The sequence below is a fragment of the Hassallia byssoidea VB512170 genome, assembly GCF_000817785.2.
Lineage (GTDB): Bacteria > Cyanobacteriota > Cyanobacteriia > Cyanobacteriales > Nostocaceae > Hassallia > Hassallia carrinoi.
Map to the genome: position 1 here is coordinate 1 of NZ_JTCM02000052.1, position 44,458 is coordinate 44,458.

The 44,458-nt window shown below is 41.9% G+C and carries 32 protein-coding genes and 1 pseudogene; 19 read left to right on the forward strand and 14 right to left on the reverse strand.

What is annotated here, in order from left to right:
- Positions 1 to 345: 345 nt before the first annotated feature.
- The 3 genes from PI95_RS20490 to PI95_RS20500 form a co-directional block, all read right to left on the reverse strand.
- Entirely contained in the window at positions 346 to 861 is a 516-nt protein-coding gene (locus tag PI95_RS20490; RefSeq protein WP_039752555.1) for a hypothetical protein, read from the reverse strand.
- A 259-nt stretch (positions 862 to 1,120) separates the two neighbouring features.
- Positions 1,121 to 2,005: a UTP--glucose-1-phosphate uridylyltransferase gene (locus PI95_RS20495; protein ID WP_039752554.1), complete on the reverse strand. Its 885-nt coding sequence runs from the start codon at positions 2,003 to 2,005 to the stop codon at positions 1,121 to 1,123.
- Positions 1,986 to 3,026 carry a mevalonate kinase family protein gene (locus PI95_RS20500; RefSeq protein ID WP_039752553.1) on the reverse strand — a complete coding sequence of 347 codons (1,041 nt, stop codon included), beginning with the start codon at positions 3,024 to 3,026 and terminating at the stop codon, positions 1,986 to 1,988. Before PI95_RS20500 ends, PI95_RS20495 begins: the two co-directional genes overlap by 20 nt.
- Before the next feature lie 67 nt (positions 3,027 to 3,093).
- On the opposite strand from PI95_RS20500, the gene PI95_RS20505 reads away from it, so the two are divergent.
- Positions 3,094 to 3,969, forward strand: a complete 876-nt coding sequence (locus tag PI95_RS20505; RefSeq protein WP_201280537.1) for a GNAT family N-acetyltransferase — start codon at positions 3,094 to 3,096, stop codon at positions 3,967 to 3,969.
- 436 nt (positions 3,970 to 4,405) lie between these two features.
- On the opposite strand, the gene leuS is transcribed toward PI95_RS20505, so the two are convergent.
- On the reverse strand, positions 4,406 to 6,961 hold the full coding sequence (leuS, locus tag PI95_RS20510) for a leucine--tRNA ligase (RefSeq protein ID WP_039752552.1): 2,556 nt from the start codon (positions 6,959 to 6,961) through the stop codon (positions 4,406 to 4,408).
- 266 nt (positions 6,962 to 7,227) lie between these two features.
- On the opposite strand from leuS, the pseudogene PI95_RS37220 reads away from it, so the two are divergent.
- The 6 genes and pseudogenes from PI95_RS37220 to PI95_RS20535 all read left to right on the forward strand — a co-directional run bounded on the left by PI95_RS37220 (position 7,228) and on the right by PI95_RS20535 (position 14,169).
- Positions 7,228 to 7,568: pseudogene (locus tag PI95_RS37220) on the forward strand (Rpn family recombination-promoting nuclease/putative transposase).
- Between the two features lies 1 nt (position 7,569).
- Positions 7,570 to 8,034 (forward strand): Rpn family recombination-promoting nuclease/putative transposase, encoded by a 465-nt coding sequence (locus tag PI95_RS37225; protein ID WP_373695713.1) that lies wholly within the window; start codon positions 7,570 to 7,572, stop codon positions 8,032 to 8,034.
- A 92-nt stretch (positions 8,035 to 8,126) separates the two neighbouring features.
- Positions 8,127 to 8,696: a hypothetical protein gene (locus PI95_RS20520; protein WP_039752550.1), complete on the forward strand. Its 570-nt coding sequence runs from the start codon at positions 8,127 to 8,129 to the stop codon at positions 8,694 to 8,696.
- A gap of 75 nt (positions 8,697 to 8,771) precedes the next feature.
- On the forward strand, positions 8,772 to 9,161 hold the full coding sequence (locus PI95_RS20525; RefSeq protein WP_039752549.1) for a C6orf136 family protein: 390 nt from the start codon (positions 8,772 to 8,774) through the stop codon (positions 9,159 to 9,161).
- Between the two features lie 42 nt (positions 9,162 to 9,203).
- Positions 9,204 to 10,394, forward strand: a complete 1,191-nt coding sequence (locus tag PI95_RS20530; RefSeq protein WP_039752548.1) for a TRC40/GET3/ArsA family transport-energizing ATPase — start codon at positions 9,204 to 9,206, stop codon at positions 10,392 to 10,394.
- A gap of 472 nt (positions 10,395 to 10,866) precedes the next feature.
- A complete protein-coding gene (locus tag PI95_RS20535; RefSeq protein WP_039752547.1) occupies positions 10,867 to 14,169 on the forward strand; it encodes a GAF domain-containing protein in 3,303 nt (1,100 codons plus the stop codon).
- Here the strand turns inward: PI95_RS20535 and dnaN are convergent.
- The 3 genes from dnaN to PI95_RS20550 all read right to left on the reverse strand — a co-directional run bounded on the left by dnaN (position 14,166) and on the right by PI95_RS20550 (position 17,821).
- A complete protein-coding gene (gene dnaN, locus PI95_RS20540; RefSeq protein WP_039752546.1) occupies positions 14,166 to 15,332 on the reverse strand; it encodes a DNA polymerase III subunit beta in 1,167 nt (388 codons plus the stop codon). The two genes, PI95_RS20535 and dnaN, sit on opposite strands and share 4 nt — an antisense overlap.
- Positions 15,333 to 15,532: 200 nt before the next feature.
- On the reverse strand, positions 15,533 to 16,975 hold the full coding sequence (locus PI95_RS20545) for an RtcB family protein (RefSeq protein ID WP_039752545.1): 1,443 nt from the start codon (positions 16,973 to 16,975) through the stop codon (positions 15,533 to 15,535).
- 429 nt (positions 16,976 to 17,404) lie between these two features.
- Positions 17,405 to 17,821 (reverse strand): MerR family DNA-binding protein, encoded by a 417-nt coding sequence (locus PI95_RS20550; RefSeq protein WP_039752544.1) that lies wholly within the window; start codon positions 17,819 to 17,821, stop codon positions 17,405 to 17,407.
- A 433-nt stretch (positions 17,822 to 18,254) separates the two neighbouring features.
- On the opposite strand from PI95_RS20550, the gene PI95_RS20555 reads away from it, so the two are divergent.
- From PI95_RS20555 to PI95_RS20565, 3 genes are all read left to right on the forward strand, one after another.
- A complete protein-coding gene (locus PI95_RS20555; protein WP_163519046.1) occupies positions 18,255 to 20,603 on the forward strand; it encodes a heavy metal translocating P-type ATPase in 2,349 nt (782 codons plus the stop codon).
- 706 nt (positions 20,604 to 21,309) lie between these two features.
- Positions 21,310 to 22,101, forward strand: a complete 792-nt coding sequence (locus tag PI95_RS20560; protein WP_052325733.1) for a hypothetical protein — start codon at positions 21,310 to 21,312, stop codon at positions 22,099 to 22,101.
- Positions 22,102 to 22,158: 57 nt separating this feature from the next.
- Entirely contained in the window at positions 22,159 to 23,244 is a 1,086-nt protein-coding gene (locus tag PI95_RS20565; protein ID WP_039752543.1) for an aromatic ring-hydroxylating dioxygenase subunit alpha, read from the forward strand.
- A 29-nt stretch (positions 23,245 to 23,273) separates the two neighbouring features.
- Here PI95_RS20565 and PI95_RS20570 read toward each other — a convergent pair whose 3' ends face one another.
- A complete protein-coding gene (locus PI95_RS20570; protein ID WP_039752542.1) occupies positions 23,274 to 24,119 on the reverse strand; it encodes a sterol desaturase family protein in 846 nt (281 codons plus the stop codon).
- Between the two features lie 147 nt (positions 24,120 to 24,266).
- On the opposite strand from PI95_RS20570, the gene PI95_RS20575 reads away from it, so the two are divergent.
- The 6 genes from PI95_RS20575 (at position 24,267) to PI95_RS20600 (ending at position 30,065) form a co-directional block, all read left to right on the forward strand.
- A complete protein-coding gene (locus PI95_RS20575) occupies positions 24,267 to 25,298 on the forward strand; it encodes a ferritin-like domain-containing protein (protein WP_039752540.1) in 1,032 nt (343 codons plus the stop codon).
- A 114-nt stretch (positions 25,299 to 25,412) separates the two neighbouring features.
- Positions 25,413 to 26,606, forward strand: coding sequence for a hypothetical protein (locus PI95_RS20580; protein ID WP_039752539.1), 1,194 nt, complete (start codon positions 25,413 to 25,415; stop codon positions 26,604 to 26,606).
- Positions 26,603 to 27,697 carry a Rieske 2Fe-2S domain-containing protein gene (locus PI95_RS20585; protein WP_052325732.1) on the forward strand — a complete coding sequence of 365 codons (1,095 nt, stop codon included), beginning with the start codon at positions 26,603 to 26,605 and terminating at the stop codon, positions 27,695 to 27,697. Before PI95_RS20580 ends, PI95_RS20585 begins: the two co-directional genes overlap by 4 nt.
- An 83-nt stretch (positions 27,698 to 27,780) precedes the next feature.
- Entirely contained in the window at positions 27,781 to 28,068 is a 288-nt protein-coding gene (locus tag PI95_RS20590) for a 2Fe-2S iron-sulfur cluster binding domain-containing protein (RefSeq protein WP_039752537.1), read from the forward strand.
- Positions 28,069 to 28,070: 2 nt separating this feature from the next.
- Positions 28,071 to 29,093, forward strand: coding sequence for a Rieske 2Fe-2S domain-containing protein (locus PI95_RS20595; protein WP_039752536.1), 1,023 nt, complete (start codon positions 28,071 to 28,073; stop codon positions 29,091 to 29,093).
- A 219-nt stretch (positions 29,094 to 29,312) separates the two neighbouring features.
- Entirely contained in the window at positions 29,313 to 30,065 is a 753-nt protein-coding gene (locus PI95_RS20600) for a sterol desaturase family protein (protein WP_039752535.1), read from the forward strand.
- Here PI95_RS20600 and PI95_RS20605 read toward each other — a convergent pair.
- The 5 genes from PI95_RS20605 to PI95_RS20625 all read right to left on the reverse strand — a co-directional run bounded on the left by PI95_RS20605 (position 30,034) and on the right by PI95_RS20625 (position 38,096).
- On the reverse strand, positions 30,034 to 32,946 hold the full coding sequence (locus tag PI95_RS20605) for a pentapeptide repeat-containing protein (protein WP_052325731.1): 2,913 nt from the start codon (positions 32,944 to 32,946) through the stop codon (positions 30,034 to 30,036). The two genes, PI95_RS20600 and PI95_RS20605, sit on opposite strands and share 32 nt — an antisense overlap.
- Positions 32,943 to 35,732 carry an eIF2A-related protein gene (locus PI95_RS20610; RefSeq protein WP_163519047.1) on the reverse strand — a complete coding sequence of 930 codons (2,790 nt, stop codon included), beginning with the start codon at positions 35,730 to 35,732 and terminating at the stop codon, positions 32,943 to 32,945. Before PI95_RS20610 ends, PI95_RS20605 begins: the two co-directional genes overlap by 4 nt.
- Positions 35,733 to 35,864: 132 nt before the next feature.
- Positions 35,865 to 36,146, reverse strand: coding sequence for a hypothetical protein (locus PI95_RS20615; RefSeq protein WP_163519048.1), 282 nt, complete (start codon positions 36,144 to 36,146; stop codon positions 35,865 to 35,867).
- Positions 36,147 to 36,168: 22 nt separating this feature from the next.
- Complete coding sequence (locus tag PI95_RS20620; RefSeq protein WP_039752532.1) at positions 36,169 to 37,119, reverse strand: AAA family ATPase; 951 nt, start codon at positions 37,117 to 37,119, stop codon at positions 36,169 to 36,171.
- Entirely contained in the window at positions 37,104 to 38,096 is a 993-nt protein-coding gene (locus PI95_RS20625; RefSeq protein ID WP_039752531.1) for a hypothetical protein, read from the reverse strand. The genes PI95_RS20620 and PI95_RS20625 overlap by 16 nt, the downstream gene beginning before the upstream one ends.
- A gap of 444 nt (positions 38,097 to 38,540) precedes the next feature.
- Here PI95_RS20625 and PI95_RS20630 point away from each other — a divergent pair, with 444 nt between their 5' ends.
- The 3 genes from PI95_RS20630 (at position 38,541) to PI95_RS20640 (ending at position 41,266) form a co-directional block, all read left to right on the forward strand.
- On the forward strand, positions 38,541 to 39,152 hold the full coding sequence (locus tag PI95_RS20630) for an acyltransferase (RefSeq protein WP_039752529.1): 612 nt from the start codon (positions 38,541 to 38,543) through the stop codon (positions 39,150 to 39,152).
- A gap of 84 nt (positions 39,153 to 39,236) precedes the next feature.
- Positions 39,237 to 40,769 (forward strand): GH3 family acyl-acid amido synthetase, encoded by a 1,533-nt coding sequence (locus PI95_RS20635; protein WP_039752528.1) that lies wholly within the window; start codon positions 39,237 to 39,239, stop codon positions 40,767 to 40,769.
- Positions 40,770 to 40,909: 140 nt separating this feature from the next.
- Entirely contained in the window at positions 40,910 to 41,266 is a 357-nt protein-coding gene (locus PI95_RS20640; RefSeq protein ID WP_163519049.1) for a hypothetical protein, read from the forward strand.
- Between the two features lie 193 nt (positions 41,267 to 41,459).
- Here PI95_RS20640 and PI95_RS20645 read toward each other — a convergent pair whose 3' ends face one another.
- Entirely contained in the window at positions 41,460 to 44,132 is a 2,673-nt protein-coding gene (locus PI95_RS20645; RefSeq protein WP_039752524.1) for a DEAD/DEAH box helicase, read from the reverse strand.
- Positions 44,133 to 44,458 lie beyond the last annotated feature (326 nt).

Genomic DNA, 44,458 nt, shown 5'->3' on the forward strand with positions numbered 1-44,458 from the left:
TAACTTCCGCCCCACCTTTGGCGACTTGGCGCTCAGTTGGTGTCGGTGGATATTTGGGTCAACTACTCCCGGAAGCAAACAAACGCTCTGGGGATTCGTAGTAAGCGCTCTTTGCGCTTAAAAACACGTTATGTCCTGACTACAAATCATTCTTTTAAACTTGAGAAATTATACTTCCGATAAATCCGACTTTTCACTCTTATGTGGAAAAGACAAAAGCACCTAAAAACTCCAACCATACATAGTTGGCATTGAGGCGGGGATCTAGGCTCAATGCCTAAGTGTTGCTGACGGCAGCACTGACTCCTACCTTCTAGAATAATTATTTTATTCTTTGGAAGTTCCTTAATCCTTGATCGGCACCCTGAGCATGAGCGCACCCACCCAGTCCGATGTGGGACCGACAGGGAAATTGGTGTGGCAGAGCGAACACTCCGCCCTGAAGTTACTGAGGGGGATCGAGCGTCGATAGTACCATTGATTATTCACGCGCTGAACGGAGGTGTATGCCTGCCCCGCGAGTGCCAGCGCGTTTGCCTGACGCTCGAAGTTGTCGCTGGGGCGATCGTTTTCCTCGAGCGGGTCAACAGTGCCGACCAGCCGCATATCCTTGTTGCGATCGTTAAATATCAGCGAGATGGACTGCTTGCCTTGCTCGACGTTATCCACCGTAGTCTCGTCGAACTCCTGCGTCAACGCCGCCAACAACGTGTTAAGCATGAGATCGCTCGTCTGTTGGGCAATCGCAATCTGCTGACTCGCGGGTGGATTGTCAGAACCACGGGCAATTGCCGTGAGACCGAACCCGATGACGAGCACCAGCACAAAAATCCCGTAGCTGACTAGCTTTTTTAGACGCATTCTCTTACTCCTTTGGTTTTGTATTGTTCCTGACTGAGCAACTTTGCATCACGCATAGAACTTTTTCAGCAAAGCCGCAGCCTATGCAGACAACCGCAACTCAGCCGTCGGCAACGTATAATACAATACCACCTTTTAGTTCACGGGAGCCTAAATAATCTATAGTAAGCCGCTAGAATTTGGCGATCGCCACGCAACGCTAGACTTTTAACTTGAATTTCCACATCCCGTAAAAAGCCAGCTGATAAATTCGTCAAAGCTATAAATTCCTAAAATCAATCATCGTCTGCAAATAAGCATCTGGCAACCCAGTATCAAAACACTTCCCATTAACAACATAACCTGACATCCTCTCCTTCTTTTGCAACTTATCCAAACAAGTTGTTAACTGAAACTCACCCTTTAACCGCACATTATTTTTAATATCTTCCGCCAAACAATCAAAAATTGTTGGTGTGAGTGCATACAACCCAAATATACATAAAAACTCATCATCTGCCATCCCTTCCACATGCAGATGCTGACGTGCATACTCAATACTGGGTTTTTCCGATATTTGTGTAACCGAAAGTATCGTATCCTCTTCCCAAACGCCTGTAACACAGCCAAGTTTATGCAATAACTCTGCTGGCATTGTCGTCAATCCTACCACATTCTGATTGACTTGCTCGTAAACATCTAAAACTTGACTAGCACAAGATTTGTCAATATTTGATTTATAAATGTGGTCGCCTAACATCAACAGAAACGGCTCATCTTTCACCCAATCTTTTGCAGAATATACTGCATGACCGTAGCCTTCTTGTTTATCTTGGATTAAAATAGTAATTCTATCACCCAAATCTACCAAATATTTGCTGTATTCCTGATTTTGCGGTGAAAGCTTTTCAAAAAGTTCTGCTTTGGGTGGTCTTTTAAATAAAGTTTTAAAAGTTTTCTTATCCTCTGGTTGCACCACAATTGCAACTTCTTCGATTCCCGCAGTAATCGCTTCTTCAATAATCGCTAAAATTACAGGCTTTGCCCTACCATCTTTATCAATAATCGGGAAAAGTTCTTTTTTCACAACTTTGGTAGCCGGAAATAAACGAGTACCAAAACCAGCCGCCGGAATTACAGCTTTTCTAACTTTCTTTTTTTGCATAAATAGTTAGTGGCAAACATTGCATTTGCGGAAAGTCACGCTCAATTATTTCTATAACTTTTTGTTGACTTTCCTTATCTTTGACAATAAATTGTGCAGTACCATCGCCTTGTGAACCAACGCCCTTTCCACCATAAATGTAAGGTTGAATTGCTTGATAATTAAGAAGTTGGTGCAAGACAATAGCCGTTAACTGTTGGGGACAAGCGGGTATGAGATACTTGTCAAATTCGGCTTGTGCTTGTTTCATCAAAAAACCAATTTGTTCAGCATCGCCTTTTTGCAAAGCATCAATTGCCGCTTGGGTAATTTTATAACTAATTTCACCTAGATATTTTTGCACATTCGCGCTTACTTCGGTCGTGGCGAAGGGATAACACTCATTCAGCTTGCGAAGAATTTCTTGGGTATTTTTAGCCGCACCGAGGTCTACAATGACAAAAAATAAATCCTGGGGAGTATTAAGCTCGATGATATCAGTATCAGTGCCATCAAATATCATCGTAATTGGGCGATCGCCATAAGCGCAAGCCTGATCCATCCGTCCACAACGCGAAGGCGTCGTAATTTCCCCCAGATAAGCAAACTCCATCTCACCGCGTTGCGTCATTTTTAAGTTATACACTTGATTAAACGCCCTCGCTACCAATACGCAAATTGCCGCACTTGAAGATAATCCTTTTTTAATCGGCAAATCTGTAAAATAATTATCAATTTCTATTCCACCCACATGAAAGTGTGTCAGCAATTGGTAGGCAACCCCAGCAGCATAACTGAAAAAACCACCGTTTTTCGCTTCAGTCAGCAAAACCTGCTTTTCCATCGGTATTAGCGTTTTCTCTGTAGATGTGCGTAGGACTAGCGAATCTGGGTGAGGCTTCACTTCGGCATAAATTCCTTGATTCGTGCCTACAAGCAGCGTACAGCCCGCTTTCAGTTGCGGATTGATGCGGCGATAACCTCCAGCCCAATCACTGTGTTCACCAAACAAACACAAGCGTCCCGGAACAAAAATTTTCATTGCTTTTCCACCCTGGAATATGCAAAACTTGCTGTGTAGTGTATGTAGTACATTGAGCAAGTTTCTTATGAATCAGTATCGCTTTCAAAGGTCATTTGCTGAAGATAAATTAAGCGATCGCCTTTTTAACTTATTAGAAATCGTCTTCCCGGAAATCAAAATTAGCGACGCCGCGCAAGTTGGTAGAATGCTTGGTGCATCCTGGGAATCTGCTTCTACTCCCTTCATCCGCTTGCATGATGACGTAGCAATTAGCCATGTCGGAGTGTTAGAAATCCCGATGCAACTGATGGGACAAAATATCATCGCTGGGGGAATCCACGCAGTCTGTACCCATCCGGAATATCGCCGGCGCGGTTATTACCGGGAAATTATGAAAGAAGTGCTTGATTATTGTAACAGTCGTTACGATACGCTTGTTTTAACAACAGCACAACCAGAGTTATATCAACCTTTTGGCTTTCGCGTTGTTAAAGAACACATTTTCATCGCCAAATCTGACTCAGTAGGTAGTCAAGGTTTTCGCTTAATTGATACTTCCGATCCTAATGACGTGAAATTGCTACACCGACTGTTAGAAACACGCGAACCTGTGTCTAACATCGTTGGCATAGTCAATGAGAAGGCTGTATTCTGCGTCAATGAGGGAAGAAACCCCCTATACTATGCCCCAGACTTGGATGTTATCATTTGCATGGAAATAAAAGATACACAACTTCAGCTTTTCGATGTGGTTGGCACGAGAATCTGTACTTTAGCTGAGATTCTTGAAAGAATTAACATACGCATTCAAGAAGTTGCGATCTACTTCAGCCCAGATTGCCTCAATGCCGATGTGCAAGCATTATCTCACATCCTCGATGGAGATTCTCTGCTGATGGTTCGCGGCAACTTTGCGGCAGAGGGTGAGAAATTCATGCTACCGCGTTCTGCACGTTGTTGATTGTCGATGTGCGATCGCTAACCATCAAATAAAATACTTATTATGTTTTTATACCTATAACCCAAATCATCTACAGTTCTGCTTCGTCTTGTTTATCACCCTAAATGATAAGTCATGTGAGATAAACAAGTGTCAGTTAAGAAACTGTCACTCACCAGAATCCCGTCTTGACCGCAAAAGAGATATTCTTAGTAGTGCAAGGAGTGATACCACTTCATAATATGTTTGCTACAGGTTATCTTCGCAATCCTCCTAAGTTAGGGGGTATTGCTGGTTCCAAATGTTGCATCAAACAAGTGGGTTGGTATACAGTTATACGGCAAAGCGCTTGAGTGAGCAAAACTCTCAAGCGCTTGTTCGTGTTTGTATAAAATAATTAAAGCCCGGTTTCTTTAAGAAACCGGGCTTCTAGGTCTTGGCTTCTAGGTCTTTAAATTTACCCAATGACGAAGTTTACCAACTTTCCAGGCACCACAATCACCTTTTTAATTTCCTTACCCTCAATGTAACGCTGGGCAATTTCCGATTCACGCGCATATTTTTCCAAAGCTGCTTTATCAGCTTGCTGAGGCACTTGAATTGCCCCGCGAGTTTTGCCCATAATTTGAATCACTAAAGTAATTTCATCAGCAACCAAAGCAGTAGGGTCAAATTTCAGCCAAGGTTGAGTGTGAACTGAATCACTATTGCCCAACAAATGCCACAATTCCTCAGTAATATGTGGTGCAAAAGGTGCCAGCAACATCACCAAAGTTTGAATACCTTCAGCATAAATTGGTGAATCTTTACAGCTAGCATCAGCTAAAGCATTACTCAACTTCATCAATTCGGAAATAGCAGTATTAAATTGATAATCTCCCTCCAAATCTTCCGTAACTTCCTTAATCGCAGTATGAATTGCCCGTCTCAATTCCTTCTCAGCCTTACTTAATTCCCCCGTCGTAGTGACGCGATTCATCGCGTCCCTATTATCAACAGATACAACCAAACGCCAAACTCGATTCAAAAACCGAAATTGACCTTCAACATCAGCATCTTCCCATTCCAAATCTTTTTCTGGGGGTGCTTTAAACAAGATAAACATGCGTGCAGTATCCGCACCATACTTCGCCAAAACTTCTTCAGGATCGATGCCATTATATTTCGACTTAGACATCTTTTCATAAAAGATTTGTAGCGTTTCCCCCGTTTCTGGATCTCTCGGATTTGCTATTTCAACTTGTGCTGATGGGATATACTTTCCTGTAACGGGATTTTTGTAAGTTAAACCTTGCACCATACCTTGAGTCAACAAACGTTGAAAGGGTTCATCGAAATTCAACAAACCGCGATCGCGCAATACTTTAGTAAAGAACCGCGAATATAACAAGTGCAAAATCGCGTGTTCAATTCCACCCACATATTGATCCACCGACATCCAATCATTCGTCTTCGCTGGATCGAAAACCTGCTGTTCATTCTTCGCATCAGGATACCGCAAGAAATACCACGAGGAATCAATAAAAGTATCCATCGTGTCAGTTTCTCGCTTTGCGGGAGTGCCGCAACTCGGACAAGGCACATTGACAAAAGATTCCAACTGTGCTAATGGGGAACCACCGCGCCCGCTAAATTCTACATCTTCCGGCAACTGTACTGGTAAATCTTCATCTGGTACTGGCACCGTCCCACAATTGGGACAGTGAATTACTGGTATCGGTGCCCCCCAGTAACGCTGCCGGGAAATCAACCAATCCCGCAAGCGATATTGTACCCGCGCTTTACCAAAATTTTGTTTTTCCGCGTATTCAACGATCGCACTCTTGCCTTCACCAGATGCCATACCATCAAAGTCACCAGAATTAATCATAATTCCCGGTTCTGTATATGCTTGTGATGTTTCTTGTTCGCCATTTTCTGGTACAATCACCACCTTGATAGATAAATTCTGTTCTTTGGCAAACTTGAAATCCCGGACATCGTGTGCCGGTACACCCATCACTGCCCCGGTACCATATTCATACAGTACATAATCGGCAATCCAGATGGGAATTTCTTCGTTGGTAAAGGGGTTAATTGCTTTACCACCAGTGGGGATACCCCGCTTCGGTTTATCTTCAGCCGTGCGTTCCAACTCGCTTTGGTTGGTAACTTCTTTGACAAATGCATCCACTGCTGCTTGCTGTTCGGGTGTGGTAACGCGCTTTGTTAAAGGATGTTCCGGTGCCAACACTACGTAAGTAACGCCATAAATCGTATCTGGACGGGTGGTGTAGACGCCGATTTTCTCATCCATCCCGACGATGGGAAATTCTAAGTACGCACCTGTGGATTTACCAATCCAGTTTGCTTGCATCAACTTGACGCGATCGGGCCAGCCTGGTAATTTATCTAAGTCATTTAATAATTCTTCCGCGTAGTCGGTAATCTTCAAAAACCATTGCCGCAACAACTTGCGTTCGACTTTGGCACCGCTACGCCAAGAATTTCCTTCGCTATCAACTTGTTCGTTTGCCAGTACAGTTTGGTCTATGGGGTCCCAGTTAACAGCAGCTTCTTTTTGGTACGCTAACCCCGCTTTGAGAAATTGCAAGAAAATCCACTGCGTCCACTTATAATAATCAGGGGAACATGTAGCTACTTCGCGTTCCCAGTCGATTGACAAACCCAGACGCTGCAATTGCTGCCGCATCTGAGCGATATTTTGATACGTCCACTTTGCCGGTGGAACACCTCTATCGATGGCGGCGTTTTCTGCTGGCAAGCCGAATGCATCCCATCCCATCGGATGCAGTACCCGATAACCTTGCATCCGTTTGAGGCGGGCAATCACATCAGTAATCGTATAATTACGGACGTGACCCATGTGCAGGCTGCCCGATGGATAGGGGAACATGGATAAAGCGTAGAATTTTGGCTTGTCGCTGTTTGTAGGTGTTTTGTCTAAGCCTGATTCAGTCCATGTTTTTTGCCATTTTTCCTCAATTTCTGCTGGGTTATATCGGAACTCCACAATGAAAACTCCTAAAAGTATGCGATCGCTTGTTTGACGCTATTGTGGCATACTAAGACAGTTAGCTGACGGCTTGGGAAATAAACCGTTTTCTGGTGTGTGTCAAAGAGTACTGGTGTAGACGAGCGATCGGCACTATAAAGGCACCTATAAAATCGAAGATTTCTTTTCTTGTAGCTGCCTTAAGTATGCCAGGTGGCGATCGCTCTTCGTTATAAAGCTTTTCAGTAAGCTATAATCAGCAGCTTTCGGTACGCGAAATCACAGTGAAAACAGACAGCATTTTCTATAGCTTATTTCAAACATTTCCTAGCATCTTCTTTGAACTAATTAACAAATCCCCAGCGGAAGCTGTTGGCTATGAATTCACCTCTTGCGAAGTCAAACAACTTGCCTTTCGTCTTGACGGTTTATTTTTACCAACCAGCAACGAGTCAGAAAAACCCTTCTATGTGGTTGAAGTTCAGTTTCAAGCCGATGAGGATCTATATTACCGTTTGAATTATTCCTCTACTTGCGGCAATACAAACCTGTATCACCTTGGCAAGTTGTAGTTATTTATCCCACTCGCGGTATAGAAAGACAACAAGCTTCACAGGAAGAGTGAAATGTTAGCTATAAATCGAGTAAGACGCATTTATTTAGATGAGTTAGGAGAAGTTGCAGAAACCTCGCTTGGTGTTGGTGTTGTTAAACTTGTTATTGAGGCTGAGGAAACCGCACCACAATTAGCAAGACGTTTAATCGACCAAGCAAAACAACAATTAACTGATGAAGTTAGTAAGCGTGACCTCATCAACTTAATTGAGACAATCATTGTCTATAAATTACCAAAAAAGAGCCGCGAGGAGATTGAAGCAATGTTAGGTTTAAGTGAGTTGAAACAAACTAAAGTCTATCAAGAAGCCTTAGAAGAAGGTAAACAGCAAGGTTTAGAAGAAGGTAAGCAGCAAAACAAGTTAGAAACAATACCGCGAATGGTAGAGTTTGGGTTGAGTTTGGATGCGATCGCCCAATTGTTAGATTTACCTTTAGAAGTAGTTCAGCAGGCAGTACAGCAGACTGATAGATAGATTTTTCTAGTTATTTTTGCCTCTAAGTACTTAGTTCGTTATCGCCTGGAACCGCAAAACGCTACCCTAGAGGCTAAAGAGAAGAAAAAACTATGAAATTAGATGAAATAGCGGTAACGCTGGCAGACTTATTTGGTGAAGCAGCTGTTGCTGCGATCGCACAGGGATCTTGGCAAGTAGAAACTTCTGGTTTTCGGCTATTGGTGCTAGTTAGCGAAGATAATACATGGGTGCGAGTGTTGCTGCCAATTGTGCCAATACAAGAAGCTCAACCTTTATTAGAACAGTTGTTAGAAGCGAATTTTGACGAGACTCAAGAAGTACGCTACGCAGTGTATGAAGGGGTAGTGTGGGGAGTATTTCAGCATAATAGTGACACTTTGGTAAGTGCGGATTTAAAGAGTGCGATCGCCCGACTAATATCTTTACATCAAGCTGGTTTAGATGATGTCTTCAATCGGCTAATTGAAAATCGCATTCGACAAATTATCCTAGCAGCAAAACAGCAAGGACAATCTCTACAAACTACTATGCAAACTTTAGACCGCTTTTATGCTGAAGGATTGTTAGGTGAAATAGAACAAACTCCAGAAGCGCAGTCAGAAGTTCTAGCTGCTTGGCAACGTCAGTTAGAACGTCTTTGGAATGAAGTAGAACCGTAAACAATTCACGCATTCGCTCATTCCGAGTTTTCCTAAATGCTTGAAGCATTTTTCATGTGCAACAGATGATTCATTATGGATATTATTCAAATCCTCAAAGAAGACTATCAAAGATTTCCGGCAAATCAAACTTACAGCATCTACGCTGAAGATGTTTATTTTCAAGATCCGCTGAACAAATTTCGTGGTGTCAAGCTATACAAACTGATGATTAAATTCATCGAGACTTTCTTTTTAAATCCGAAAATGGATTTACACGATATTCAACAAGAAGCAGACACAATTAAAATGAAGTGGACACTCAACTGGAATACACCTCTACCGTGGAAACCACACATCTCTATCCCTGGCTGGAGTGAGTTACGCCTCAACTCTGATAATCTGATTGTTTCTCACATCGATTATTGGAATTGTTCGCGTTTAGACGTGGTAAAGCAGCATTTATTTCCGTTAAAAAGTCGATAATGTAAATAAATGTAAAAAATCCTCAGCTAGGACAAATCATCCATGCGTGTAATTTTGATGACAGGCAAAGGTGGTGTAGGCAAAACCTCCGTTGCCGCAGCTACTGGACTGCGTTGTGCAGAACTAGGCTATCGCACACTTGTTTTGAGTACAGATCCGGCACATTCCTTGGCAGACAGTTTTGATTTAGAACTCGAACATGCACCGCGACAAATTCGCCCAAATTTGTGGGGTGCGGAACTCGATGCGCTGATAGAACTAGAGTCAAACTGGGGTGCCGTCAAACGCTACATAACCCAAGTTTTGCAAGCGCGGGGTTTGGATGGGGTACAAGCCGAAGAATTAGCAATTTTACCAGGCATGGATGAGATTTTTGGCTTGGTAAGGATGAAACGCCATTACGACGAAGGCGAGTATGATGTTTTGATTATTGACTCAGCCCCCACCGGTACAGCATTACGTCTGTTGAGTTTACCAGAAATCAGCGGCTGGTATATGCGCCGATTTTACAAACCGTTTCAAAACATCTCTGTCGCACTTAGACCTTTAGTTGAACCTCTTTTTAGACCGATCGCTGGTTTTTCTTTGCCAGATAAAGAGGTGATGGACGCACCCTATGAATTTTATGAGCAAATTGAAGCTTTAGAAAAAGTATTAACTGATAATACTCAAACTTCAGTGCGGCTGATTACCAATCCAGAAAAGATGGTGATTAAAGAGTCTCTCCGCGCTCATGCTTATTTGAGTTTGTATAATGTGGCAACGGATTTAATTATAGCTAATCGCATCATTCCCAACGAAGTACAAGATCCATTTTTCCAGCGTTGGAAAGAAAATCAGCAGCAATATCGCCAAGAAATTCATGATAACTTCCTTCCTCTGCCTGTGAAAGAAGCACCGCTTTTTTCTGAGGAACTTTGCGGTTTAGCAGCGTTAGAAAGATTGAAGGAAACGCTGTACAAAGATGAAGATCCAACTCAAGTTTATTACAAAGAAACGACTATTAGAGTAGTGCAAGATAATAATCAATACAGTTTGGAACTTTATTTACCTGGAATTCCCAAAAGCCAGGTTCAACTTAGTAAAAGTGGAGACGAATTAAACATCACAATTGGCAATCATCGCCGTAATTTAGTATTACCGCAAGCTTTGGCAGCATTGCAACCATCTGGCGCAAAGATGGAAGATGATTATCTGAAAATTCGCTTTGCTGACGCAGCGAGAATTAGTTAGTAGAGACGTTCCGCCGGAACGTCTGTACAATAGGGAGGAGCGAAGTTAGGAGTTAGAATTACTGATTTTTTTGCTTTATCAGAACTTCTAACTCTCTTAACCAATAGATGATTATAAGGCAATTAAAATAGGTAAGCTTTAAATAAGATATAGGTTTTTTATAGGGGCACAACATTGTTGTGTCATTAATCATTCAAGGAAATAAAGAAGAAACAATAAATCATAATATAGGAATCGTAGATGATTTCTGTTCAGATTCCCGACTTCTTAAATAAATCGGGAATCTAACTTTTGACGCTCTTTCGTTCAAAGTATATCTAATATTTGTACTGTGGATATTAGTGATTTTATATTAATAATTTGCCACATTTATGTAAATATAATCAGTGATTTTGCTGAGGACTAAATCAGTTATGAAAGAAGACAATAATTATATTTTCTAAAGATTATCTTAATAATTTTAATAAAAGCAATGACCTCTACCACAGAACAAGACTTGCGTGTAAGTCGAAATCAAGAAAATTTGCTGCGTCGCATAACAAACCGTATTCGTCTGACGCTAGAACTGCAAGATATTCTCATAGCGACAGTGGGGGAGGTGCGTTCATTTCTCGGCACAGATCGAGTGATGATTTATAAATTTAATGTCGATAGTAGCGGTCAGGTCATTGCTGAATCGATAAACGATCGCTCGTTACCATCTTTGTTAGGGCTTAATTTTCCCGCTTCGGATATTCCGCCTGATGCACGGGAATTATTTATTAAATCACGAGTGCGATCGCTTGTAAATGTGGACGAGGGCAAAATTGGTCAAAGTTTTGCGTGTGACACCCAAACCAAAGAAATTATATCTGAAGATTTTCGTTATCGTCCTGTAGACCCCTGTCATGTTGAATATTTGACGGCAATGGGTGTACAGTCATCTCTGGTAGTGCCGATTCTAGAATCGGAAAAACTCTGGGGACTGTTGGTATCTCACCACTCGCAACCGCTTTGTGTTGGCAAAGATGAACTGGAAGTGCTACAAATTGTGGTAGAGCAGCTAGAGATAGCGATCGCTCACAGTACTCTTTTGACTTTAGCGCACAGAAAAGCTGAACGAGAAGCGATCGTTAGCCGCATTGCTACATTATTGCATTCACTGCCGACAATTGTATTACAGCCAGCTTTAGAAGCAGCCATTGTTGCTTTTGGGGGTTCTGGTGGCAGACTTTGTATTAGAAATGAAGCTTTTAATTATCAAAATCGCAGCTTCAGAAGTTTCGCGGAATGTTTGATACCTGGAAGCGATGCTGTCAAACTTTATATCAGCGGACAGCAACCTGCAATACCAGAACAAACAATATATCCATTGATGGAACAATATAGCGTCTGGCAGGAACACTACAATCGTAACTATGATGTTTGGGCTATTTCAGATATATATCAAACTCCAAATTTACGAAGTTTACAAGCTGCTTTTCAACCAACCAAAATTCGCAGCATCTTGATGATTCCGCTTTATTATCGTCAGCAATTACTTGGCTATTTAAGTATTTTTAGAGACGAAATAGACACAGAAACTTTGTGGGCTGGTCAATATGATAGTGACAAGCGGCAACTTTACCCGCGTATATCATTTGATATTTGGCGTGAATTTAAAAAAGCACAGGCTCGGAAATGGACGTTTGAAGAGATTGAACTGGCTGAAGAAATCGGCAAACATTTTGCCTCGGCATGTCAGCAGTATGAATTATACCAACAAGTACAAGCCTTTAATAGCGACTTAGAAAATCAAGTTAAAAAGCGCACCGTTGAACTGCGACGGACAAGTCAACAGCAACAAGCTGTGTTCAAAGTCATTGCCAAAATTCGTGAGTCTCTTGACACCGATATTATTTTTCAAACAACTACTAAAGAGGTTTGTCAACTCTTAAAAGTTGATCGTGTTTCTGTTTATCGCTTTGATTCTGATTGGGGTGGTGAATTTGTCGGTGATTTTGAAGCTGCTAGTCCCAACTGGTTGAATGATGAGTACAAACTAGGTATTAATACTGTTTGGAACGACACTTACTTACAAGATACACAGGGAGGACGCTACCGCAACAATGAAACATTTGCAGTAGATGACATCTACAAGATGGGTTTTGCTCAGTGTCATATCGACAATCTAGAGCAGTTTCAGATTCACGCTTTTGTGCTTGCTCCGATCTTTGTCGGGCAAAAACTTTGGGGTTTGCTAGCAACTTATCAACACTCTGGACCTCGGCAATGGCAAGATATTGAAGTTGATTTCTTCAGTCAGATTGCTGCCCAAATCGGGGTCGCACTCCAGCAAGCTGAATTACTCAAGCAAACACAACAGCAGACATTGAATTTGCAACAAGCAGCAGAACAACAACAGGTATTATTTGAAGTTGTTGCCAAGATTCGGGAATCTCTCAGCTTGGATGCGATATTTCAAACGACTACCCAAGTAGTTTGTCAATCACTACAAACGGATCGAGTTGCAGTCTATCGCTTTAACGCTGATTGGAGCGGTCAGTTTCTTGCCGAGTTTGTTGGTGAGAATTGGGTCAAATTAATTACTCCCCAGATAAACATGGTGTGGGAAGATAGTTATTTGCAAGAAACACAAGGTGGAAGGTATCGCCAGAATCAAACATTTGCAGTAAACGACATCTATCAGGCTGGTCACTCTGACTGTCACTTTGCTGTTTTGGAACAATTTCAGGTAAAAGCATATGCGATCGCTCCCATATTCATAGGGCAACAACTCTGGGGTTTGCTGGCAGCTTATCAAAATTCTGCACCCAGGCACTGGGAAGCTTCGGAAATCAAATTTTTAGCTCAGATTGCGGTGCAGCTTGGGGTAGCGCTCCAGCAAGCTGAGTTGCTTGCCCAAACCAAGCATCAAGCAGAACAACTCGCTCAAGCGCTAGAAGAATTACAACAAACTCAAACCCAATTAATCCAAACCGAGAAAATGTCCAGTTTAGGACAATTGGTGGCTGGTGTGGCACACGAGATTAACAACCCCATAAACTTTATTTATGGCAACCTCGGTCCTGTGTGTGAATACGCTAACGATTTACTTAGTATGCTAGCTCTTTATCAGCAGCAGTATCCGAACCCCAGCCGTGAGATTTGCAATCTAGCTGAAGATATAGACTTAGAATTTATTGCCGAAGATTTGCCCAAAATACTGTCGTCGTTGAAACTAGGAAGCGATCGCATCCGTCAGATTGTCCTATCTTTACGGAATTTCTCCAGGCTTGACGAAGCCCAGATGAAGCAAGTTGACATTCACCAAGGTATTGATAGCACGTTACTGATTTTACAGCATCGTTTAAAACCAACGCCAAACAGTCGCGCTATTGAGGTAGTTAAAGAATACGGCAACCTACCTTTAGTAGAATGCTATGCCGGACAATTAAATCAGGTGTTTATGAATGTTTTGAGTAATGCGATTGATGCTTTAGAAGAGTCATTAGAAAAAAACCCCGGACTTTTAAGCGATCGCCCCCAAATTCGGATTAGTACCGAAGTTATAAACAATCATCAAGTGGTGATTCGCATCTTAGATAATGGTTCCGGAATGCCCGAAGACATCAAAAAGCGAATATTTGATCCGTTTTTTACCACCAAGCCAGTAGGAAAGGGTACTGGCTTAGGTCTATCAATTAGTTACCAAATTGTGGTAGACAAACACGGTGGTGTCTTCAAATGTAATTCGCTACCTGATGGTACGGAATTTTCAATTCAAATTCCGATTACACCTATTCAGCACTTTTAACTTCTTAATTGCACCGGCATTGCTAAATAAGTCATCTTTAAACCGCTTAGTGGTGTAAAAATCACTGGAGTGAGATTTCCATTTAACTGCATTTGAATTTCTTGAGATGGCAAAGCTTTTAAGCCTTCCATTAAATATTTGACGTTAAAGGCAATATCTATATCTTCTCCTGATATTTGTGCCGGCATCGATTCAATAGCGCTACCCACATCTTGAGATTCTACAGATAAGGTAATTTCCCCTGCATCGCCGTCCATGCTGATTTTGACGATATTATTTTTTTGATCGGCTAAGACAGCAATTCGCTCTAAGGTGCTAACTAATTGTCTGCGATCGAGCGTTAATTGTCGTTCAAATTGACGAGGAATAAGTAACCGATAAGCGGGATATTGTCCTTCTAAAATTCGGCTTGTTAAGCGTTGATTTTGCCATTGAAAGACAATTTGACCTTGATCGAAGTATAAGGCTACAGTTTCTTCTTCAGAGGAACTATGAGCCAACATCCGCTCTAGTTCCCGCATGGCTCTGTTTGGTACAGTTACTTCTAGTTGATTTTCACTGCTAGCAATAGGACTTTCGTTAACTGTTTCTACAACTGCTAAACGATGTCCATCTGTCGCTGCAAATTCTAGCGCGTCTTGTTTAAGTGTTAAATGCACGCCGGTAAGCACTTGCTTAGTTTCATCGCTACTGGTTGCAAATAAACAACCGCGCAATCCTTCAATTAATGCAGTGGTGGTAAGATGAATTGCTTCAATATTTTCGATTACGGGTAGTTCCGGATACTCTTCGGCTCCCATTGCTCGCAGCTGATAACGTCCACTTTTGGGTGTGAGTGTAACAATTATACCTTCGCCGCCTGGGGTTTCGGCGGTACTTGCAGATTCATCTTCTAAGGTGATTTCTCCTTCGGGAAGACGAGAGGTAATATCAACGAGTAGTCTAGCAGGAAGTGCGATCGCTCCGGATTGCACAACTTCAGCGCTAAAGCTGGTGCGGATACCCAAACTGAGATCGAAGGCTGTTAAACTTACAGAGTTAGTTTGAGCATCCGCTTGCAGTAGCACGTTAGCAAGTACCGGATGAGTTGGACGTGATGGAACTGCACGGCTAACGAGTGAGAGGTTGGTACTGAGGTCGCTTTGGGCGCAAACTAATTTCATGGTCTGGTCTAGCTGGTGAAGAAATATGCTAGCATCATTGTTGCCAAGAATGTGACTGTGTAGGTAGGCGAAAACAAATATAAGATAGCGTAGGGTGCGTTATGCTTTGCTAACGCACCATTTCAGGCGTTAGCGGTGCGTTAGGCAGGAGCCGTAACGCACCCTACAACTATCAAAGCCTACGCTGTTGGGCTAACGCTTTAAGCTTTAAAGGTCAAAACCGGACTCAAACGCGCCACAATATCGACCATTTTCGCTTCTACTTGCACATCAATCACTGACTGAATCGATTTGTAAGCCGCAGGTGCTTCCTCAATTCTGCGTTCTTCGCGCAGAGTGATGCAGTCTACCCCGGTTAATCTCAGTTCTGACTCACTTTGCGATGCACCTTGGCGAGTCAGGTCAAAACGGCTACGCACTCTTCCCGCGCCATGTGAAGCGGAATTGCAAAAGGCTGGATTTCCTCTACCTACCATCAGATAAGAATAATCACCCATTGAACCTGGGATAATTACAGGTTGTCCTGCATAAGCGGGACAAGCACCTTTGCGAGTTATCCAAGAACCGGGTTCCTTTGGTAAGGTGATGTTATGCGGTAAGTCATAAACTAACGGTGCTTCTACATCTTTGTAAACTTCTCGCAAACGCAGACGTAATAGTTCTGCTAACATCAAGCGATTGATGAAACCATAGTTAGCAGCTGTTGCCTCAGCTTGCAAATAACTAGCAACTAATTCGGGGTGGGAATGCACAGAAAGCGGAAAAATGTGCGAGTCAGGATACTTCAGACCTTTTTGCCAAGCGGCTTTAGTTTTATCTCGCCACATTCCACCGATGTATTTACCCACATTGCGAGAACCTGAATGAATCATAAATGCAAGCTGTCCTTCTCGCACTCGCCAAGCGTGGGCGATCGCACGATTTTCAACTTTATCAATCCGCTGCACTTCTACAAAGTGATTTCCGCCACCAATTGTAGCTAATCCGCCATCGCGCACCAGTCCTTCATCGGGTACAAGTTCTTCGGGTGCAAGTTTTGAATTTCCATCCATTGAACCATCTAAGAAAATGCGTTGGCTTTCTTGGGCGATTTGCTGCAAATTAGATTTGACAAAGCTGCCTGTAGGTGCATCCAACATCGCATCTAACCAACCGGGAACTCCGTATTCAAACATGGCGCGGGATGTTTTTGCTGTCATGGTGACATCGCGGGTTCCGAAGAAGTAATCACCTTTCATCAATTCGACAAAGGAATCCCGTTTCGCTAAAAATTCATCGATTGTCAAATCGGCGACATGCAAACGCATCCCACAATTGATGTCACTCCCGACAGCCGCAGGAATAATTTGACCTTCAGTTTCTACCACTGAACCAATGGCAATCCCCGCATCACCAGGGTGAAAGTCAGGTGTAGCACAGGCACGGCAAACGCAACCGCCTGCGGGGTGGCGAACGCTTGCGAGATTCGCTAGCTGCTTGAGTGCTTTCGCTTCTACGGGTAAACCTTCTGGCAGCACCACTTGTGCTACAGGCACATCCGAATTATCACGTAAACGAATTGAATAAGTTTTGTTGTTGTAAGTTACATTCAAACCCTGTCGCGCTAAAGCACGCAGGAGACGCTTAAGATTTTTTGGCTGCATGAATACTCCAATGTAAGTCTTATAAAAGACTTTTGGTTGTGAAGAGATTGGGGAGACTTGGGTTCAGCAGCCGCGTCTCAAGTAATGTAATTCGGTTCCCGGAGTTTTGGGGAAGACGAATTATAGATGAAGTCTTAGTAAAGTTATCAATAACCTTTTTAACACATATTTCTCTCAAGTGACAAGTATTGCGGCTGTTCCTGAAGCAAGTTTCACTTTTGGGTTATTAGCTTTTGGGGCTTTAGGTGGAGTGACGCTAAAGCGCAAATTAAACACAATTAAGTAAGTGAGCGAAATTAAACGTAAAATATCGTAGTGAGCGGTTTACCGCTCAAAGCTTCGGTTTTAACGGCTAAAGCCGTTACTACGTTAAGGAACGTTTATTTATGCCCATCTACTTAGTTAATATTTGAGGTTTTCACTTGCCAATCAAGTTTTCTCAATCAACGGACAAATTGTATCTTCTGGCTTGATTGGCAAACTTTCCCATCCTGATAGTACTCCTTTTAATTCGCCTCGCAGAGTTAACAATTGTTCTATCTGGTGGTCAATGTCTAATATTTTATCTTCTAGCTTTTCTTGAATGCGATCGCACGCTGGTTTCCCACCATCATATACTTTCAAGATTTCGCCAATTTCTTCTAGACTCAGCCCCAGTTTTTGAGCGCGTTTAATAAATGACAACCGAGTAAGTACATCTGCGGAAAATTGCCGAAAGTTTCCCTCGGTTCGTCCTGATGACTTGAGTAAACCGAGACTTTCGTAATAGCGAATCGTCCTTATCGGGACTTGGCTTTTGGCTGTTACCTGACCAATTAACAGCAGTTGATTATCTTTAGTTAACACGATAGATTTCTCAACTCACACTACAGATAGATAAAAATCAAGCTAAAACCTGATACTAAAATTGACCTTCCTCAGATCCCCGACTTCTTAAAGAAGTCGGGGATCTTGTTTTTTCATAATTGCTTGACTCTCCACCTTACTAGAGATTTTAGAATAGTTTTAGTGAAGCTGACATAAAGAGTGTACTTTAATTCAGTTTAACGTACTCAGGACTTACGCAAGATGACCAAAAAACGAACCACGTTCGCCCTTGGCGTCTCCGTTGGCGCAGCCTCTCCGATAGGAGAAGGAGAAGACACGAAGGACACGAAGTAATAAGAGTTTGAGAGGTATTTTGCGTAAGTCCTAGTACTGAAATAATCGGAATCATGATACATGCGTAAATGCCTTTCTATCCTGCGACTTAGGCATTTGTAATTTGGAATTGTTGAATATGGATATTCTCACACTGAAACTTAGAGGCATGAGTTGTGCCTCTTGCGCTAAAAGAATCGAAAAAACGATTCTCTCTGTTACAGGTGTAAGTGAATGTAGCGTCAACTTTGGTGCAGAACAAGCTGTAGTTAAATATAATCCCCGCAAAACTAATTTAAATAAAATTCAATCAACTGTAGAGGCAGCGGGATACTCGGCTTATTCTCTAGAAGATGAAGACATGATGACTGGGGAAGATGACGCCGAAAAAGCTGTTCGTCTTGCGGAATTACGCAACTTGAAAATTAAACTAGCAGTTGCAGCAGTAATTAGTATTTTACTGATTATTGGTTCGCTGCCAATGATGATTGGCGTACATTTACCTTTCATTCCTGCATCATTGCATAATCCTTGGTTGCAATTAATTTTAACTACACCTGTACAATTTTGGTGCGGTTATAAGTTCTATATAAATAGCTGGAAAGCTTTGAAAAGCCGTTCAGCGACGATGGACACGCTAATTGTTTTGGGTACAAGTGCAGCTTATTTCTATTCTTTACTTGCTACTATTTTTCCTGCCTTTTTTGTAAATCAAGGCTTGATGCCAGAGGTTTACTATGAAACAGCAGCGGTAGTTATTACCTTAATATCTTTAGGAAAGTTGTTAGAAAGTCGCGCTAGGGGACAAACTTCTGAGGCAATTCGCCAACTTATCGGCTTGCAAGCTAGAGATGCGAGAGTAATTCGCGGTGGCAAGGAAATTGATATTCCCATTCAAGAAGTGAGAATTGATGATATAATTTTGGTGCGTCCGGGTGAGAAAATTCCGGTTGATGGTGAAGTGATTGAAGGCAATTCTACAGTTGATGAATCGATGGTGACTGGCGAAAGTTTGCCTAATAAAAAAGTACCAGGTGATGAGGTAATTGGAGCGACAATTAATAAGACAGGTAGCTTTAAATTCCGGGCAACACGAATTGGGAAAGATACGTTTTTAGCGCAAATTGTTCAACTGGTACAACAAGCGCAAGGAAGTAGCGCACCAATTCAAAGATTAGCAGATCAAGTGACTGGATGGTTTGTACCAGCAGTGATTAGTATTGCTGTTGTTACTTTTATTGTTTGGTTTAGTGTCACACGCAATTTGAGTTTATCTTTAATTACTACCGTTGGTGTGTTGATTATCGCTTGTCCTTGTGCTTTGGGTTTGGCTACACCAACTTCTGTGATGGTGGGAACTGGGAAAGGTGCAGAAAATGGCATCTTAATTAAGGATGCAACCAGCTTAGAAATGGCACACAAAATTAAAATGATTGTGCTGGATAAAACCGGGACTTTGACTGAGGGGAAACCGACTGTTACTGACTTTGTAACTGTTAATGGTACTGCGAATAATAATGAAATGAAGCTTTTGCAGTTAGTCGCAGCGGTGGAACGTAATTCTGAACATCCTTTGGCTGAGGCTATTGTGAATTATACGCGATCGCAACAAGTCAATTTTCCCGAAGCTAAAGATTTTCAAGCTTTTGCCGGTAGCGGTGTCCAAGGTGTTGTGAAAAATCAGCTAGTACAAATCGGTACACAACGCTGGTTGGAAGAATTAAGTATTAATACAAGTTATTTTCAGCAGTACAAAGCCACCTGGGAAGCTGCTGGTAAAACAGTCGTCTGGATTGCTGTTGAAGGCAAAATAGAAGGGTTGATGGGCATTGCGGATGCCTTAAAACCTTCATCACAAGATGCGGTGAAAGCACTACAAAAGATGGGTTTAGAAGTAGTGATGCTTACCGGAGATAATCGACAAACCGCAGAAGCGATCGCTTCTCAAGTTAATATCAATAACATCTTTGCCCAAGTTCGACCCGATGAAAAAGTGGCGGTGATTAAGTCGCTGCAAGGGGGGAGGGGGAGAGACAAGGAGACAAGGAGACAAGGAGACAAGGAGACAAGGAGAAATAAAAACTTCTCATTCCCCACTCCCCACTCCCCACTCCCCACTCCCCACTCTCTCGTAGCGATGGTGGGTGATGGTATTAATGATGCGCCGGCGTTAGCACAAGCTGATGTGGGGTTTGCGATTGGGACGGGAACAGATATAGCGATCGCTGCTAGTGACATTACTTTAATTTCCGGAGATTTGCAAGGCATTGTCACGGCGATTAAACTTAGTCGTGCTACCATCCGCAATATCCGGCAAAATCTCTTCTTTGCTTTTATCTACAACGTTGCGGGTATTCCAATCGCTGCTGGGGTTTTCTATCCTATCTTCGGATGGTTACTTAACCCAATTATTGCTGGGGGCGCAATGGCTTTTAGTTCTGTGTTTGTGGTGACAAACGCTTTACGTTTGCGGAATTTTCATAATTAATCCTAGAAGTGAAAAAATGCGCCCTCACCCTGGAAGGGTAGACGGCAGTCGCCTCAAACTCCTCCACCCCCGCACGGCGCTGCCTCGGCTAAACGAACAAAGCCTACGCAGGTAGGCTTTTTAAACTTGAAGTCCGCGCAGGCGGACTTTGTTCGTGTAGCCTCAGGCTTCCAGCCTGTAGGCGACGTATCAAACACTCGTCAAAGAGTATAAAAGACTCTCTGACGAGTATAAAAGACTCTCTGACGAGTATAAAAGACTCTCTGACGAGTATAAAAGACTCTCTGACGAGTATCAAAGACTCTCTGACGAGTATAAAAGACTCTCTGACGAGTATAAAAGACTCTCTGACGAGTATCAAAGACTCTCTGACGAGTATAAAAGACTCTTTCACGAGTATAAAAGACTCTCTGACGAGTATAAAAGACTCTTTCACGAGTATCAAAGACTCTCTGACGAGTATAAAAGACTCTTTCACGAGTATCAAAGACTCTTTCACGAGTATCAAAGCCTCATGAAACTATATTCACCAGCCTTTTTCCAAAGCCTGACATCTGTTTTAACACTACAGATCGGCAACTGGGGACTGCGGATCGAGGACTGAGAAAGAAAGACAGATCAGTTTCTGACACAGAACTTTATAATCACATCAAACAAATGATTACAGTTCATATAATGGAACGACAAAATTTGTTTGAATGAAGTAATGAAAAGCCGACTGGTTCACACTGAGGATTTATCACCAGAAGATAAGGAAGCTATGTACTCGCTACTTAGCACTTATTTTGAAGGTGTAAAGCGAGATGTTTTTGAGACAGACTTAAGTCAGAAAAACTGGGTAATTCTGCTCAAAGATGAAAAAACAAATCGGCTGCAAGGTTTTTCTACTCTGTTGATGTATAACACAGAGTTTCAGGGTGAAAAATTAAGTGTAGTCTATTCTGGGGACACGATAATGGACCCTAGCGGGTGGTCGAGTTCTGCGCTTTCTCGCTGTTGGATAACTTCGGTAAACCAGCTTCGGCGAGATTATGCTCAGGGTAGACTATATTGGCTGCTCATTTCTGGGGGATATCGTACCTATCGTTTTCTGCCGATTTTCTGGCGGGAGTTTTATCCGCGATATGATGCAGTTACACCAGTTTATATTTCCTCGTTGATCGAGTTTCTTGCAGGCGATCGCTTTGGCGACTATTATGACACAAAAGCGGGAATAGTCCGCTTTCCTCATCCCCATGTGCTGCGAGACTGTCTGCGGGGAATTCCTCAAGAAAGACTGCAAGATCCTCACATCCGCTTTTTTGAGCAATGTAACCCAGGTCATCTCCAAGGCGCCGAACTCGTTTGCTTAACAGAGATTTGTGAAGAAAACCTGACAGATGCGGGTAAGCGAATGTGGTTCGCTAATTCTCCTATGAAGCAGCAGCAACAGTTTTCAGCAGAATGGGGGTTGGAAAAAAATACTCACAAAGCAAAACCTGCGATCGCAACATTTTAAGGGCTATTAAATTGGGAATTATATATCAGCTGCTTCACCAGAAGTGAAAACCTCAACATGAATATCAACTCGCAGATTTTTAGCGCAAGAAGCCAAAAAAAGACTTTCAATAACCCACAGCGCTTTATCGAGGGGTGGTATTGGGTATTACCCTCGCGCAATTTAAGTCAGGGTGAGGTAAAAGCTGTCACAGTTCTCGGTCGCGAACTAGTTATTTACCGAGGTCAAGACAAAAGAGTAATTACCTTTGATGCCTACTGTCCGCATATGGGTGCCCATTTAGCGGAAGGTAAAGTTGAGGGTAATGAATTGCGCTGTTTTTTCCACAACTGGAAGTTTGATGCTGAGGGTATTTGTGTTGACATCCCTTGTTTAGAAGAACCGCTGCCGATGAAGTTGAAATCTTGGCACACAGCTGAGAAATACGGGATGATTTGGGTTTGGACTGGGGAAACTCCGCACCACCCGTTACCTTTTGTCCCGGAGTTGGAGGACGAAGAATGTCACAGCGCTTTAGGTTCTCGCTTCATCAAAAATTGTCATCCCAACGTGGTGATGATTAATGCAATTGACGCTCAACACTTCAATACAGTTCACAATCTACCATTAGAAATTGTCTTCGAGAAAGACGAACTGAATGAGAATGCAATTACCTTCAGCAATACTACACGGGGGGGTGAAGATTCGTTTTTTATTAAGTTGATTCGTCCTTTCTACAAAAACGCCGTTACTTACAGCATGTGTTATTGGTACGGTAGCACCGGTACAGTTACAGTTGGACCCGACTTTTTGCATTTCCACATCATGTTTACCCTGCGTATGACCGAACAAGGAAAAGCCGAAGGTCAAACTTTGTTCATTACGAAAAAACGTAAAGGTATTTTCGGTTGGTTATTTAACTCAATTGTGCTATCACTTACAAAGATGGTGGGTGACTACTTTGCTAAAGGTGATACTAAGATTTTCCAAACAATTAAGTTTGAGATGAGAACCCCGATTAAGGCAGATCAATCGATTATGCAGTTTATCAATCATGTGGAAAGACAGAAAGCTTTATCTTGGGAAACTTGGCTAGATGCGCGATCGCGTGACATAGAAAGTAGCGATCGCTCAAAATGGCGAGACGATATGACTAGTGATTAATGAAACAACTTAGCGAGTGACCGAACTTTTTAGATAGTTCGGTCATTACTAAGAGACGACTTGATACTTTTATACTCCAGAAGACTCACAGGAAACATAATTCCTGGTTTTTTGGTAGTAGGATTCAATGTGTTGAATACCCTGTCCCAAAATCCATGAATGCCATAGTTTCCATGAAAGGAAGTGTGATGAAGATCGTGAAAATTTGATGGGATGAAAAATATTGACAAAGAACTATGACCTTCTAGATTGTAAGCATTGCCTATAAAGCTCCATGCACAAAGTTGAGTGATGTCATATCCAAATATAAAGATAGGTAAAACGTCTGTGAGGGTAACAATAATATATTCAAGAAGACTCTTATGACCAGCAACAAAACTTGATGAATCGCTAAACTCGTGATGTTTCAGATGGATTTTATACAATAATTTTGTGTGAAAGAGCCGATGGGAAACGTAAAAACATAAATCAGCAGCAACTATTCTCATCAAAAACCATCCAAGGTTTAAGAGTAAGCTATTTCCTCTATGAACCTCCGGAGCTAGATATAGAATTATTAATGCTGATATAAAAGCTTTGATTTCTCCTGTAATGATGCCTTTTACAGTAAATGAAGGAAATGGTTGCTTTTTTACTTTCTTGACTCTTGCATTTAGTTTCTCCCTCCAAACATCGTTAGTTTTTATTTTTTCAATCAAAAAACCAATACCATAAAATGAGATAGAACCAACGAGCCAGTACAATAGCACCTGGGTTATAAAGTTGATTTCGATATTGTTTAAGAGAAAATAGAATGCCTGCTGAACAATCGCGCAACTAATAGCGATTTTTATATAAAATTCGAGTTCAAAACAGAGATTAAAAAGTTTTTGCATCTCTCTATCCTTAAAGTAGAGTCATCGTACTGGCACTTGCTACACGAACAGAGCTTACCTACGTGGGCTGAAAGGCTTATTTTTCCTTGGTTTGGATAGCTGCACCCTTCCAGGGTGTGGGTTAGTATAAATTTTACAACAAATCCTATGAATATTGAACGCAAAACCGCTGGATTCGACCTACCCCACCTACAACAGCAAGACAAACTGCATCGCTTATTGTCCTCAACCCTTTTGAAGAGAGGGGGAGATGGGGGAGAGGGGGGAGACAAGGAGATGGGGAGACAAGGAGACAAGGAGAGGGGGAGACTCCTTGAAGATAGGGGAGATGAGGAAGCAAATTTTCCTTGTCCCCTTGTCCCCTTGTCCCCTTGTCCCCTTGTCTCCCCCTCCCCCCCTCCTCCTTGGGATGCCACACACTTCAACCTGCATAATGTAGAAATCTTTACCGATGCTACTTTAAACGAGCAAGTTGAGATTTTACAACTTTGTAGCTACGGACTGCTAGAAGAATCCTACTTTATTGAGAAAGCGGGTATGGGTTACATGGCAAAAATGGTGCTGTTGGCAGAAACGACAGAAGAAAGAATGCTTTATGCTCTTTTTTGTGGTGATGAAGCTAACCACTTCGCGCAAATTAGCCGTTTCTTACCAACTCCCGAACCTGTGGGAAATAACTTTTTCCTACGCTTTTTAGGAGATTTGATAGAAAGTCAAGATAAAACCGTGCTGCTGTTCGTGCTACAAGTAGTGCTTGAGGGTTGGGGTTTAAGCCATTATCGCAGTCTCGCTAAAGACTGTGTAGATCGAGATTTGGCTTTGATGTTACATTCGTTTTTGCAAGACGAAAGCCGTCACCACGCTACAGGAGTAACGCTATTTGACCGAATCTGCGTGACACCATCAAGCCAACAGACGATAATCGAGACACTTGCATCATTTTTGCAGATGGTGCAAGTGGGACCTCAAAGCGTTGTAGCTGCAATTGAGAAAGTCAAAGGTGATTTATCCCGGCAACAGAAAGTAAAGATTTTTGCCGAATTGGATACAGAAACTCATAGTGGTAGTCGTTTGAAATTGTTGCGATCGCTCATGAGTCACTCCCATGCAGAAATCATACTTCAACAACTGCAAGAGCGAAAATCATTTCACCCTTTCCCACCCCACAAATGTGTATAAAAGCTCATATAAAACTCGTAGTAAGCGCTTCAGCGCTTTAATCCTTAAGCGCTTTAGCGCTTACTACATTCTTTAATTATGAATTATGAATTAATAATTATTAATTAGATTAACATGAACACAACACTCAACGAACCCAAACAAAACACCCTTTTAGAAAATCCCCAAGTCTACCGCAAACTACAAATTAACCACACACGCAACAAACAACAAGACCACACGCAACTGCTTGACGAAGCTGCTGCCGCATTTAAATATGAAGATTGCAAAGATGTCTATTGGAACCCAGAAGAATTCTCTTTACTTTACGGTACACCTGTATGGTCACAAGCAAGCCCTCGTCAAAAAGTTATCTTAAATCAACTTTATTGGGTAGCTTATTATTCCCAAATTATCTCCGCCGAAATTGCCACAATCTTCTTTAATCAAACTAGCGCAGCCGGACTTTATGCTCAAGAAGATTTTCGTCTAGTTTGTGATATGCTTGACTTAGAATCAGCCCAAGAACGCGCTCATATAAACGCTTTTCAAACAGTTTCCCACCAAGTAGAAGCCGCATTATTTGGCAAGCGAATTTTCTCCTATACGATGCGCGGACCATTTGCGGAAACGATGATTTTCGCCGATACCAACACCTTCAAAAGATTCTGGAAAAAGCTGCAATTACAAACCTTTGGACTTTTATCATCAGATAATACCTTCTTGGCTTGCCAATACTTCACCGTGCGGGGTGTGCGAACACTCAACGGTAAGTTAGTACAGCATAAGTTAAGCAATTATTATCAGAAACATCCCGACCAAGAAAACGCTCCCATCCCTGCAAAGATATCTTACTATCACTTCATGGATGAAAGCTTTCATTTTAACAGTTCGACAATTATATCCCATGATGTGATTTCGTGTTTGAAACCGCCGACAGCATTTGAGAAGTTAGTCGCTAACTTGGGTTTGCGTGGTTGTCAAAAAGACCATTATCATTTTAGTGCGGTTATAAACGGGATTTTTTGGTACGATCCGGCATTGTATGCAGCGATTTATCAAGTCTTGCGATCGCAATCTTTTAGCATGAGCGATATTGAAGCAAAAGAAATGATGCGTCTTAGCTTCACCCAAGAATCAGAAGGACTACATCGCAGCTATCAAACCCACACCGAAGCAATGGAATCTTATAAAGTTTACCTCGATAAACTCAACTACGTTTGGCAAAGTAATAAACAAATGTCCCTCATGGCATCAAATTCTATTCCTAAATATTTAGAAATGCAACAAAAGTCATTTTCCTCGTTTTTACACTCACAGAGAAAATGAATCAATTTCAAAATCAAAACACACAACCGATTGTGAAGATGAAAATCTTCAACAATTGGGATATTATCGCTAAAGGCTGGTATATTGCTTGTCCAAGCAAAGAAATACCAAAAGGTCAAGCAAAATCTTTAAATCTTTGTGGACAACAAATCGTTATTTTTCGCGGAGAAGATGGAAATATTCGCGCATTAGATGCTTATTGCCCACATTTAGGAACTGATTTAGGAATTGGACGAGTTGATGGTAATTTCATTCGCTGTTTTTTTCATCATTGGGCATTTGATGGTGAGGGAAACTGTCAAGACATTCCTTGTCAATCAACAATTCCCGATAAAGCGAAACTGCAATCTTATGCAACTGACGAAAAATATGATTTTATTTGGGTTTATCCAGATAAAGAAGCACCAAATAAAGTAGTTGAATTTGATGAACTTAAAGATAAACCTCTCGTGACAATACATGACAAAGCTTTCGAGAGAAGCTGTCATCACCACATTTGCATGATGAATGGCATTGATGCTCAACATCTGCAAACCGTACATAAATTAAATATTAAAATGGATTTATCCTTACAACAAAATGAATCCGGTACAATTGTTGATTTTACACTGAGCGGTGAATTTCCCCAAACGACAACAAGAGAGCGAATAGGGCAAAAAATTCTCGGCGAACATTATGAATATACGATGAGATATGCAGATGGCTGTATCGGACTTTTAACTATTATGAAAAAAGTTCGTATTGTGCCACCATTACATATGATTTACGCTTACACCCCTCTAGAAACGGGTAGAACGCGCATTCAACCTATTTATGTTGCAAAAGAAAGAAAAGGTATTTTCGGTTGGGTTATTACGCGAATGTTGCTTTTGCTAACTAAATTAGCTTACTATTTCTTGCGTGGTGAAGATGGCATGATTTATGACAATATTCGCTACAATCCTCAGGCAATTATTAATATAGATATGCCGTTAGTTAAATATATGCAGTATGTAAATCAACTTGAAGCGTCTGTATGGTCGAAAAATAAATTTTTATTAGCCAAAGAAGATTTATTTAACGAACCGCAGAGTACGCAGCGGAAAGTTTGAGCGGAGGTTTCCTCCGATCAAAGCTTTCCAAGAGAGAGTTCACAGAGGAATGAGGAAGAGAGAGAATTTTTGCGTAAGTCCTAATGAATAAACATATTATTCGCTTTACCCAAAGCAATTATCAACCAATTAGTCTAGAAAAACATCAAAAACTTTCTGAATATCTGACGGTACAAAATTCTCCGGTGTTATTTGGCTGTCGGACGGGAATTTGTGGAACTTGTCTGGTAGTTGTAGAAGGGGATATTCCACCACCCAGTGAGGAAGAAAAGGAAATTTTAGAGATATTTGCACCGGGAAATGAACAAGCAAGACTTGCTTGTCAGATAGATTTAACAAACGATATAGATATAAAAATTTATGCGGGGTAAAAGTGAGATTTGAGGATTTTTGGTATGTTGTTTGTGAGAGTAAGCAACTAAAATTGAAGACGATACTGCAACGCACAGTTTTAGATGAATGGCTGGTGGTGTTTCGTGGTGATGATGGGAAAGCTGTTGTATTGCGCGATCGCTGTATGCACAGAAACAGCCGTCTGTCTCATGGTAAAATCTGTAAAGGCAATATTCAGTGTCCTTACCACGGTTGGGTTTACGACAAAACCGGCAAAGTTGTAGCTGTACCTGCTGAAGGTGAAAATTTTCAAGTTACCGATGCTCGTCGCGTGTTATGTTATGACACACAAGAGCAAGATGGATATGTTTATGTGCGATTGACGCAAAAGCCAAGTCAAGAATTTGCGCCTTTCAAAATGCCTTGCTATAAACAACCAGGATGGGAAACAGTACGTGTCATCAACCGCTTTCGCAACAATGTCACCAACTGTGCGGAAAACTTCATCGACATTCCCCACACTGCATCAGTTCATCCGGGAGTCTTCCGCACACCTTGCGCTTCACAGCTAGAAATGACAGTCCAAAGACGCAACGGTTCAGTATTCGCATCCTACCGTAACGAAACAACAAATCTCGGTTGGTTTACACACTTCCTCAACTCTCAAGGTTACGAAATTCGTCATATCGACAGCTTTCACATGCCGAATATCACCAGCGTTGAGTATGATATGGGAACGCACAGAAAACTTTTCATCACCAGTCAGTCGATTCCCGAAGCTGCGGATTCAACTTTAGTTTACACTGACGTAACTTTCAACTACGGCATTTGGAACAAGTTAGCACGACCTTTTGTCAAATGGACTGCTCAATATATTATCCGTCAAGATGTCGCAGCTTTAAACATCCAGTGGCAAGTAATTGAAAAATACGGCAGCAATTTTGCCAACACTCCCGCTGATACAATCCACATCTTTGTCGAATCTATCCGCAACAAAATCGCTGAAGGAGAAGACCCTAGAAACTTACCAGAAAAATCTGTAGAAATCAAGTTTTGGGTGTGAACTACATTCATTAAGACTTACGCAAAAACTCTCTCAAACTCTTATTCCTCTGTTACCTCTGTGTCCTCTGCGGTTCGTTATTCGATTATTCGTCCGTAAGTCCTATTCATAAAAAGAAGTGGCAAAATAAAGCCACTTCGTAATTCCCAGGTAGAACCTGAGAAATATTATAAATAAAATTCCACTTGCAAATGGTGTAAAGAGACACTGTTTTTTGAAATGTTAGTTTTTTTTGCCTTCGTGATTTTGCTGACGCTGACTGTGGCTAATGACAACAAACTTACTTTATTTCGCTTAAAAAAGCGTGAAGACTGGTTTGTAGATGGAATTAATCTATTTTTTCAGGGAATTTTGATTCCCATACTGCAAATAACTGTTATATATCAACTTTATCAGCATTTGCTTCCCAATTTTCAATCTTCTCTAAATCTGCACCCCATCGTTGCATTTTGCTTCAGCTTCGTGTTTGTAGATTATCTATATTACTGGAATCATCGCTTATTTCATACCCGTTGGCTGTGGTATGTCCATCAAGTGCATCACACAGTTACACAAATGGATGTTTTAGGAACTTCTCGCAATACTTTGTGGACAAGCTTTCTAATTATTTACTTGTGGGTTCACGCTTTATTTATCTACCTGCTGCAAGATTCAAGTTGGTATGTTGCAGGTGTCAGCTTGAGTTCGGCTTTAGATTTGTGGAGACATAGTGTTTTTACACCCAAACCAACATCTTTATTTTACCGCTGTTTGTCACCTTGGCTCATTCTACCCCAGAATCATGCTTGGCATCACGCCAGCAGCGGTACTGTTGGTAATTATGGAGCAAATTTCAAGCTTTGGGATAAAATACACGGGACTTATTTTGAATGCGATAAAGCACCAGATTCTTTAGGTGTGGAGACGAAGTTAAGCTTAACCCAAAAGCTATTTTTACCCTTTAATTATTCTCAGGGCGATTTGTCGTTGTAGAATACAAACTTATCAAAACCTTAGCTAATTCACCTGGTTTAAATATTCTACCGTTTAACTCTGGTTTGCGACCGGGATCGGGGTTGTTCTTAGTGGGTATTTGCGTGTAGATATAATCACACTCTACTCCGACTAATTTTGTTTCTGGTGTCAGTTCACATTTATAAATATAAGCACCTGTGAGTTGAGCGATCGCTAAATTTGTTTTTCTCAATTTAGTATGCAACAATTTTGCGCGTGAGAGGTTAGCACCTTGCAAGTCTGCTTCACTCAAATCTGTATTTATAAAACTAGCATCAACAAGGTTTGCTCCTCGTAAATTAATTCCCCGCAAATCTAAATTATCAAACTTCTGATTTTGTCCATTATTAGTAACCAACAATTGTTGTACTAAAGGATACTGTAAATAACTGTCACCGCAAGCACGGTTAAGTCGTTTTGCCCCAAACCAGCGCGTACCGTTAATTTTGGCTTGTCTAAAGTTGGCAGCTTTCAGCGTGGCTTGGGTAAATTCCACATTCGTCAAGTCAGATTTAGCAAAATTAGTACCACCTGCGGAGGCAAAGGCAAGAGCACAATTGCGAACTGAGGTAAATTTAACATTGCCGGATATAGCCTGCAAACCAATATAAGCGCTAAGTTGGATAGTTGCTAAAGAGGTAACAATTGAGGAGGCAATTGGCAGATTTGAAGCACCAGAAGTGGCTAGAAAACCCACTATCAGTAGCATTGATGTAATGACAACGCTAACAGACCAAAATAAGGCGATTATTTGATTGCCTGATTCTGCCCAAGTTAGGGCGATACTAACAGCTATAATTACTGCTGTAGCCCAAGTTACAGCTAAAGCCGTAATTAAGAATGCAGCGATATATATGAAATAAGGCAAGGAATCTGTCGAAAAGTTGTTAATAAACCCTAAAGTAAACAACAAAGCAAATAAAACTGGTATAGAGATAATTGTAGCGATCGCACTACGCAGGTTAGCTACCCCTGCCAACATCAAAAATATCGCCATAATCAAAGCTATGAGCAGAGTAGATATTAGTAACGAAGTTAGCTGGTTGGTTGAACTAGAAAGCCCAATCCAGCTAAAACCTAAAGCTATAGCGACAATAATTCCCACAAAAACGACAAGCGTGACAGACATCTTTACCAAAGTTATTTCTGGAAGAGCGGCTTCAAATGCTAAAGCTAAAGCTAAATAAAGAGCAATTGCAATGAAAGCTAGAAAAATAGTGATATGGCTTTTACCTGCTACCAAAGCGATCGCGAAAATTATCGCTGTTAAAACTAAATGAAATCTTATCCATCTAAATTTACCCCAAAAATGCAACCTTATATTAGTTTCTAACTGATTTTTCCTGCTATTTTCATAGAAACGGGTAAAGGCAAAACCTAAACCGAGTGCGATCGCGACAACTAATAAAGATACCTCAATTGGCATCGACTGTAGCGAATTCTTGGATGATGAACTGACGCTTGCAAGCATCAACGTCGGCAAAGCAATTCCCATCAAAGCCAGCGCTACAGCAACCCAAGCTGTATTTACACCCTTGCGAACAGTCCAAAAGCAGTTAAAGGTAAACACAATTACTATAATTATCAAAACAATTGCCCAAGCGATCGCATTGTCACTTTCATCGGGCAATCGCAGGGTTTTAATCGGAAAGTTGAAAAGCAAACCGATTAACAATGCTGCCGGAGCTAACAACAGCGTTATCATTAAACTTGTCTGTAAGCATAATCGCCAACCTTTGCGAATATTAGCAATGCTACTTACCGCAAATATTAATAAACTCACGACGCTTGTAGAAATGAAAGTATTATTATAATTCCTGTAATTTTCTCGTATTAGTGAATTTAACGATTCTCCCCACCCAGCACCAAGCAGCGATACAGTAGCGCTAGATAAAAACAACAACAAAAAGCAGCAAAACATCAAACCAAATGCCCCACGAGGTTGTAACCCAGTTTTTGCATAGCTAAAATTTGCCCCGACTAACTTGGCATTTACAAAGTTTGCTCCGCGTAAATCTGCATAGCTGAAGTTTGCTTGAGTTAAATCTCGATTTTTGAAAGACTTTCCCCGCAAATTTTGACCGCTGAAATCCTGCTTTGGTGGTAAACTAGGCTTTCCCAGATTTTCTTTGAGGCTTTCGGGAATGGGAAATTCCTGTCCAGCAATTTCGATTGTCCCTGACTCAGAAATTTTACTAAGTTGCTCAATAGCTTCTTGCAAATCACCACGAGAAAAGCTTGCCATTCCACGAGCGTAAAGCAATAAAGGTTCTAATTTTGCTTCTTCTAAGGTTTCTGCAAAGCTTTCTATTAAAGAAGATAAGCGCAGGATTTCTGTGTTTTGCGTCGAATCGACTTCTAAAACATCTAATTGAAGTTTATTAAAGGCTTGTGCAATTTGCTCGACTGCCTTTCCCGGTTTGGCGTAAGCTAAAGCTGTCCACTGTTGAGCTTCGGCAAAGTCCCGCACATCAATATCATTGCTGTGGAGTTGGCGATCGACATATTCCACTAAAAAGTCAGATAGTTGCAAAATTCGGTCTTGGTGAAAGTCGTCGTCACAAAACTTTTTGTCAGCTTTTAAACGACGCAACAGTTCATTTCGCACTGCGCTATCGATTTCGTAAAGTTCGTGTCCTACTTCTTGGCACAAACTAGAAAGTAACAAATCTGCTACCGATTCCCAAGGAATGTTGAGCAATTCACCGTGAATATCTTGTTGAAAATTAGCCCACAAACTATATAATAGTTGCGGAGTCAGAGCCAGTGGAAAAGCTGCATGATAAGCCAAGTAGAGATGAGGCTTGCCAAAGCGTTTTTCAAACGAATCTATTCGGCGGATGGCAACTGTAGGTTTCATTGGCGGTAGGGTGTAAACTGACCTCTTAAATGGGCGATCGCTCCCTGCAATCCCTGACGGCTAAACTCAAACATCGGTACTAAAAGAGCGATTTTACCAGCCGATGTGCCAGCCCAACGAGATTGAGGCATCGGATTTAACCATGCAACATAGCGCACTTTCTGCTTAAGTTGCTGCAAAAATTGCTCAGTTAACTTGATGCGTTCTGCATTCAAACCACCACGAGCTGCACCTGCATCACTAAAAATCATCACACCTGCGAAGAGTGAGTAACTCGCAAGGATATCGTTTAATAATTCAGCTTCGCAAAGGCTAGGGTCGTGGTAAATATATTTATCAGCACAGTTGTGAAAATAATAAACATCTGCTTTAGCTAAACGTCCACCCTGGACTGCTGTTTCTCCCAAGCGGCAAGATAACGTGTGGAATGGTACCATCGAACCATCTCGATCAATTAACAGCAGCAACTCAGCTTGATTGACTCGTCTGGGCATTAAACTAGGTTTGAGGAATACACCCTGACGGGCAAACTCGCTCACAGTCGCTTCTATGTCAAGTTCCGTGGCTGGACCTTCCCTAACAAACCGTCGCAAATAACGCCAACTTTGCTTCATTTGCCGACGAGTTACGGGGAAGTATTCAGCTAACTCAATGCCAACTGCTTGCCGCACTGCTTGCACAACTTGCACCACATCTTCAGGCGATCGCTTCTTTTCAAAAGTCGATGCAGCAGGTGTAGAATCAGCTTTAGACTCATCATTTGCTTGCTTTTGGCGCGATTTGGCATTACGTTCTTGTAAGTACCTCATAATCGCGTATTGCATCAAGCACAAACACAAAGCGATTAATGCAACAATAGTAAGGAATTGCCCCCATTTCTCATTGGGATTGAAAGAAGGTTTTTCAAAAACGTCAATATCTAATGAGCGAGTGTCTTTTATGCCACTTGCATCACTGAGTTCTAGCTTTACTTTCTGATAGTAAGGCTCTGAAGTGATAATCAAGCGCTTGCTATCGCGACTAAAGCTAAGACTATTGTTTCTTCCGGTAAAAGGTATTTTTCGTAACTCGTTAACCGACAGATCCCACAGACGAAGGTAGCCATCATCCGCATATGTGGCAATCCAGCGTTGATCTGAGCTCAAAGCGACACTTCTAACTTTTCCTCGATGTCTCAATCCTCGCCATTGCTTCCCAGATGGATCTTGGAAAGGTTGCCACAAACGTGAAATGCGATCGCTCTCTGAAGCTGTGACAATACGCTGTCCATCTAAACTAAAGTTGATAAAATCAACATTTGGTTGTTTTAGTTCTGCCAGCTTTTTGCCCGACAAAATATCCAGCACAATCACCTTATCTTGTGTTGTAAGAGCGATCTGCTGTCCATTCGGACTTAATTCTACGTAACGACTGGGGAAATAATCTTTGAATTGCTTTTGCGAAAAGTTAGATTCTCCCAACTTCTTACCAGACATATCCCACAAACGGACAGAGAATTCTCCGAGCGAGTTTTCTGAGGAATCTTTCCACAATATCGTCATCAACCACTGTCCATTAGCACTAAAAGCAGCAAGATTGGGACTATTTTCACCGAGATCGGCAATCTTTTTACCTGAGATATCCCAGAGAAAAATCCTCTCATTGTCAGTTGAATAATCCCCGGAAGCGGTGACTATGCGTTGACTATCGGGACTAAAGATAATTTTATAAATCGGTTTCTGATGCTTTAATTGCCCTACCTGTTTACCGGAAACATCCCATATCCGAACCAAGCCATCACCCGATGCAGTGGCTAAACGCTTACCGTCAGGGCTAAAACTTATATCATTGATTTTACCTTGATGCTGTAAGTCTTTTCCTATTTGCTGATGCGATGAATTCCACAAGCGAACAATATTTTTGTCTTCTGTGGTGGCGAAATACGATCCATCAGGGGTAAAGATTAGTTGGAACTCACTATCATCTTTATCGTTAGTCTGCCACCAATATTCAAATTCCCCTATTTGTTTACCAGAAAGATCCAACACACTAACGCTTTTATTAGTGTATTTTTCAGCTTTGCCAACTAACCTGTATTTTCCATTTTCACCTTCTTCTAACTTTAGCCAAGGTGGTATCTTTACAGCAGTAATCTTCAGTTTATCGTTTTCCTTTGCTTTACAAAATGAAACCTCTTTCTTGTAATCTTCGCCCTGTATGGCTTGTTTACTCGGTGTATCCAGGAAATAAGGACATTTTCTCGGTTGGGGTCTGACTAACCAAATGGATACTCCCGCAACTAGCAACAAAGTACTCCCCCAAACTAGCTTACGAGTGAGAGAAAGCCTTGGTAAGTTAAAGCCTCGTTTCTTTTTTTCCGGCTCTAATTTTGGCAGAATGGGAGCATCATCTAATAAAGTAGACAATTCCGCTTCTTCAGCCATCACTTGCTCAAAGTGATAGTTAAACAGCAGCCTTTCTTCGTCTGACTTAACCCACAAAGTACGGCATAATCTAGCTAAAGCCTCCTGGTCTTTGATACCAAAACCAGACTGAAGAGCGTTTAGCGCCAGTTTATACTCATCAATGCCTAATGGTAAACCTGCTTTTCGCAGTCGGTCAAAAAGTTTCAGTAGTGGTAGTTGCAAGTTAAAGTCTTTGCTCATAGTAATTAGTGCTAAACAGTCATCCGATTTTGGATTTTGGATTTTGGATTTTGGATTGATCCCACGGATAAACCGTTCGGTTGTACCATCAAGTTCCAAGAAATTTAAATGTAGGGTGCGTTGCGCTGCGCGACAACGCACCTTGAATTCTTGATGGTGCGTTAGCCTATGGCATAACACACCCTACCAACTAACGAACCGCGAAGACACGAAGGACACGAAGGAAGAAGAAAAAGAAGATAGGTAATTTTGTAGCGGGAAGGGAGTAAACAGTCAACAGTCAAGCTTCAAGCGAGAAACTTCGAGTTCGGAACCTGAAACTTCGAGTTCGGAACCTGAAACTTCGTGTTCTGAACCTGAAACTTCGAGTTCTGAACCTGAAACTTCGAGTTCCGAACCTGAAACTTCGAGTTCTGAACCTGAAACTTCGAGTTCTGAACCTGAAACTTCGAGTTCCGAACCTGAAACTTCGTGTTCGGAACCTGAAACTTCGAGTTCGGAACCTGAAACTTCGTGTTCCGAACCTGAAACTTCAACACACCACGCTTCCCCCACACCACGCTTCCCCCACTCCCCATCACCCCCGCTTCTTCAGATATGCTAAATAGCGCTGATGATCTGCCCAGTTTTTGAGTAACACACCCAAAAACGGCAGCTTTCCGTCGAGTTGCTGCAAAATTTTATCCTCAGGATGCTCTTTTAGCACTTTTATCCAATCGATCAATTCGCTGGTGCTAACATTTTTACCAGCTTCACCTCTGCTGTCAGCGATCGCTTTTCGCAGTTCCTGAAAACGCTGTATAGCTTTTTGAGAAAGTTCTGGGGAGATATCTGGAAAAATGTTGCGGATAATTTGTTCGAGTCGTTTATCGTCAGGAAATTCTAGATAATGAAATAAGCAGCGACGCAAAAAGGCATCTGGCAAATCCTTTTCATCATTGCTGGTGATAAAAATTATTGGGGCTGCTTTTGCCTCAATCTTTTGATCTGTTTCTTCGACAATAAAGCATTTTTCGTCAAGTTCCAGTAACAAATCGTTGGGAAAGTCAATATCAGCTTTATCAATTTCGTCAATTAGCACAACGCAGGGTTTATCGTGTTGAAATGCGCGTCCCAACGGACCCCAACGGATATAAGAAGTTGGATCGTCAAGGCGTCGGCGTTGTTCTGGTGTCAGGCGATCGCTTGCCGCTAATTGAGCATCCCGCAACCTTCCGACTGCATCGTATGTATACAAACCATCCCTGGCTCTACTAGTAGATTTTACGTACCAAGCCTCCAATTTAGGCAAACCAAATTTTCGACTAAATTCATAAGCAACTGCTTTTGCCAGCAGAGTTTTACCGCATCCGGGTTCACCTTTTAACAGCAATGGTCGCCCCAAATAAATCGCCAAATTCACTGCTTCTATCAGTTCAGGACTAGGTAAATAAGGAGATAAAAGTTGTTTATTCTCTCCTCGTTCTCCCGGTTGAGGGTGAACATTGCCTTCATATTTCAACGTTTGTCTATTTAGTACTTCAACCATGTTTTCTCTTCTTCATACCAATCGCAACAACCTGATAAGTAACATATTTGTTCCATTGCTAATTCAGGAACGCCATTATCACTATTTTCTAAAATTGTTTGTACTGTTTGCTCTAATTGCTCTGTTAGTAAGATAGGCAAATCATCCGATTCATAGTCTAACCATTTCGCCAGTTCTTCTTGAGAAAATCCGCTAATTTCAGGCAGCTTAACAGGGCTATCTGGTTGCCAGTTTGAATTAGGTTCTTCTGGTGCAAACGGAACATTCCATTTGCTTACACAACCCTTCTCGTCAATCAAGAACATTATTAGCTGGAATTGACTAACTTTGGCGTTAGCACTTGTAGTTTTAATGGTTAATGGGAACCAGAAATTTTCAAGCAACTCGCGCAAGTAAATTTCTGATAAAAAATCCACATCGCGGAAAATTAGCAGCACATTCTGAGTTTGCCACCATTGGTAAACGCGATCGGCAATATCCGGGGGTAAACCTTGCCCACCTAAACCAACTCCTCGACTAAGTTCGCGCCATAAAGAAGGCACATCGCTTTTACGCGCAAGCCGATTGAGGTTAAATTGCACGACTTTTGCTGTAATGCTATTAGGAACGTGCTGTTGCACCAAGCGATTCAACAGCCAACCTTGTCCATAATCGGGTAAGCCATGAATCAAAAAAGCTGCGACTGAATTATCAGGAATAATCCGACGAAATTTTTTTGTCTGCTCTCGATAGTTCAATTTCAGCAGCGCTCGATATAACCGTTCAACAGGTGATGCTCTCTCAAGCCGATCAATCTGTTGAGCTAGTTCATCCATTTCTGCTTCAGTTTGTTCAATTTGCTTTTCCAACTGAAAGCGAGCGATCGTACTTGCTTCAATCGCATAACTGCGTCGCAAATCTTTCAGCTTCTCAGCCTCTAAGTCATACTGTTGTTGTAATGCATCAAGTTTATGCTGTAAGTGCTGATCTGAGAACATTGACTTCCTTTTTGAGCTAATAATCTTTTCACTCATACGGCATTCCAGATTTTTGCGTTCTAGATTGCTCGCGTTTTGTGTCAATAGCTAAAACATCCCTCTAAAACTAGATTTCACTTATATAGTTTCTTCACTTCGCATCTTCTTAAATCCAGATGTATAGTATTTATGTCTCGCTTTCAAGTAGTTGTTATTGCCCATTTTTGATAGGACTTACGCAAAAATTCTCTCTTTTCCTCATTCCTCTGTGAACTCTGTGCCTCTGCGGTTCGTTTATTTCATTATTCTTGCGTAAGTCCTGTTTGATTCAAAACGCTCAAAATCTCGGTTCTTCAACAAAATCAAGATTGTGAAAAATTGCATCGAAAACAGATTTAGTATAAAAATTTAATCTAAATAAAACTGAATCAAGGTCAACGATATTATTGTTGTCTTATAAATGACATGACATTTCTCAGTACTATTCTCTCTTTGTTTCCTACTTTAGTGATGCTGATGACAGCAGCATCAATCCTTTGGATTTGCTTTTATCCAGGGATATTAAGTATTATGGCGCTTTTGATTTCTTTATACATCTTTCCCTTATTGATATATAGAATACACGAATATTTTTATCCTTTAAAAGAAGGAATCAGTTATTTAGCTGGTAAAAATTATTCGCCTTGGTGGGGAAGTCATCAAATCCAAGTAATATATATTGCCTTTCCCGCGTTAGAAACACTGTTGCGGCTTATCCCTGGTGCATTCTCATTGTGGTTGCGGTTGTGGGGCGCAAAAGTGGGTAAAAATGTTTATTGGACACCGCAGTTAGAAATAAGCGATCGCGCTTTAATCGAAATCGGCGATAATGTCGTATTCGGTAATGGCATCGGCATTTATTCTCACATCATCAAACCGAAAAAACAAGACTTACTGCTATATGTTAAAAAAGTGAAAATCGGTAACAATGTCTTTTTAGGAGCTTGGAATCACATCGCACCAGGAGTTACAATTTTAGATGGAACTTATGTTCCTGTTTTCACTCATGTTTATCCAAACAAAAAATTTAGTCAATAGTGAAAATTTAGAAACTTAATTTTGTAGTAAGGGCTTCAGCCCTGAAAATTTAAATTATGAGGGCTGAAGCCCTCACTACGTTAAATGCGCTTTATTATTAAACTATTCGCAAAGCTTCTCACACCTGCTGCTAGTCGGTTCCATCATGCACTGAAAAATCCCCAAGCATCGCAGCAAACAGTACAAAAAGCGATTATCAAACGTCTTATTCAAAGTGAATATGGTAAATCTTTAAATATCAAATCTATTACCGATTGGCATCACATCCCCATAGTTGCATACCACGATATTGAAAAGTTAATTTTGCAACAAAAGGAAACTAAAAAGCCTTTACTAACATCTGAATCAATCCTTTTTTATGAAAAAACTTCCGGAAGTCGCGGTGCTGCAAAGTTAATTCCTTACACCAAATCTTTGCTGAGTTCTTTTAATCAAATGTTCTGCGTTTGGGCGCATGATTTAATTGTGCATGGGGCAAATTTTTCAACAGGTAAAATATACTTTTGCATTTCGCCACAGTTGGGAGGAAAACAAGATGAAATCGGATTGAACAATGATTCAGAATATTTAGATAAATGGTTAAGATGGTTTCTCAGTCCTTTTTTGATTTCACCTCGCGGATTAAATCGCGTTGGTGATGCGGAAGAATTTAAAAATAAACTTTCTCACACACTTTTACTCGAAGAAAAGTTGGAAATTATCTCTATTTGGAGTCCGAGTTTTCTCAAAGTTATCCTCGATTATATTCAAAGTAATCGTACACGACTTTTGTTAGAAATAGGCGATCGCCTTTCACCTCAACGTCACCAACTGCTTCTCAATACAGAGATTCCCTGGACGCAACTTTGGCGAGAACTTAAACTTATCTCTTGTTGGGATAGCGCTAACGCTGCGGATGGTGCGGAATTTTTGCGTTTATTGTTTCCCAACGTTTTAGTACAGGGTAAAGGACTCCTTGCCACCGAAGCACCGCTAACTATCCCCTTAATTTCAGCGCAAGGATGCGTACCAATGCTGAATGAGGTGTTTTTTGAGTTTGAAGATGAAGCGGGGAAAATTTACCGTTTGCATGAATTGGAAAAAGACGGCATTTATGAGATAATTATTTCTCAGAAATCAGGATTGTATCGTTATCGAATAGGCGATCGCCTGAGCGTTACCCATTTCTATTTAAATACACCTTGTTTGCAATTTCTCGGACGCACACAAGAAATCAGCGATTTAGTAGGCGAGAAACTAAATTCTCAATTTGTGCGTCAAGTTCTCGATTCCTTACCCTTACAAAAAACATCCTTTAAAAGTTTAGTACCCGTCAAGCAACCACAACATTACGTTTTGTTACTCGACCAAACGAATGTAAATCCCCAAGAACTCGCTCAACAATTAGATAATGCCTTGCAACAATCTCCTCAATATCGCCATGCAAGGCTTCTAAATCAACTTCAACCCGTGCGAGTATTGGTATCTTCACGCATCCCGGAAATTATCGCTTTATATAAAACGCGATCGGGCAAAAAATGGGGCGACTTTAAACACGATATTCTCTCAACTACACCCATCGAACCAGAACTACTCGCGGAAATTGAATTGATTCGTAGTAAGCACTTCAGTGCTTAAAACAGGCGTTAAAACGCCTACTACAAATTTTAAATCTAAAAATCAAAAGTAGAACTAATTATTTTCCTGAAAAAACTCTCTTGACCTGTAACAGTTAATCGGATAACCTAATCGTTCAGTAAGACGTTCCTTGAAAACTTATGAACAGAAAATTAATACTGACTTTACTTTCCAGCCCGACTATTTTTGCATCTATGATGTCTATCATTGGGGTAGTAAACCCGGCACATGCGTCACAGCCAGTTCTGCGTATGAAAGACGGTCAAGCTTGTGTACGCCATCCACATGCAGGGTATAAAAACTTTGTTTGTACGCGGGTTTCACAGACAACACCCCCACCGAAAGTGAGTTCAGTACAGCAATCTGATAAAAATGTTGCCATGTTGGACTTTTCGGAAGAAGAAAGCCATGAGGCGATCGTTTTATTTGGTTGCGACTGCCCATATTGTGTAAATACTTTACGTAATCTCAAAGGTGGGCAACCTTTAGTGTATTAGGGAATAGGGCATGGGGCAATGGGCAATTGTTTAATGGGCCCTATCGCAATGGGCCCTATCGCAATGGGCCCTATCGCAATTGTTTAATGGGCAATTGTTTAATGGGCATTGGTAATAAAAAGAAGCGATCGCGTATTTCACAAAGGGATTATGCCCCATGCCCGATGCCCCATTCCCCACTCCCCACTCCCCATTACTCAACCTCCTCATTAACCGGGAACCTGTCAATAAGCTGCATTGCCCGATGAGCATTGCGGCGCAACGATTCCGGCAGATGGGGGACGTGGGGTATCTGCGATAATAAATCTAAAGTCCGGCGCAGCAACCTGACTACATCACCTTCATCTAAAGTGGTATGTTCGCACAGTTCTGTCCACGGCATACCCAGTGCCCATTGTTCGATTATGGCAATTAACTCAAATTCCAACCAAATAGGCAACGCCACGCTATACCGGCGTTGTAATTGAAACATCTGGCGGCGAATTCCCCGCAATTTTCCTAATGTTTCTACTACTTCATCACTTAAGTTGAAGTGTACTTTACTATCTGGACGTGGAGTTTCTGTCACCAAAGCCGCAGCTGCTGCTGCTAAATGGTGCGGATCTAAATTATCCAACTCCCCACTGGCAAGCGCCAAACCCAACCACAATTCATTTTCTCCGCGCATAGCGGCAGCGATTTGCCCTAATTGAGTTGGGACTAAGTTAACCAATGCGTTAAAATGTTGCAAAATTTCGATTAAGTTGACAAATTCTTCCCAATGACGTTGGGATTGTTGCTCAACTTGTTCCTGCATCAGTTGAATTTCGGCTTCGAGTTCGACACAGCGGGCTTTGCGTTTAAAAAGTGCTGGGAGATTGCCGGCTTGATGTATAGGATGAGCTTCTATTTGCTCTTGAATCGCGGCTGTGCGGCTAAGTTGTTCGGCTACTTCTGGTGGTAGTTGCACAAACTCGCTCGGATCGGGAATTATAGAAGCGATCGCTGCTGTTTGTTCATTCCCCCGGCGTGACTGTCCTGGTTTTAAAGGCATTTCCGGCGGTGGTAACAAATCAGCTTCAACTTGAATTCGCGGTAGTTCCGCATACAAATCCACGACATCCCCAGTCGTCGCTACATACCAGCGGTTATCTTGCCCCAAGCATACCAAGTAAGGCGATTGACCGGAGCCTGGGGTTTTTCCCACCAACACCGCTGTTACAGGTGTAGATACGGGAATATTCTTCCCCTTCAAACCTAAAAGCGTCCCCGACACTGCAAAGCTCAACATCATGCCCAATTCTTCTTGCCTATCTGACTGAGCCTGTTCTTGCAGAGTTTTCAAAATTTGCCTTTCTACTTTTAGCCGTTGGCGCAATTTCTCATAAACAGCAATTTCCTTTTCATCTACTGCGGCTATTTGCGCCTGAAGTTGTGCCAATTCTGCTTGCAGTTCGCCAATCTCATCATAATCTGGTCTTAAATGCAACGTCGCCATATACTGCCCAAAACTGCGCTCTATCAATTCCTTGGCTTCTTCCAAGGTGTGAGTTTGCAATAAGTTCAGTACCATCCCGTAACTTGGTGTAAATTGGCTCACCAAAGGGTCAGGTTTAGATGTTGCTAGATATGCCGCTTCTTTGGCTCCTTCAAACGGAGTTTGCAACGTCACCACGTAACCTTGCTTGTCCATCCCCCGGCGTCCGGCTCTTCCCGCCATTTGCAGAAATTCGGAAGCGTTTAACAAACGGTGTCCGGTGTCGGTACGCTTGGAAAGGGTGGAAATCACAGTTGTCCGGGCTGGCATGTTAATTCCTGCTGCCAATGTCTCGGTAGCAAAGACTACCTTAATCAGTCCTTGCTGAAAAAGTTCTTCTACCAAGACTTTCCACGCTGGTAAAATTCCCGCATGGTGTGCGGCAATTCCCCTGTATAAAGGGGCAATTTGTCCAGAACGTCCGGCATCGGGATTGCGAGCTAAAAAATCGTCAATTTGCCGTCGCAACACTTGGGACTCGTCATTATCCACCAGCCACAAATCACCCACCTCAGCCACTGCTTTATCACATCCCCGACGGCTGAAGATAAAGTAAATTGCGGGTAGCATATCCCTTTGCTGTAGCTGGCTCAGGGTGTATTCTATGCTGGGAGCTTCTGGTCTACCACCTCTACCTCTATCGGACGATCCCCTTTTTACCCTTTTAACTAAGCGGGGGTTGATTTTATTTTTGCTTTCGTTTAACAAGGGAAACAACCCCTTGGGATTGCCAAAGTTAAATTCTAAGGGGACTGGGCGAAAATCAGAGTAAATCAGGTCAGTCGGACCGTGAACTTGATTTAGCCAGTCGGTGAGTTGGTCACTGTTAGCAACTGTGGCGGAAAGGGCTACGAGTTGAACTTCACGGGGGCAATAGATAATCGATTCTTCCCAAACTGTGCCCCGTTGACGGTCGTTCATATAGTGGCACTCATCCAGCACCACCACCTCAACGTCTACTAATGAGGTGCCGACTTGCCCAATGGGTGTGCCATAGAGCATATTTCGGAAAATTTCTGTAGTCATGACTACAATCGGCGCATCTCTGTTAACAGAGATATCGCCAGTTAATAGTCCGACGAGATCGGAACCGAATTTCAAACGAAAATCACGTAACTTTTGATTTGACAGCGCCTTTAGAGGCGTCGTGTAAAATACACGTTTACCCCGCGACAAAGCGCGATAAATAGCGTATTCCCCGATTAAAGTTTTGCCGCTGCCAGTGGGCGCACAGACAACAACGGAGCTTCCAGCGTTCAGCGAGGCGATCGCATCCTTCTGAAATTGATCCAACTCAAAGGGAAATATCGTATGCGGGTCAAGTTCTGAAGACAGCGCAGGATAATTCACGTATGGGACATTTGCAACCAGTCTGTTTACTATATTAACGGCTATTTTGTCAACTTTGTCAGGAGGGAATGGGGAATTGGGCATTGGGCCCTATCGCAATGGGCAATGGGCCCTATCGCAATGGGCAATTGTTTAATGGGCAATGGGAGATTTTTTCCATGCCCCATGCCCCATGCCCCATGACGGCAGGTGCTCCACGCAGGTGATCCCCAAGACCGCACTGCCTCCCCCATGCCCCATGCCCAAGGACGTGAACCTGGACAAAAATGGACAGGCTTCATCTTGCAGGTTCGTTGGGCATCGCGGATCTTTAAAACAAGCCTGTC

Coding starts and splice junctions, on each gene's coding strand:
- PI95_RS20580 (WP_039752539.1), top strand. CDS start 25,413: ATGAACACAACACTCAACGAACCCAAACAAAACACCCTTTTAGAAAAT.
- PI95_RS20525 (WP_039752549.1), top strand. CDS start 8,772: ATGGATATTATTCAAATCCTCAAAGAAGACTATCAAAGATTTCCGGCA.
- PI95_RS20490 (WP_039752555.1), bottom strand. CDS start 861: ATGCGTCTAAAAAAGCTAGTCAGCTACGGGATTTTTGTGCTGGTGCTC.
- PI95_RS20635 (WP_039752528.1), top strand. CDS start 39,237: ATGCGCTTTATTATTAAACTATTCGCAAAGCTTCTCACACCTGCTGCT.
- PI95_RS20555 (WP_163519046.1), top strand. CDS start 18,255: ATGGATATTCTCACACTGAAACTTAGAGGCATGAGTTGTGCCTCTTGC.
- PI95_RS37225 (WP_373695713.1), top strand. CDS start 7,570: ATGTTAGCTATAAATCGAGTAAGACGCATTTATTTAGATGAGTTAGGA.
- PI95_RS20495 (WP_039752554.1), bottom strand. CDS start 2,005: ATGCAAAAAAAGAAAGTTAGAAAAGCTGTAATTCCGGCGGCTGGTTTT.
- PI95_RS20520 (WP_039752550.1), top strand. CDS start 8,127: ATGAAATTAGATGAAATAGCGGTAACGCTGGCAGACTTATTTGGTGAA.
- PI95_RS20630 (WP_039752529.1), top strand. CDS start 38,541: ATGACATTTCTCAGTACTATTCTCTCTTTGTTTCCTACTTTAGTGATG.
- PI95_RS20605 (WP_052325731.1), bottom strand. CDS start 32,946: ATGAAACCTACAGTTGCCATCCGCCGAATAGATTCGTTTGAAAAACGC.
- PI95_RS20625 (WP_039752531.1), bottom strand. CDS start 38,096: ATGTTCTCAGATCAGCACTTACAGCATAAACTTGATGCATTACAACAA.
- PI95_RS20640 (WP_163519049.1), top strand. CDS start 40,910: ATGAACAGAAAATTAATACTGACTTTACTTTCCAGCCCGACTATTTTT.
- PI95_RS20570 (WP_039752542.1), bottom strand. CDS start 24,119: ATGCAAAAACTTTTTAATCTCTGTTTTGAACTCGAATTTTATATAAAA.
- PI95_RS20505 (WP_201280537.1), top strand. CDS start 3,094: ATGAATCAGTATCGCTTTCAAAGGTCATTTGCTGAAGATAAATTAAGC.
- PI95_RS20545 (WP_039752545.1), bottom strand. CDS start 16,975: ATGCAGCCAAAAAATCTTAAGCGTCTCCTGCGTGCTTTAGCGCGACAG.
- PI95_RS20620 (WP_039752532.1), bottom strand. CDS start 37,119: ATGGTTGAAGTACTAAATAGACAAACGTTGAAATATGAAGGCAATGTT.
- PI95_RS20590 (WP_039752537.1), top strand. CDS start 27,781: ATGAATAAACATATTATTCGCTTTACCCAAAGCAATTATCAACCAATT.
- PI95_RS20600 (WP_039752535.1), top strand. CDS start 29,313: ATGTTAGTTTTTTTTGCCTTCGTGATTTTGCTGACGCTGACTGTGGCT.
- PI95_RS20530 (WP_039752548.1), top strand. CDS start 9,204: ATGCGTGTAATTTTGATGACAGGCAAAGGTGGTGTAGGCAAAACCTCC.
- PI95_RS20565 (WP_039752543.1), top strand. CDS start 22,159: ATGAATATCAACTCGCAGATTTTTAGCGCAAGAAGCCAAAAAAAGACT.
- PI95_RS20560 (WP_052325733.1), top strand. CDS start 21,310: ATGAAAAGCCGACTGGTTCACACTGAGGATTTATCACCAGAAGATAAG.
- PI95_RS20575 (WP_039752540.1), top strand. CDS start 24,267: ATGAATATTGAACGCAAAACCGCTGGATTCGACCTACCCCACCTACAA.
- PI95_RS20500 (WP_039752553.1), bottom strand. CDS start 3,026: ATGAAAATTTTTGTTCCGGGACGCTTGTGTTTGTTTGGTGAACACAGT.
- PI95_RS20585 (WP_052325732.1), top strand. CDS start 26,603: ATGAATCAATTTCAAAATCAAAACACACAACCGATTGTGAAGATGAAA.
- PI95_RS20535 (WP_039752547.1), top strand. CDS start 10,867: ATGACCTCTACCACAGAACAAGACTTGCGTGTAAGTCGAAATCAAGAA.
- dnaN (WP_039752546.1), bottom strand. CDS start 15,332: ATGAAATTAGTTTGCGCCCAAAGCGACCTCAGTACCAACCTCTCACTC.